This window comes from Mesorhizobium sp. B2-4-3, assembly GCF_006442815.1.
Classification (GTDB): Bacteria; Pseudomonadota; Alphaproteobacteria; order Rhizobiales; family Rhizobiaceae; genus Mesorhizobium.
This window is the reverse complement of the sequence record NZ_VFVL01000027.1, coordinates 1-51,771: the sequence shown is the minus strand read 5'-3', so window position 1 is coordinate 51,771 and position 51,771 is coordinate 1. Positions and strand designations below refer to the sequence as shown.

Here is a 51,771-nt window from a genome sequence, read left to right as displayed (position 1 = left end):
GCGTATCGCCTCCAGATCGTCGAGGGAATTGAGAAGCGCCGTTTCCGGCACCGCCAGGCCAAGCTGTTCAGCCAACCGGATGAAGCTATGCTTGTTGTGAACCTGCGCCAACATCTCGATGCCGGGCGCGAACACTTTTGCCGGCATGGTTCCGCCGCGCCCTGCCAGCGCCAGATGAAAGACCTCTTCGCAGGTCGGGACGACGAGGCCGATGCCTTCGGCCCGGATCAGCGCCTCCACCGCATCCGCATAGGCCTGTGGCTCGAAGCGCGGCGGCGGCAATCGACGATAGCGCGCGCAGGCCTTGCTCGCCGCCGCGATGGGCCTCGCCGGCGTGTCGGCCAGGATCACCCTTTTCCCGGCGCCATGGAGAAGGCGCGCCAGATGCAGCGCCACCGGCGCGCGTGCCCCTGTAATCAGGATGGATCTGTCAGCCCTCGGCATCGGTCATTCGCGGTCGTTCCCGTCGCGAAAACCGTTGCGCGAAATCGCCTTGCCAGGCAATCACGCTGTTCACGCCAACCCGGCATTGCGCCATGCCTGCGGGCAGCGACTACAGCTTCGCTTTGAAGCGCTTCACCTTCCTGCTGGCGTAGTCGCCGTTACGCAGGTCCGATTTGCCGTGGCGATCCCTGAACTCATACCAGGCTCCGCTCGGAGATTTGCGTTGGTAGACAACCTTGCTGTCGTTGCGATGCTCGAAACAACTCAAGGACGTCTTGGCGCCCCATGAGCCGTGCCAGGTTGCCCGGAAACACAGTTTGCCGTAGCCGGGCATGAACCAGATGCCCTCGCCATAGCTCTTGCCACCCTCGGTGGACCACGCCGTAAACTGTCGCTTCTGCACGGCAAAATATGCCGCGCCATGATTGCCCCAGCGCCATGAGCGGTTCTTGTAGAGCTGATAGACGCCTTCGTCGGAAACGACGGCGGCCTTCGCCGCCTTAGCGTCGATCCTGTTCGCGGCTTTGGCCATTGCAGCACCCTGCTGGCCGACAACAAAAACGGAGCAGGCGAGCGCCGCTCCGAGCAGATTCCCCAACACCCTGTTCACGATTTTACTCCGCCAACTCATTTACGCCACGCCTTGCATCGGCTCCCAAGGCCCGGACCCGGGAGCGATCCCTATCGAACTGGAAAGCTGGAGCCCGTCCCTGTTCTGCCGGGACGGGCATGGCCTGTCGCCACTACGGCAGCACGTGCTGGGTTACCCGCCAGTCGGGCAGTCCATAGCCGCCCAGCCACGGCCAGACTTCCTTCTGGTTGAAGTAGACCACCGAGGTTAGGGCCGGAAACTCCGCATAAGACTTGCGCGAGTCGTCAGCCCATTTCGTCACGTATTCCTGCTTTCCGACATAGCCGAGCTCGGCCACGATCACAGGCTTGTTGAACTTCGCGACGCGGTCGTACCCCGGCTTCAACGTCTCTTCGAAGGTCCGGTCGCGGCCGGCCTCGTCATTGTCCTTCTTCTGCAGGCCGAACACCGACAAGCCGATCACGTCGACGTAGTCGTCGCCGGGATAGTACTTCTCAAGGCCCTCGATACCCTTGGGCGACCACATGTATTTCGCGGTGGGCGCCGCCTTGCGGCAGACATTGACCTCGCGCTTGTAGGCGGCGATCCAGTCCTTCGGCGCCCAGTTGGCCCAGGTAAAGCGGCCGTTCTTGTCTTCCATTTCCTGCGCCCAGCGGATGGTGACCGGGCTCTTCATCTGTCCGACCAGGTTGCAGATCGCCTGCATGTTGGCGTCGTATTTGCCGCTCAATATGCCGTCGCGCAGCTCGGGCGGCGTGATGCGCCAGTCCTTCGACCATGTCCAAGGCTCGACGGTGATCAGCAGCGAGCGGCCGCGTTGCTGCGCATAGGCGTCCGCCAGCGGCAGCGTCGACAGGTCGACGTCTTCCCAAGGCAGGAACAGTTCCTCGATACTGGCCGACTTGTCATTGGTGAAATCGCCATATGGATCATACGACCCGAATGCCGACGCGGCCGAGCTCGTCTTGATCGGATCCGTCCCAGCGGACGATCCGGCCGACGCCGGAAACGCGAGGCCGCCGCCGATAATCAGTGCTGACACAAATGCAGTCGCAGTGGAGTGTTTCATACTCGCCTCCCATGGTTCCGACGTCCGACGGACATCGGAACTCGCCGCCGCGTGCCGGCATGAACCAGCGCGCAAACCCTAACGTCTGCCAACGTGAACCGTGGGGTGTCTGAGCGACTGGGACGGGCGCGTTTTACGGAGCGCCTCCACAGAGGTTATCTCTCAAGGTCCTCTACCTGAATACCTGAAGAGAGGTCGCCGCGATACTCACAAATTCGCGTCAACATTACGATATTAACCCTTCCTGATATAAGAGCCTATGACCGCCCAGAGTCAAGGGCAATTAACTGTTACTTAACCTTGTTGCGGCCCATGGGGCGATCGGCGCAGCCGGCAGGGACCGTTGCCGGTCCTCACTTGAAGCCGGCAAAAGGCCGCCATCGCGGCCGCTGTCGGGACGGCAAGCTGCGGTGCGGGCCAAAGCGTTAGATTAACCGGTTCTTAAGAGGCTTGGTTAGCACAGGCTTAATCCTGTTGACTTTGTATTAGTATCGACTGATTCTATAGCCGGATGAATGCTTTCGGCCGTATGGCCGGGCGCGTAGGGCGGCGCGTGGCATGGGCGTATCAGCGGGTGCCGGCTCTGTCGGCAAAACGAGATTTCGGCGCCGGCCGGGCACAGCCGGCATCGGTCCAAGGGGTCCTTACCTCGTGCCCGTGCTCACGCCGCGCCAGCAATTGATCTTGCGGCTTGGCCTTGTTTCCTGGTTGGTCTCGCTGGCTTTCTTCTGGTCCTGGTGGCTGCAGCCTGCGCATATCGATCATGTCGGACCCTTTGCCTTCGCCACGATCGTCCTGGCCTGGCTCACCTTGATGCCGATGTATTTCCTGCTCAAGGTCCATGCTTCGAGGAAGTCGTCGAAGCTGCATACGATCCCGAAGCGCTCACGTGTCGCCATGGTGGTCACCAAGGCGCCTTCCGAGCCGTTCGCCGTCGTCCAGCGCACGCTCGAGGCGATGCTGGCGCAGGACTATCCGCACGACACCTGGCTTGCCGATGAGGACCCCGGCGAGGAAACGATTGCCTGGTGCGACGCGCATGGCGTGCTGATTTCGACCAGGCGCGGCCGCGAGGACTATCACCGCAAGACCTGGCCGCGCCGGACCCGCTGCAAGGAAGGCAATCTGGCGTTCTTCTACGACCACTACGGCTACGAGCGCTACGACTTCGTCGCCCAGATGGACGCCGATCACGTTCCGACGCCGACCTATCTGAGGGAAATCCTTTATCCGTTCGCCGACCCAGGCGTCGGTTATGTCTCGGCACCGAGCATCTGTGACAACAACGCCGACGAAAGCTGGGCAGCGCGCGGCAGGCTGTTTGTGGAAGGGATGCTCCACGGCCCTTTGCAATCCGGCTACACGAGCAACGGCGCCCCGCTCTGCATCGGCTCGCATTATGCCGTGCGCACCATTGCGTTGCGACAGGCTGGCGGGCTGGGCCCTGAACTGGCCGAGGACCACTCCACCTCGATGATGATCAACGCCGCTGGATGGCGCGGTGTGCATGCCATTGATGCCATCGCGAATGGCGACGGTCCGCAAACTTTCGCCGACCTGGTTACTCAGGAGTTCCAGTGGTCACGGAGTTTGACGACCATCTTGCTCGAATACACGCCTGGATATCTGTCCAAGCTCAGCCCGAGGCTCAGACGGCAGTTCGTATTCTGCCAGCTCTGGTATCCGATGTTCGCTCTATTTGCGATAACAATGTATGTCATGCCGATCTACGCGCTGTTGTCGGGCAACAATTTTGCGGACGTGACCTATCCTGAATTCCTTGTCTACTATACGCCAAGCGCGGCCCTTCCGATTGTCCTGGTGGTCTTTCTAAAAAGGTTAGGCCTTGCGCGTCCGTTCTCGGCCAAGGCTATCAGTTGGGAAGGGACACTCTTCCATCTATTCGCGCGCTGGCCGTGGGTGATGGCAGGAACGCTGGCGTCGGTTCGCGATTATCTTGCCAAGTCATTCGTCGATTTCCGCGTCACGCCGAAAGGTAGTGGTCCGAAGACGCTTCTGCCCAGCCGTGTCATCTTTCCCTATGTGGCGCTTGCTACTGGTGCGTCGCTGCCTGTCATTTTTGTGAAAGAGCCCTCCAGTGCCACTGGTTTCTATTGGTTTGCGGCACTCAATGCGGCGATCTACGGATTGCTCGTGCTGGTCATCATCGTCAAGCACCTCTCCGAAAACAGGATATCGCTAAGGGACGACGCGGTTGCGATAACCATGCAGACATCCTTGGCAGGAGCCGCGCTCTGTATCGCGATTGCGGGATTCTACGGCCGGGGATTGGAAGGCATATACGGCCTTCAGCAGGGAGCCGCCGGCGGCTTCCACATCGTCAGGATAGCCTATCCGGTCTCGGGTGCCGGCACGGGTGGCACCGGCTCGCAAAACTTCTATTTCGACCCTGGCTGGGACCAGCCGCGTTAAGCAATTCCAGGAAAAGTGCGTAGCGGTTTTCCGTCCGGAATTGCGTAGAGACAAACGCACAATTCCAGGAATGGGCGCGTTTCCCGACCGTCGTCCGTAGCCACAACTAAAAGATCAAATTTTAATAACAATCGATCGAGTCGCTAGAGATCGCGCTCATCATATCGTTTGCGCGAATTTTAATAAGTATCCTCTAATATTTAGCCACAGTGTGAGCGGCAGTGAGCCGTTCGCACGGCGTGGAAGTCAAGGAAAGAAGAAACATATCCGCGCGGGAGCAACATGTATTTTCGTGGCAGGGAACGACAATGAACAATTTCATGAATGAAGCAGCGGTTTTCGGCAGGAAATATGCTTGCGCCATTGCCGCCGTTGCACTGACCTCGATGGTTTCCGGCTGCCAGAGCATGGACACGATGAAAACCAGCTCGATCGGCACCGGACCGGCAGCCCACACCACCGCCAAGAAGGTGCACTACCTCAAGAAGCAGCGGTTGCATCGTGTTCACCGCAAGCCGCTGACGCAGATGTCCAGTGTGATGCGCATCCGAGAGGAGGCCTATGCCGCCTTCGTGCGGCCGCAGCCTGCTCGCGTGCCGCGGCCGGTCAAGATTTCCTACAGCATGGGCAGCGTCGGTCCGTTGCTTGGCCACTCGCCGTGGATCTGCGGCCCGAGTGGCTTCGGTCAGCGCTCGGCTTGCCGGGCGCGATAGACCAATGCATGTCGCCAGAAGCGCGCAGCGGTTCCGGGGCAACGACATGCATACAACAAAGACTTAAAGCGCGTCGCCTGAATCCGTTTCAGCGCGACGCGCTTCAGGCAATTCCGAAGCGCTGACGTTTGGGGGCGTGACCGCGGGAGCAAGGAGACGGGCGCCGTCAGCGCGCCACTTCTTGCCCCTCCGGTCGCTCCCGCGTTGTGGCAGCAGGATCACTTCCTGCGCGGCTTCGCCTTCTCGGTCGCCAGCTTGTCCGGCCGATGCCAGCCGTCGCCCTCGCCATGCGCGGGCTGCGGCCGGGCCACATAAGCGAGCGCGCCGTTGGCCTCGAGATAGACGCGCGACAGCATTTCGGCGAGCACGCCCGACGTCACCGCCTGCAGCCCGGCGATCACCAGGAAGAAGCCGGTGATCAGCATCGGCCTGGTGCCGATGTCCTGCCCCCAGAAAACCTTGACCGCGAAGAGATAGGCAAGGATCAGCGATCCGAGCACGCCGAGCACGATGCCGATGCCGCCGAAGAAGTGTCCGGGCCGCGTGCGGTAGCGCAGGAAGAAGAACATGAAGACGAGGTCCAGCACCACGCGGAAGGTGCGCGAGATGCCGTATTTCGACTGGCCGTGGATGCGGGCGTGATGCGTCACCACTTCCTGGGCGATGCGGCGCGGCGTCGTAACGGTCGCCAGCCACGCCGGGATGAAGCGGTGCATCTCGCCATAGAGCCGCACGCTGCGGATGACGCTGCCGCGGAACACTTTCAGGCTGCAGCCATAGTCCTTGAGCTGCACGCCGGTGACGCGCGCGATCAGCCTGTTGGCGATGCGCGAGGGCAGGCGGCGCATCCAGAAACCTTCCTTGCGGTCCTTGCGCCAGCCGGCGACGAGGTCGAGATCCTCGTTCAGCAGGCGGTAGACCATGCGTGGAATGTCGAACGGGTCATTCTGCAGGTCGCCGTCGAGCGTTGCGATGACGTCGCCGCGCGCGGCGTCGAGGCCGGCCTGCATGGCCGCGGTCTGCTTGTAGTTGCGCACCAGCTCCACGCCATGCACATGCGGCCCGTATTGAGCCGCCAGCCGGCGGATCTCGGCGGGCGTGGCGTCGGTGCTGCCGTCGTCGACCAGCACCACTTCCCAGGGCTGGCTGTAGTTCTCCATCGCCTGGTGAATGCGGACGAGCAGCGGCTCGACATTGTCGGCCTCGTTATACATCGGGATGACGATGGAGAGCTTGTGCTCGGGCATGACGGCGCCCTCGGGCAATCCCGGTGCCGGAATGGGAAGCACGTTCATGGCGGTCATTTCCTTGCCGGTCCCGCCGCCGGGCTTTCCGGCAGCGTCGCTTTCGAGGGGAACAGCCAGGCGATCGCACCGGTTGCGACCGCCGAGCAGAGGATGAAGAGATGCAGCGCGAGCGCCGCCTGCAGGCCGTCCTTCATGGCGATGCCGGAATAGAGCAATGCGGCTGCGGCGCCCGCTTCATAGGTGCCGAAACCGGCGACGCCCTGCACAGGCAGGATGGCGGCTGCCTCCGCGCCGACGGCGCCGGGAAAGGCGGTCTGGAACGAGGTGTTGAGCAGCATGGCGAGCAGCCATCCCTGCACGCCGAGTTTCAGCGCCCAGTTGGCGATCGTCCACCACCAGCCATAGCGTGAGCGTCCCGTCGCTTCGGTGAAGATATCGCGCAATTTGCCGAGCTTCGAGACGATCCTGCCGCCAGTGGTCCAGTTATGCGGCGCGCGCGCCCAGCGCGGCAGGTACCATGCGGCGGCGATCAGCGCCGCGATGCCGGCGGCCCTCAGCGCCGGATGCACGCCCGGCCAGACCAGGCAGGCAAGCACGCCGACGACGAAAGCGTCCTGCAGCCGAAACCATAGAAGCGAAGCGCTGGCGCGCACGATCGAGACGCCGAACACCTGGCGCAAGAGGATCGGGAAGGCCGTCTCGCCGCCGCGGAACGGCACGATGTTGATCATCGCATTGTGGATCAGGATGATGCGAAGCACGGCGCCGAAGCGGCCATTCACATCGTCGCGGAACTCGTCGCAGACGCGCAGCGCCCTGAGCACATAGGTGACGAACAGCGCCGCCGCCACCGCCGCGAAGGCGCCGGGCGTGATGGAGGCGAAGGCATCGCCCACCATCTTCCAGCGCTGGTCGCTGGCAAGCCATGCCAGCAGCGCCAGGGTGACGATTATCGATATTGCTCGCTTCAACCAATTCTCCGATGGCGTCCGCCGCGTTGGTGCGGCTGCGTCCGGTGGTTCCGAAGCTCCGCGGCTTCCCAGCGCATCGCTTCAGCCGGCCGGTAACCTCCGGCTGGTTCCTTCACGGGCGGGTGATCCTATAGACCAGCAGCTTATCCGAATCCACAAGCTTGGTTGCGGTCTTGTCGAGATAGTCGATCACTCCGTCATGGTGCTGGACGAACAGCCGGTCCTGATTGTCGGCAGCCTCCTTGGCGGTGCCGAAATAGTCCGCGCCCTGGGCGCGCAATTCCTCGAGCTGCGCGATCGCGGTGGTGTCGTCCTCGACGAATTTCGACCATTCGACGTCGCCGCCGCCAGGCGGGAACACCCAGCCGCGCGCACGGCTGTAGTAGACAGCGACGGGATCGCCGACCGCCGGCGCGATGGCGACCACAAGCTCGCCCGGCTTGACGATGCGCGCCAGCTCCTCGCCAAGCAGCTTGCCATTCAGGGCGGTCGGGTTCTTCATCGTCTTGAGAAGTGGAAAGGTCGACAGCGTCAGCGCAAGCGCGGCGATGAGCATGGAGCGCAGCGCGGCGGCTGGGGACAGGACGGTGCCGGTGCCGAGCGTCGCCAGCACCAGCGCGCCGCGACCGCAGAACATCGCCAGCGGCACGTGGAAGATGTGATAGTTCCATGGATTGTTGGTGATCTCCCGCGCCGCCGCGACATAGACGACCGCCGCCGCGGCAAGCCAGACATAGGCAACGGCGCAAAGCGCTCTCTCGCCGGTTCCGGCGGGCTTCGGCGGCATCCAGAAGCCGATGGCGATAAGCGCCATGAACGGATAGCCGTAGAACCACCAGACCGACGTGTTCCAGACGGATTTGAGGTAAAAACTGTTCTTGAAGAATGTCCAGAAGCCGGAATCCCAAATGTAGCCGGAGCCGGCGACGTGGTATGGCGGGTAGCTGCGACCGAGATAGATGGCCCAGCCGAAATAGGCGGCGATGACCGCCAGGCTGATAAGCCCGCTGACAAGCACACGCGCCGCCTGCCGGTAACGCCGTTCCAGGATCCAGCAGACCATCAGGTAGAAGATGACGGCGCCGGCGGCGAGCCCCGGCGGCTTCGCCAGCGCGCCGAGCGTGAAGCTCGCCGTGGCCGCCGGCAGCAGCCAAGGCTTGCCGCCGACCCAGTATTTCGCAAACAGCCATACGCCGAGCGTCACCAGTGCCAGCATCGAGGGATCGGGCAGGAACGAACTGTCGATCATCACCGCACCCGGCATCAGCGCGTAGGCAAGCGCGGCCGCATGCGCATGCGCCTCGTCCCAGCAGAGCGCGGTCAGCCTGTGCAGCGAAAACACCGTCACCATGCTGAACAGGGCGGCGACCATGCGGCCGAACCAGTCGTGCCAGCCGAAGAGCTGGTAGAGCAGTGCGGCGATATAGCTGACGATCTGGAATTCCCGACCCTGGTAGCTCGGCCCGGGGCCGGTCCAGCTCACCTCGGGGAAGAAGATGTTCCAGCTGCGCTGCTGGAAATTGTCGGCCATCATCGCCGTGCTCGTTTCGCGCCAGCTGAAGGCGTCGACCAGCGGCTGGGTGATGTCGTGAAAACGGGCGATGGCGGCGACGATCAGGATCGCCAGCAAAATCAGGGAATGGACATGGGCGACGCGGACGGCCGGGTGCTGGCCGGCGAATGCTGCGTCCTGAATTGCGGTCGTTTCCGCGTCGCCTGTCATCTGGAACCCCCTCCCATCGAAGCTATTTGGCACAGCGCAATTGCCAAACAGTGTCACGGTATCACAAGATTATAATATCCGTGATTAACTAAGGGCTTGTAGCGCCGACTTAGACTTGGATTCTGTTGACATCGCGCCGTGCGCGGCTGTTAAATGGTTCAAGGGTGCTGATCGCGCCGCCATCAGGTCCACTGGGCTCGGGCATCGTGACGGATCGCGGAAAGCCCGGAGAAACTCTTCCAAATCATGATTCCTCGACCCGACCATCTCAGGGTCGAGAGGGGGGTTGATATGCGAGCGCACATCGGAACGACGGCTGAAACCACGTTGCCATGCAAACCAGGTTCGACTGAACCTGGCGGGAGCGGCCGACCTCTCAAGTTCGTTTGGATGCTTCCGCTCCTGGTCGTCTGTGGCCAGCTTGCTTTTTGCGGCATCGCCGACGCGACCACGGCGAAGAACAATGCGCCTGTCGAGGCGTCTGCCAAGCCCGACATCGCTCCGACGGCTTTCGAGTTGCAACTGCTCTACGCTGATCGCACTTGGAACTGGGAAAATGGCGCGGCCTATTTCGGGATGGACCGACGCATCAAGGCATGGACGGCTGGAAAGGACTCACCCGCGGTCGCCGAGGGCCGGTGGCTGGTGACCGAAACCGGCAAGATGTGCATGGAACTTGCCTGGAGGTCCAAGACCTACACCACCAAGCCGCGACGCACCTGCTACAGCCATCGCGTCGAGAATGGCAATATCGAGCAGCGCAAGGATCCGGACGGCGTCTGGTACGATTTCAAGCATGCCAAGGACGATCCTGCCGACGAGCACCGGAAGTTCGAGGCGGGCAACACCAAGGGTCCTCAGTTCGATCAGGCCCGCAAGCTCATCGACATCAGGAGCTAGGCATCGCGCCGGGTAAGCCCGGCAACTCCAAAATGGTGGCTCGCTGAGACGGCCTTAGCCGAACTCAGCGAGCCCACGCCCCGACACATTACTCACAGGGCCGACCGCCGGCCTTGCGGGCCGACGTTTCTGATTGACGTTCGCGCCACGCGGCGCGCGCAATGCGCGCGGCATGGCGGCCAAAGCGCCGGAATTGAGCGAGGCCGGGCCGAGCCCGAAGAAGGGGGCGGCCGTCCTGACGATGGTGTCGATGTCTGAAAGTTGCGCCACAAAGCCCAGCCGTTCGCGGGCAAGGCTGGGGTCGGCGAAAAGCCCTGCCGGATCGCCAGGGCGGCGCGCCTTGTACATGACCGGGACCGGCCGCGACGTGATCCGCTCGACCGCCTCCATGATCTGCCTGATCGAGACCCCGCGGCCGGTGCCAAGGTTGACCGCAAGGCTTTCGCCGCCGGCCTCGAGATGCAGCAGGGCCTTGAGATGCGCCCGGGCGAGATCGCTGACATGGACGTAGTCGCGCACGCAGGTGCCGTCCGCGGTCTCGTAGTCGGTGCCGAAGACCTCGATCGCATCGATCATGCCGGACGCCGCCATCAATACCCTGGGGATGAGATGGGTTTCCGGCGTGTGCCATTCGCCAAGCTCGCCGTCGGGGTCGGCGCCGCAGGCGTTGAAGTAGCGCAGGATTGCGTATTTCGTGCCATAGGCCGAGGCATGGTCCCTGACGATCTGCTCGCCCATCAGCTTGGTGCGGCCGTAAGGGCTGATCGGGTTCTGAGCCGAGGTCTCGCGCACGGGCAGCGTCTCGGGCATGCCATAGGTCGCGCAACTGGAGGAGAAGATGATGTTGCCGATGCCGTTCGCCCGTGCCGCCTCGAGCACGGCGATCGTGCCGGCGACATTGACCGAATAATAGTCCGCGGGATCGCTGACCGACTCGCCGACATAGGCAAGCGCTGCGAAATGGATGACCGCCTGCGGCCGGTGGATGGCGATGGCTCGCTCGAGCGCGTCGCGGTCGCGGATATCGCCGACCACCAGCGGACCCCAGGCCACCGTCTTCTCGTTGCCGCGGCTGAGATTGTCGTAGACCACGGGCAGATAGCCGGCCGCCGCCAGCTGCTTGCAGGTGTGGCTGCCGATGAAGCCTGCGCCGCCCGTCACCAGGATGGGGCGGGCACTCATAGCGCCAAAGCCTCGCCGGAGGACAGATGGCCGCCCTGTGAGGCCCCGGGCTGCCGGCGGCCCAGCAGGGCTTCGAAATAGCTGGCGGTATAGGCCAGCCCCTCGCTCAGTGCGACCTTTGGTTCCCAGCCGAGCTGTTGCTCGGCGAAGGTGATATCGGGCCTGCGCTGCCGGGGATCATCGACCGGTAACGGCCTGTGCACGATCCGCGAGCGGGAATTGGTGCAGTCGAGGACGAGCTCGGCCAGTTCCATGACGGTGAACTCGCCGGGGTTTCCGAGATTGACCGGATGTTTCGGCGCCGCCGGCGACCGCATCAGCCGAACAAACCCTTCGATGAGGTCGTCGACATAGCAGAAAGAGCGCGTCTGCGTGCCGCTGCCATAGACGGTGATATCGTCTCCGCGCAGCGCCTGGACGATGAAGTTGGACACCACGCGTCCGTCATCGGGCTGCATGCGCGGCCCATAGGTGTTGAAAATGCGCGCGACCCGGATATCGAGGCCGTAAGTTCTCGAATAGTCGAAGAACAGCGTTTCGGCCGAGCGCTTGCCCTCGTCGTAGCAGGCGCGCGGGCCATGCGTGTTGACGTTGCCGAAATAGCCTTCAGGCTGCGGATGCACCAGCGGATCGCCGTAGACCTCGGAGGTCGAAGCCTGGAATATCTTGGCGTTGTGGCGCCGTGCGAGTTCCAGAAGGTTGATCGCCCCGAGCACGCTTGTCTTGAATGTGTGGATAGGATCGGCCTGATAGTGGGGCGGGGAAGCTGGGCAGGCGAGGTTGTAGATCTCGTCGACGGCGAAATCCATCGGCAAGGTATCGACAATGTCATGGCTGATGCAGGTGAAAGAGGCGTCGCGCGCGACGCCGGCTAGATTGTATCTTTTGCCGGTGTGGAAATTGTCCAGCGCGATGACTTCATAGCCGTCCGCAAGCAGCCGCTCGCACAAATGAGAGCCCAGGAATCCCGCTCCGCCCGCGACCAGAGCCCGGCCACGATCGATCGTCTTTCGACCCGACCGTACCGGTTTCAGAACTTTGATGACCCTATTCATGGCAACCTCGTACGCACACACGCTACCGTTCCGGGACGGGCCTTGCCCGACCAGGTCACAAAGGCGATTCCTCCGCATATGCAGAACCGCCTGCACTGATGTGCGTCGTAATTTTCTGAGTTCGCGGGGCCTGTTGCTTTACGGCTTATCTCTGCCGCCTAAGCGTCTCTTGCGCCCCTAAGTTGCGATCCACGAGTCGGTTGCCACCACCGCAGACTGCTCGCCCAAATTGCACACCCAACACATACAAAGATATACCTGTGTCGAGGGTAGTCAACTAAATTAGCGTTTCATTAACCTCACACCTTGGCGAGCGGTTAACCATGAAGGCGCCCACCCGGCTTGTCGGCGGCGAGAAGCTGCTCCCGGACCGCTTTGTAACCGGTGCCGCGTTCATCGAATTGCGGGAGCATGCTGGAGAAACCTTCGGCGTCAGCCTTCAGGCCTCGAAGCAACGCCAGCAAGACGCCAGGTCGAGGTTGCCGCGTCGTGTCTAGATGTTCTCGGCGAGCGCTCCGGCACTTCTGGCAAAGCAATGCGATTGCTGTCCAAAGCCGCTCGGGCCGCAGATAAAAGAAGCGTTCCCAAGATAAGGATTTACCCTTATCACCGGAGCCGTGCGAGACAGGTTCCTTGTCTGGGTGGGTCGGCTTGGCTTCAAGTCGATCAAGGCGGCGTTGCCGCTTTGCGATACGCTGAATGAAGTCGACTGGCCAAAGTTGAAGTATTGGCAACCGGAAGTTACCAACAACGTACCAAAAACAAAAAGACGGGGCAGGGCCTTGATCGGCATGCGAAAATTGTTGTTGGGGCAGGGCCGGCTAAAGCCGCGATAAGCCATGAGCATGAAGTGGTATCCCCTCAAGCGCGCGGCGCTTATGTTCGAATCATTGATCAGCCACCCACCCAACTCATTATGGCAAAGCTGATTAATTTAGCGATAGCTGTTTGAACGCTTCCACGGATTTTTCTGTCGCCGCAAGAGGGCGGGACGGCTCGAGGAGCGGGCACGCCGCCGCCGGCCCGATGACGATCGAGCGGAGGGCGGCTGGCTGGCCGCGAGCAAAAAAATGGCCCGCGTGGCCGCGGACCATTTGTCGCCTTCGGTGTCTGGTGCCTGCCGCTTTACTGCCCGCCCATCTCCTTCTTGAACTGCTCGAAGTCGACCTGCATGCCGTTGAAGATGGTGCTCCAGTGGCGGGTCAGCGCCGACATGGCGACGGCCTCCTGGATCTCCTCGTCGGTGGCGCCGGCGTGCTTGGCGTTCTCGGTGTCCGACCAGATACAGTAGCTGCACGGGATCTGCGCCGCGACCGCCAGCGAGATCAGCGACTTCTCCTTCGGCGTCAGCGCCGTCTTGTCGCTGAGCTCGATAGCCTTGACCTCGGCCCACGCGCCGGGCAGACCGGCCTTCGGGAACTGTTTCACGAAGCTCGGCACGCCGCCCATCGTCGACTGGATGTCCTTGAGGGCGGCGTCGTAGTCATCGGCGCGGGTCGGCGCGGACGCGAGCACGGCGGCAAACACGCTCGCGGCGGCGATGAGCGAGGCGGAACGAAGGCAGGAATGCACGGTTGAGACGATGTGAATGACTGACATGATGTTCTCCTCTGGTTTTTGTTAGCCTTACGTTGTAAGGTACATGGAAGATGAACCTTACAGTGTAAGTTGTCAAGCGACGCCATGGACGCACCGAGCAAAAAAAGGCGACCCCGCGGAAAGCTCTCCCGCGAGATGATCGAGGACGCCGCCTTCGAGGTGATCGAGCGGGAAGGGCTTTCCGGCTTTTCGATGCGCAAGCTCGCCGCCAGGCTGGGCTGCGAGGCGATGAGCATCTACCACCACTTCCCCTCGCAGGCGCATCTGTACGAGGCGCTGGTCGACCGGCAGATGAGCGGGCTTGTCATCCCTGACGACAGCCTGCCGTGGCGCGAGCGGGCGCGCGTCGGCATGCAGGAGTTCCGCCGCGTCGCCACCGAGCACCCCGCCTTCGCGCCCTTCATCGTCGTCTACCGCATGAACTCGCCGCCCTGCCTTGCCAAGCTCAATGCCATCATCGGCCTGTTCGAGGATGGCGGCTTCGGCCCCGAGCTCAGCGCCCGCCTGTTCCGCGCCGCAAGCTACTATCTGATGGGCGCGATCCTCGACGAGACGGCCGGCTACGCCAAGGGGCCTTCGGCGGTCACCACCGTCAGCGACGAGGAACTGGCGCGCGACTATCCGAGCGTCATGAAAGCCGGCGCCTATTTCGGCGCCGGCGGCTTCGACAAAACTTTCGAGCTTGGCCTGGAAATGTTTCTGGACGAGATGGAGCGGGTCCGCGAAGCTGCCCGAAACGAACCTGCCAAAAAATAGCGGCGATCTCGCCCAGAAAACCAAGGCTCTGAATGCGCTTCCTCTGTGTCCTTCTCCTCATCGTCGGTGCCGCCATCGGCATCTTCTATCCCTGGGCGATGAGCAATTTTTCCGGCCATGCGATCGGCACTTACCGCGTCTATGAGGGCGGCCGCTTCCGGCCGGTCACCGTGCAACTCGCCGCAAGCGACGCGCCGGTGAGGGTGCTGGTCGACTTGACCGCGCGGGCCGAGCGCGTCGCGGGCCAGCAGCGCACGGTGCTGACGCTGACCGCGGCGAACGGCGGCCGCACGGCGCTGGCGTCGGCGCTCTCCTTCAACCACACCGACAATCCGCGCCAGGCGAGCCCGCAGCTGCCCGACAAGATCTTTCGCGACGAGGGCGGCGTCATCGATAGGGTCACGCCCGGTCCTTATGTGTTCACCGTCGGCCCCGGCGATGCCGACGGTATCGACATGCGCGCGGTCGATCTCATCCTGCGCGCCGGCACCGGCTCGATCGACGAACGCGCGCAGCCGGCCGGCTATACGCTGATGGGCGTCGGCCTTGCCGGGCTGGCGCTGTCGCTGGTCTTCGGGCGCCGCGGTGGCGGCAGTCCGCAAAATCCCAATTCGCAGCCGCCACCGCCACGCTGGGGCCGCAACGGTTCGCCACGAGCATGATGCCGAAAAGTGTTAAGCGGTTTTCGGTCGACATCATGCTCTCCAGAGGCAGGCGCGCATGAACTATCGCCACGCCTACCACGCCGGTAATTTCGCCGATGTCGTCAAGCATGCCGTGCTCGCGCGCCTCGTCGAATACCTCAAGCAGAAGGACAAGGCTTTTCGCGTCGTCGACACCCATGCCGGCATCGGCCGCTACGATCTTGCCTCGGTCGAGGCAGGCAAGACCGGCGAGTGGCAGGGCGGCATCGGCCGGCTGGCCGGGGCCACGCTCGAGCCGCAAGCGGCGGCACTGCTTCAGCCCTATCTGGAAGCGGTGCGCGCGCAAAATCCCGACGGCGGCCTCAAGCACTATCCCGGCTCGCCGCTGATTGTGCGCCATCTCCTGCGCAACCAGGACCGGCTGACGGCGATCGAACTGCACTCCGAGGATGCCGCGCGGCTGAAATCCGTCTTCACCGGCGATTTCCAGGCAAGGGTGATCGAGCTCGACGGCTGGCTGGCGCTCGGCGCGCAACTGCCGCCGAAGGAAAAGCGCGGCCTCGTCCTCATCGATCCGCCTTTCGAGGAGGAGGGCGAGTTCTCCCGCCTCGTCGACGGCGTGCTGAAGGCGCACCGGCGCTGGCCGGGCGGCATCTATGCGCTCTGGTACCCGATCAAGGATCGCAGGGCGGTGACCGCTTTCCGCGCGGCGCTGAGGGAGACCGGCATTCCAAAACTGCTCGACATTGCCTTCGATATCCGGCCTGCCTCGGACGAGCCCAGCCTCGACGGCAGCGGGATGGTGGTGGTCAATCCGCCCTACACGCTGGAAGGCGAATTGAAGGTGCTGTTGCCCGCCCTCCACAAGGCGCTCGCAGTCCGGCAGCCGTCGCGCTGGTCGCTGGAGTGGCTGGCGGGCGAGTAGGGCGCTCGCGTTCCCTTAGGCCAAAGCCGAGGGCGTCACACCGGTCAGCCGCCGGCTTTCGCGGATAAGATGCGCCTGGTCGGCATAGCCGGCCTCGATGGCGAGCAGCGCGGTCGAGGCTTCGCCCTGCTGCCGTTGCAGGCGCCGGAAGCGGTGGAAGCGCAGGATGCGGTCGAGCGTCTTCGGGCCATAGCCGAACGCGTCCTCGAAGCGGCGTCGCAGCGTCCGCTCGCTCATATGCAGCTGGCGCTGCAGGAATGGAACCAAGGGCGTTTCCGGCGGCAGGCCCTCGTCGAGGACACCAAAGGCCCGGCCCATCAGCGGGTCGATCGCATCGCGGCCCTCGGTGCGCATGCCGACCGTCTCTTCCAACTGCCGCAGCATGGCCGGCAGATCGGTCGCAGCCTTGATGCGATCCGACAGTTCGCGGGCGCGCGTGCCCCATAACTCCTGGAGGTCCAGCCGCCCGCCGACGATCTCGCCGGCCGGCACGCCGAGCCAGCCGGCGGCCGCGCCCGGCCGGAAGCGGAAGCCGACGATCACCGCGCCGGCGGCAGGCGTCTCGATTTGCGGCTCCCTGTCCGGCCCGGCAACACGGAAGCGGCCGTCGATCCATTGCAGGTCGATCGTGGCGTCAGGCGTGATGACGATGGGCGGAGCGGCGCGCTCGTCCATGCGGTGGACCCAGATCGCACAGAAGGCATCGGCCAGGCCTTTGGCGGCGGGCCGTTCCCGAAAGAAGCCGGTTGTCTGCGCCAGGACCGGTTCCATCTCTTCTCCGATCTGCTCCGGCGGATGCCGGATCGGTGCGACGGTCATTTTGGCCGAAATCTTCAAGGCCGGCCACTTCATCCATGGCACAACAGACGCAGCCTGATGGCGCCCATCGGCGCGTTTGCCAACCAGATCCGATTTCGGATGTTGGTTTCGAATATAGAAAGGAGTGAGAGAAATGAAAGCTCGCATCACCGTGTTGACGCTCGGCGTCGACGATCTGGAGGCCTCGCTCAAATTCTATCGCGACGGCCTCGGCCTGCCGACCGAAGGCATCATCGGCCGTGAATTCGAACATGGCGCCGTCGCCTTCTTCGAGCTCGCCGGCGGCCTGAAATTCGCGATCTACGAACGCGCCAGCATCGCCTGGGATGCCACGGTGCCGCAGAGCGGTCGCAGCCCGACCGAGCTCACCATCGGCCACAATGTCGGCAGCGAGGCCGAGGTCGACGCCGTGATGGCCGAGGCCGTCAAGGCCGGCGCGCGCGTGGTCAAGCCGGCGCAGAAAACCTTCTGGGGCGGCTATGCCGGTTATTTCCAGGACCCCGACGATCACCTGTGGGAGGTCGTCCACAACCCGGCCTTCGTTCCTGAGGACTGAGCGGAGCGAAGCAGATCATCGAGAGGAGACCGCCATGCTTGTTCAAATCGCTCAAGCGCTTGGCGCTCTCCTCATCGGTGGCGTGTTCGTCTTCGCCGGCATCGAGCATTTCCTGAAATTCGGGGCGATGCGCGACTATCTGGCCGCGCAGAAATTTCCGGCTCCGGCCTTGATGCTGGCCGCCGGTTCGGCGGTCGAGATCATTGCGGGTTTCCTGCTTGCCGTTGGCATGGCCCGGCCCTTCGCCGCGGGCGCGCTCGTCATCTTCACGCTGGCGACGAACGCGATGCTGCTGCGTTTCTGGGCGAGCCGGGAGCCGGAGCGCCAGGTGCTGCGCAATGCGTTCCTGATCAACATCGCGGTCGTCGGCGGGCTGCTGCTTGCCGGCACGTTTTAGGCTGTATGGAGATTAAGGCGATGCCGGTATGACCTGAATCTCCATATAACCCAGTTAGCTGGTGAAGTCTGGAGCGAAGTTTTGCGGAAACCATTGTTTTCGCGACCGCTTGACCGCCGCCGAGCGCTCCCGCACAGTGCGTGCAACCGACCTTGAGAGGCTGTCATGACTCGCTTCGCCCATTCCGCTCTTGCCGCGCTGGTTGCGCTGTCCACTCCGTTGGCCGCTCCGCTGGGCTTCACCCAGGCGGCGCAGGCCGCCGACCTTTCCGTCTACAGCGGCGACGATGGCAGCGTCTGCGGCGAAAGCTGGGTGCTGAGCAAGATCACCGACCGCTTCTCCTACCAAGTGCATCATGTGCCGCATCTGCCGGATGTCGCGATCACAGATTTCCGCAACATCCGCCAGCATCGCTACGAGCCGGCGAGCGACGAATGGCCGATCGGCCGCCACTATTGCCGCGCCACCGTCAACCTGTCGGACGGCCGCGACCGCTCGATCTTCTACCTGATCGAGGAAGGCCAGGGCTTTGCCTCGATCGGCGACAATGTCGAATTCTGCGTCTCGGGCTTCGACCGCTGGCTGGTTTATAACGGCCGCTGCCGCGTGCTTAGGTAATTGATGCTGGCTGATAGGCAGTTGAGGTAGGCGCTCTACGTCGCCCCCCTCTGGCCTACCGGCCATCTCCCCCACGAGGGGGGAGATTAGTCGCTTCGGCGTCCAGCTCATTCTGCAGCGTTGGTGGTAGGCGAAAGCCGGCGTGAAATCTGATCTCCCCCCTTGTGGGGGAGATGTCCGGCAGGACAGAGGGGGGCGCTGTCCCGCCGACCTATCCCGAGTTGGCTTCCCCACCGCCAGCCCTGGCAAACAGCAGCGCGCGCTCCCGCTCATTTGCTGTCAGCTCGGCGGCGCGGCGGAATTCGGCGCGGGCCTCTTCCGTCCGTCCGAGCCTGGCCAGAAGGTCGCCGCGCACCGTGGGCAAGAGATGCGTACCTTTCAGCCGCGGTTCGTCCAGCAGCGCATCGGCGATGGCCAGCCCCTGCGCCGGTCCGAACGCCATGCCGGCGGCGACCGCCCGATTGACTTCGACGATGGGCGAGGGCGCCGCCAGCGCGAGCGCCTGGTAATAGGCGGCAATGGCGATCCAGTCGGTGTCGGCCGCGCTCACCGCGCGGGCATGGCAGGCGGCGATCATCGCCTGCAGCTGATAGGGACCTGGCGTCGGCGTGAGCGCCATCGCGCGTTTCAATCGGTCGAGGCCGCGTCGGATCAGCGACCAGTCCCAGCGGCCGCGGTCCTGGTCGAAGAGCAGGATCGGATTGCCGGCTCCGTCGGTGCGGGCGCCGAAGCGCGAGGCGCCGAGTTCCATCAGCGACAGCAGTCCGATCGCCTCCGGTTCCTCCGGCATCAGCGCCACCAGCAGGCGGCCGAGGCGCAGTGCCTCGTTGCCGAGATCGGCGCGCAGCCAGTCCGGTCCGGAGGACGTGACATAGCCTTCGTTGAAGATCAGGTAGATCACCTCCAGCACAGCAGTCAGGCGCTCGCGCCGCTCTTGCCCGCGCGGCGTCTCGAACGCGATGCCGGCGTCGCGCAATGTCCGCTTGGCGCGCACGATCCGCTGGGCGACCGTGGCCTCGGGCACCAGGAAGGCGCGCGCGATCTCCGGCGTCGACAGTCCGCCCAGCATCCTGAGCGCAAGCGCCGCGCGCTGCTCTGCCGGCAGCACCGGATGGCAAGAGGTGAAGATCAGTCGCAACAGATCGTCGTCGATATCCTCGTCGAGCGCCGCCTCGATGTCGGGCATCGCGCGCTCCAGCTCGGCGAGATCGACGGCCAGCTGCCGATGCTTGCCGTCGATCAGCACGGTGCGGCGCAGCCGGTCGAGCGCCCGGTTCATGGCGACCCTGGTCAGCCAGGCGGCCGGGTTGTGCGGAATGCCGTCGCGGGGCCAGCGCTCCAGCGCCTCCACAAAGGCATCCTGCACCACCTCCTCGGCCAGCCCGACATCGCGCAGGGTGCGGGTGAGCCTGGCGGCGAGTTTCGGCTGCTCGATCCGCCAGACCGCTTCGATCGTTGCAGTCGCGGTCAATCCTTGAGCTCGTCGAATCCGTCGGCGACCTTCTGGACGTCCTCGGGAAAATCGTTCATCTCGAAAACGCGCCGGACCTCGATGACGTCGTTTTCCCCCGCGGGGCAGCGGCGTGCCCATTCGATGGCTTCCTCGCGCGAGCGCACGTCGATCACCCAATAGCCGCCGAGCACTTCCTTGACCTCGGCGAACGGGCCGTCGGTGACGGCTGGTTTGCCGCCCTTGAAGGAAACCCGTGCGCCCGATGACGGCGGATGCAGCCCGTCGAGCGCAAGCAGCACGCCGGCCCGCTTCAGCTCTTCATTGTATTTCATCATCGTCGCCACGGCCTCGGCCTCGGGCCTGACGTCGGGAGCCGCGGTCGCGTAGCCGCCGGGGATCATCAGCATCATGAAACGCATCTTTGTGTTCCTTCGGTTTGCAGGTTGCGATGATACGACGAACGGCGATCGGTGGAATCGACAGCGATGCGAATTTAATTGCGACGCCGGCAACCGAGGAGGCGCGGGCACGCGGCCGGCGCCAGCCTCTCAACCGTCGCTGCCTCAGGCTGCCCTGCCGCCCGATACGTAAGCCTCGATCAGCTCGACCAATTGCCTCTGCAATTCCGGCGCGTCGAGCATGTTGCGCCGTGCCGCGTTGTGGATCACGCCCTCGATCGCCGAGGAGAGCACGCGCGCCATCGTCTCGGTATCCTTGCGGCGCTTGCGGTACTGCGCGACGGCCGCCGCGTAATGCTCGAGATAGCGCGTCTGGAACGAGGCATGCGCGGCACGCGAGCCGCGGTCGCCGGGCGCCTCGTCGAGCAGCACCTGGTGCAGCGTCGGATGGATCGAGTGCGCGCCGATCATGCCGCGCACCAGCTCGCGCGCGAATTGCCTGAGCGGCTTCTCGTCGGCCGCCGCTTCGCGAATCACCGACAGCACATGATCGAAGTGACGGCGCCGGATCGCTTCGACCAGAGCGAGCTTGTCGGGGAAATATTGATAGAGCGAGCCGATGCTGACGCCTGCGGCCTCTGCCACCTTGTTGGTGGAAAAGCCCGCCCAACCGAGCTCGCTCAAAACGCGAGCACCGGCTTCGATAATCGCCTCGACGGTGGCGATCGAACGCGCCTGGCGCGGCTGCTTGCGCATGCGTGCGGCCGGCTTTGCAATGCGAGTAGACATCCTGGCACGTCTCCCGAGAATATAAACAGGATACTCACATTCTTTTCACCAACGCAAATGGACCGGAACATGAGCGCCAAGACCTTGCTGAAGAGCCTGCTTGTCTATCAAGCCTGGGCGAATGATGAGCTCGTGGGAAAGCTCGCGGGGATGGATCCGTCCCGCGACCCCGAGGAGCGGCGCGCCGCGATCCGCCTGATGAACCATATCCATGTCGTGTCGCGGATTTTTGCCGCGCATCTGAAGGGCGTCGCCCATGGCTATGCGAGCGACAATACCCCGGATACGCCCGAACCGCGCGCGTTGCGCGTCGCCTTGGCCGAGATCGACGGCTGGTATCTCGACTATCTTGAAACCGTTGCAGAGCAAGAGCTTGCCGACCCGGTCGCCTTCACCTTCACCGACGGCGACAGGGGTTGCATGACGAGGCAGGAGATGCTGACCCATGTCGTCTTGCACGGCAGCTACCATCGCGGCGAGATCGGCCGCAAGCTGGCCAGGATCGCGCTCTCGCCGCCCTGGGACACCTACGCCGTCCATCTGCACCGGGTCGAGCCGGCGCGCCGCCTGCAGCACGGACGCCAACCGGCGAGCACTTGATTGTCGCGCCTGAATATGAGCCTTAAGCTCACTTTAAAGCGCTCAAGCTTTGGTCGTCGCGCATGGCCGGTTCATCTGTAGATGTTTCTGCTGGACAAGATGAAGTCGACGTCCGACGGCCTCTTGTCTATTATGAGCACTCCGCTCACATTGTGATGAAAGGTTATGCCGCCGGTCGATGGAGGATCGGGCGATAGAAGCCGCGCGAAAATCTGTGGCCCGGGCCGTCACTTCGAAAGTGACAGATTCGCTCACAATTTTTCAATGAGATGCATCTTCGAGCGTTTCGTGTAACCAAAATTCAATAACTGAAAATCATTGTGTTGCTTCGCTGGCTAGACAGTCGCGAGTCAGATATGCATAGACATGCCGGGTCACTCACGACCATCGGCAAAACGCAAGGGGCATCGCATGGCAAAGACGACAACCAAGGCGCCGGCGGCGAAAGCGCCGGCAAAGAAGCCGGCAGCTAAGGCTGCCGCGAAACCTGCAGCAGTGAAGAAGGCAGCGGCCAAGCCCGCCGCCAAGGCTCCGGCCAAGGCAGCGGCGAGGCCGGCAGCGAAAGCTGCGGCTAAGCCCGCCGCCAAGAAGCCGGTAGCGAAGGCAGCGGCCAAGCCGGCCGTCAAGGCAGCGGCAAAGCCGGCGGCCAAGCCCGCCGCCAAGAAGCCGGCAGCGAAGGCAGCAGCCAAGCCCGCCGCCAAGGCTCCGATGAAGGCAGCCGCCGCCAAGGCACCGGCAGCAGTGAAGAAGGCAGCTCCGGCCAAGAAGCCGGCCGCCAAGAAGTAATCGCGTAAGCTTCGCTCGCGAACCGCAACAGGTGAGGGCGGGTGCCACCTTGGCACCCCTCTCGCCAATTCGGTGCCACAGCGAGCGGAGTCGGAGCGGACGCTCCTCCTAAAAGCTCTCGGAAATCTTGCCGCCAGGCAAAACTTCCGGGAGCTTTTTCTTTGGGGTGCCCGCGCCGACAAGATGCATTGGCCAATCCGGATTGCCCGGCTGGCCGTTGCCCTTCGGATCCCGATCGGTCAACAGTGCCGTAAACAACTGGGAACCCGATCATGCCGACACTGCTCTACGCTTCCACGTCGCCCTATAGTTCGAAGGTCCGCATGGCGGCCGCCTATGCCGGCATCGCGATCGACCTCGTGCCGGTCAAGACGGAGGACAAGCCCGCCGAGCTGATCTCGGCCAATCCGCTCGGCAAGATCCCGGTGCTGGTGCTGGAGGACGGCCGCTCCATCCATGACAGCCGCGCCATCACCCAGCATCTCAACCGGCTGTCGAAGAACGCGCTGTTCCCGCGCAATCCCGACAAGCGGCTCGAGGCGGAAGTTCTCGAGGCGCTGGCCGACGGCATCTGCGACTGCGCCCTGTCGATGGTCTATGAGCGCCGCACGCGGCCGGAGACGATGGTCTACCAGCCCTGGCTCGACCGTCAGTGGACGAAGATCGCCACCGCGCTCGACCTCATCAACGCCAATCCGCCGAAACTGCCGAAGAAGATCACCGCCGGCCACATGGCACTGCGCGCCGCCCTCGGCTATCTCGCGCTGCGTTTCGGCGGCCAATGGGAGAAGGGCCGCAGCCGGCTCGTACGCTGGGCGGCGAGGTTTGACGAGAAGTTCCCGGAGCTGAAGGCAAGCGTGCCCGGGTAGATACAGCCAATCTCCCCCCTTGTGGGGGAGATGCCCGGCAGGGCAGAGGGGGGCGCTGTCCCGCCGGCGTCTCAGTCTTTGCCAAGCATGTGCTGCCATCAGAACAAAGATCGGGCCACCTCGAAAGTTGGCGTTCCTTCGCGCCCCCTTTGGCCTACCGGCCATCTCCCCCACGTGGGGGGAGATTGGCAGCTTCGGCCTTGCGCCCGCCTTGAACCCCGCCCGCTTCCATGCTTGCTTGGCATCACCCAAGTCGGAGTGGTGAGCATGGCAAAGCCCTCAACCGGCGCCGCGCCGGACCCGATGGTCGCGCGCCTGCGCGCCGCCCTCGGTCGACGCGCCTTCACCGAGCAGAAGATGTTCGGCGGCACCTGTTTCATGATCAACGGCAACATGCTGATCGGCACCTCGAAGCGCGGGCTTCTGGTACGCGTCGGCAAGGGCGCGCATGCGGCCGCCGCGGCACTTCCTCATGCAAGCACGATGGAAATGGGTGGTCGCTCGATGGAAGGCTATATCCGCGTCGCGACCGAAGGGACGGCAGCCGACGCCGATCTTGCCGGTTGGCTCGACCGTGCATTGGCTTTCGTCGAGACGCTGCCGGCGAAGCGAAACCGCCGAAGCGGTCGAAATGAGGACGACTGAGGAGCTCGCCGCCTTCTGCCATCCGCGGACACAAAAAAACCGGGCGCAAGGCCCGGCTTTTCCGTGTCGTGGCTTTTACGACTTAGAACTTCATACCGACGCCGAACGTGACGCGGTTGTCCGAAGACTTGACCTTGCCCGTGTCGCCGAAGTTCTTGCTGCCGTAGTCGGTGTAGCGGTATTCGACACGGCCGAACACGTTGTCCGTGATCTTGATGTCGGTACCGGCGCCGGCGGTCCAGCCGAGCATGGCCTTGCTGTCGTTCACGCCGGTGAAGCTGTCGTCGATCTTCTGGTTCTTCGCAGCCAGACCGCCCGTGCCGTAGAGCAGGATTTCCGGGGTCACGGCATAGCCGAGGCGAGCGCGCAGCGAGCCTTCGATGCCGGTCTTGGCCGAAAGGCCATCATCCGAGCCCTTGGTGCCATTGTAGCCGAGGTCGGCTTCAGCACCGTAGACGAAGTTCTCCTGCTGCCAGTTGTAGCCGCCGAAAACGCCACCGATGAAGCCCTTGGTCTTGGCGTCGGCGCCCGGGGCCTTCACATGGCCGCCGAAGCCGTAGCCGAGATTGATACCGGCATAGGGGCCGGCCCAGGAAGCAACCGGAAGCTCGGCAACCGGGGCGGGAGCCGGCGGCTCCTCGGAAACGACGTCGGCCGCGAAGGCGGTACCACCAAGGGCGAACAGCCCGAGCGCAGCGGCGAGCGGCGCGAATTTGAGATTGGTCTTCATTATTATACTCCTTAAGCCACAAGACACTTAGGCTTGTTTGTTCATGAAACGCCCCGGCCCGTCCGGGGGGATAAACGAGCTTGGCGTTCAACGGTTCCAAATGTCGTGCTGAAATGCGGCTGAAGCGAACCTGAACTTGGGTCATTCCCCGGCGCGAATGAGGCCGAAAGGTGACGTTGCATCTTCGCAACAGCGAATGTCAGCAGGCTAAATATGTTGCGCTGCACACCGCTTGGTTCAAGGGGGCCGGCGACATATATTGCCGGGAACGGTGCCCCGAATCCGGCGGGGCGGACACGCGTCCGGGCCGCTTCGCCACATTCCTGCCCCAGGTGGAAATGGCATTTAACGCTTGGCCCGTCATATTGTGCCGGCTTCCCGGAATCGTGAAGCCGATTGAGGATTGACACCATGAGACAAGCCACGGCCGTCGCGCTGGTGACGGGTGGAGCAAGACGGATCGGCAAGGCGATCGTCGAGGACCTTGCCGCCAATGGCTTCGCCGTCGCGATCCATGCCAACCGGTCAAGCGACGAGGCCGAGGCGCTGGCGGAGAAGATCGCGGGCGAGGGCGGCCGCGCCGCCGTGATCGCCGCCGACCTCACCGACATGGAAGCCGTGGCCGGCCTTGTCGGCCGCGCGCAAGCGATGCTCGGACCTGTCACGCTGCTGGTCAACAACGCTTCCCTGTTCGTCGACGATCGTGTCGAGGATTTCGACTGGCAGGCCTGGGATCGCCACTTCGCCATCCATGTGAAGGCACCGGCGCTTCTGGCGCAGACCTTTGCCCGTGCCCTGCCCGAAGGCGAAGAGGGGCTGATCGTCAACATCATCGATCAGCGCGTCTGGAGGCCGACGCCACGCTATTTCTCCTATGCGCTGTCGAAATCGGCGCTCTGGACGCAGACCGAGATGCTGGCCCAGGCGCTCGGGCCGCGCATTCGCGTCAACGCCATAGGTCCTGGCCCGACGCTGAAGAACAAGCGACAGGACGACGATGATTTCGACAAACAGGTTGACGGCCTCATCCTGAAGCGCGGCCCGCAATTGCCCGAATTCGGTGCCACGATCCGCTATCTCTGGCAGGCGCGCTCGGTGACCGGCCAGATGATCGCGCTCGACGGCGGCCAGCATCTTGCGTGGCAGACGCCCGATGTGACAGGCATGGTGGAATGAGTCCCGCAGCCCAAAGACATAAGAGAAACGGCGGCGCCGCCGACGATCTGCCGCCCGATGTCGATCTCGACATCGAGGACGAGGCGGCGGAGGAGATCGTCGAGCCGGAGTCGATCCCGACCGGGCCTGACGTCGCCTTCACGGCCATAGACTGGACGCCACATGCCGGCGACGCCGACGGCATGGTCGGCGCAGAGGTGATCCAGACCCTGGTCAAGCGGTTGCCCAACCAGCCCGGCGTCTATCGCATGATGAACGCCGCCGGCGACGTTCTCTATGTCGGCAAGGCGCGCAGCCTGAAGAAGCGCGTCACCAATTACGCGCAGGGGCGCTTCCACACCGCCCGCATCGGTCGCATGGTTCGCGAGACGGCGACGATGGAATTCGTCGTCACCCGCACCGAGATCGAGGCGCTGCTGTTGGAGGCCAACCTCATCAAGCGGCTCAGGCCCCGCTTCAACGTGCTGATGCGGGACGACAAATCGTTCCCCTACATCCTGCTCACCGGCGACCATGTCTCGCCTGGCATCTACAAGCATCGCGGCGCGCGCTCGCGCAAGGGCGACTATTTCGGCCCTTTCGCCTCGGCCGGCGCAGTCGGGCGCACCATCAATTCGCTGCAGCGCGCCTTCCTGCTTCGAAGCTGCACCAACTCCTTCTACGAGAACCGCACAAGGCCGTGCCTCCTTTACCAGATCAAGCGCTGCGCCGGGCCTTGCACCGGCGAGATCTCGCATCAGGGCTATGCCGAGCTGGTCGAGGAAGCGAAGGATTTCCTTTCCGGCCGCAGCCAGAAGGTGAAGACCGAAATCTCGGCCGCCATGCAGCAGGCCTCGGAAAAGCTCGATTTCGAGCGCGCCGCCATCTACCGCGACCGCCTTGCCGCGCTCTCGCATGTGCAGGCGCATCAGGGGATCAACCCGCAGACGGTGGAAGAGGCCGACGTCTTCGCCATCCACCAGGAGGGCGGCCAGACCTGCATCCAGGTGTTCTTCTTCCGCACCGGCCAGAACTGGGGCAACCGAGCCTATTTCCCCAAGGCCGATCCGGCGCTGGAGCCGGCGGAGGTGCTGGGCTCGTTCCTGGCGCAATTCTATGACGACAAAGTGCCGGCGCGCGCGCTGCTTCTGTCGCAGACCACGCAGGAACAGGAACTGCTCGCGGAGGCGCTATCGACCCATGCCGGCCGCAAGATATCCATCTCGGTGCCGCAGCGCGGCGAGAAGAAGGACCTGACAGACCACGCGCTGCAGAACGCGCGCGAGGCGCTCGGCCGCAGGCTGGCCGAGACGTCGACCCAGGCGCGCCTGCTCAAGGGTTTTGCCGAGACCTTCGGCCTGGAAAAACCGCCGGTGCGCGTCGAGGTCTACGACAACTCGCACATCATGGGTACCAACGCGGTCGGCGCCATGGTCGTCGCCGGGCCGGAGGGGTTCGTGAAGAACCAGTACCGGAAATTCAACATTCGCTCGACCGAGATCACGCCGGGCGACGATTTCGGCATGATGCGCGAAGTGATGCAGCGGCGCTTTTCGCGGCTGCTCAAGGAACATGGCGATGAGCAGCCCGGCCCGGCCGTCGAGGACGAAACCGGCGAGGAGGATCTGGTCGCCGGCAATGGCGGCTTCCCGGCCTGGCCGGACGTCATCCTGATCGACGGCGGCCAGGGCCAGATGACGGCGGTGCGCCAGATCCTCGCCGATCTCGGCGTCGAGGACCGGGTGGTGGCCATCGGCATCGCCAAGGGCCCGGACCGCGACGCCGGCCGCGAGCGCTTCTTCGTCAAGGGCAGGGACTCCTTCATGCTGCCGGTGCGCGATCCGGTGCTCTATTTCGTCCAGCGCCTGCGCGACGAGGTGCACCGCTTCGCCATCGGCTCGCACCGGGCACGGCGCAAGAAGGAGATGGTGAAAAGCCCGCTCGACGAGATCGCGGGCATCGGCCCCGGCCGCAAGCGCGCGCTGCTCCACGCCTTCGGCACCGCCAAGGCGGTCAGCCGCGCCGCGGTCGAGGACCTGGTCAAGGTCGACGGCATTTCCGAGCATGTGGCGAAGCTGGTCTACAATCATTTTCACGAGAGCTGAGGGGCTAGGGCCGAGCACAGAGGTTGAAGAGGTTGTCTAGGTGGCGAGGTAAGAGGAGTCGCGACGCTTGTCGCGGTCGTCATTCTAGGGCGGAGCAAGGAGCGCAGCGACGCGGCGCAGACCCTAGAATCCATTCCGTGACGTCAAGGCATTGATCCCGTTGCAGAATTCTGCTCCCTTGCACTCCTCGCGCAAGGTCATGGCATGGATCCTCGGGTCTGCGCGTTCGCTTCGCTCCCGCTCCGCCCGTGGATGACGAAGCTGCGTGGGCTTCGCCAATCGCCAACGTTGCAGGAAATGACGATATCGAAGCTGCCGATGCTCCGTCCCCGAGAGAGGCGCCTTTCACCGACGTTCACGCCTTTTTTCCCTGTCCAATCGAATCTCGCCTGTTGACCCCCTACATTGGCTTCTGATTTGAGTAGGTCTGGCGGAGGAGATTTCCCGAGACGACATGGCACAACGCGCGTTCAACCTGCCGAACATCCTCACCTATGCCCGCATCGTCGCGGTGCCGCTGGTCGTGCTGTGCTTCTTTCTCGAAGGGCATCTGAAGTCGTCCGACTTCGCCCGCTGGTCGGCGTTGGTCATTTTCCTGCTGGCCTCCATCACCGATTACTTTGACGGCTATTTCGCGCGCGCCTGGCAGCAGACCTCCAACATCGGCAAGATGCTGGACCCTATCGCCGACAAATTGCTGGTCGCCACCTGCCTGCTCCTGCTTGCCGCCGACACCGACCGCCATGGCGGCATCGCCGGCTGGTCGCTGTGGGCGGCGATCATCATCCTGTGCCGCGAGATCCTGGTTTCGGGCCTGCGCGAATATCTGGCTGCCCTGAAAGTGTCGGTGCCGGTGACCCAGCTCGCCAAGTGGAAAACCACGATCCAGATGGTCGCCATCGCTTTCCTGCTGGTCGGCCCGGCCGGCGACAAGATCTTTCCGCTGACCACCCAGATCGGCCTGGTGCTCTTGTGGGTCGCGGCGCTCGTCACGCTCTACACCGGCTACGACTATTTCCGCGCCGGCCTCAAGCACATAATGGACGAGTGAAGACAATGTCCACGAAGCTCATCTATTTCGCCTGGGTGCGCGAGCGGATCGGCAAGCCGGAAGAGGACGTCGAATTGCCTTCCGGCATCGAGACGGTCGCCGATCTGCTGCGCTGGCTGAAGTCGCGCGGCGAGGAGTATGAGAACGCGCTGCAATATCCCGACGTCATCCGCGTCGCCATCAACCAGGAACATGTCGGCCACCGCGAGAAGATAGCGGGCGCGCGCGAAATCGCGCTGTTTCCGCCGATGACCGGGGGCTGAGATGGCCGGCGCCGTCGTGCCCGCCATCCGCATCCAGCGCGAGGATTTCGACGTCGCCGCCGAGATCGCCCGTCTGACCGGGGGCCGCGCCGATATCGGCGCCGTGGTCACCTTCTCCGGCCTTTGCCGCGACGAGCAGGGCGCGCTCTCGGCGCTCGAGCTCGAGCATTATCCCGGCATGGCCGAGGCCGAGATCGGCCGCATCGCCGCGCAAGCCCTCGAGCGCTGGCCGCTGCAGGGGCTCACCGTCATCCATCGCCATGGCAAGATAGCGCCGGGCGAAAACATCGTGCTGGTGGTCGCGGCCTCGTCGCACCGCCAGGCGGCCTTCGAGGCGGCGAATTTCCTGATGGATTATCTGAAGTCGCGCGCCCCCTTCTGGAAGAGACAGCATCTCGCCGACGGCACTCAAGGCGGCTGGGTCGAGGCCAAGGAAGCCGACGATCACGCCGCGGACCGCTGGAAGAAACAAGGCGAATAATGCATGTCGCCCAGAAGTGTGCAGCGGTTCTGGGGCAACGACATGCATCAGAAAAAACTCCCGTTCGGCCATCGAACGACCGCAATCCTTCCCAAGCCTGCCGATTTGCTTGGCGGAGCAATCCCATGCTGGACAGGATCGCGGAGTTCTTCATCTTCGGGCTGGTGCCGCTGGTCGTCGGCGTGCTTGCCGTGCCGGAAGCGACCAATGCCGGCGAAAAGACGATCGCGGGCGAGGTGACATATCGCGAACGCATCGCCCTGCCGCCCGATGCCGTGCTCGTGGTCGAGCTCGCCGACGTCTCGCTGGCAGACGCACCGGCGGCCGTGATCGCCAGGCGCAGGATAGCGCCGACCGGCCAGTTGCCGATCAAATTCGACATCGGCTTCGATCCCAAGGCAATCCAGAAGGGCCGGACCTATACGCTGCAGGCGCGTATCGCCGTTGGCGAACGGCTGATATTCGTTACCGGTACAAGGCACCAGTTCGATCCGCTGGACGGCAAGCCGCAGACGGTGTTGGTGAGAATGACGCGCTGATGTCGAGCGCCAGGCCGACTTCGCGAAGCTTGCCATCGCCGATAAGGATGGCCGCAATACCGTGCGCGACTTTCAGTCTGGAAACCGTGTTCACCGGAATAAACCGGCGGTGCCAGGCGTTGACTTATGCAGATGGCGGGCAGGCAAAGGGACAATGTCCCTTCACTTAAGCCGCCAGACCGGATGCGCGGGATCGATCTGGCACTCAATGGAGACCAGATATGAAAAAGCACACGCTCATTTTCGCAGTCACAAGCGTATCGCTGATCGCCTTCGCCGGTTTTGCCAAGGCGGACGACCATCTGTTCAACGCCACGCAGCATGGCCTCAGCCCTGACAGCCAGCCTTTCCAGACCAACAAGGCCGGCCATAGCGGCGACCTTGCACCTGGACAGGGCAGCCCGTTCGCCGGCGAGGAGACGAAGACACCGTCTACCGATACCGAGGCGGCAAACGCCCATGCGAATGTGAAAGACCGTCAAGCGAAGTGACGGGATACCCGCCGCGAGGGCGGCGCGATTCTCGTCAGCTCATGCGGCGAGCCCACCACTTTCGAGGGATCACGTCTGCGGCGGCGGTGGCGCCGGTGTCAGGCCGAAGCGGCGCATCAGGTCCATGATCCTGGCCCGGTCCGGCGGGCCGCCGGCGCCAAAAATGGCAAAGGCCTCGCGGAAATAGTCCGGGCTGATCGCCGCGGGTGTGACCACGCACAACACTTTGGCGGTTTCCGCGGTGTTGTTGTCGAAGCGATGGACCGCGCCGCGCGGAATGCAGAGAGCCTGTCCCACCCCGACCTCGTGTCTCTTGCCGTCGACCGTGAGCGTCAGTACGCCCTCGATGCCGTACATCGTTTCTTCGTAGTGGTCGTGGCTGTGCGCCGGGGCGAGCAGCCGCTGCGAGCCGGGCACGGTCAGTTCGAAGGCCGCGATGCTGCCGTTGGACTGGTCGCCGGTGAGTAGGAAGCGAATGGCGAGGCCGCCGTCATCGCCGATCGTTTCTTCCGCCGGATTGACGCGCACATCGCTGGCCTTCCCTAGCATTCCATCCTCCCATATGGTAAATCGAATTTACCGAAATGAGTAAACTCAATTTACCAACATGTCAATGCCTGAGTCCACGGACGATCCTCCGAAGAAACCGCCATTGATCGGCGCGCTGTTGCGCGTGCCGGCCTTGGCCATCCACCGCAAGCTGATCAGGGATTTGCGGGCATCCGGCTTCGACGATTTGAGCCCGCCGCATATGGCCGTGATCCAGTATCCAGGGCCGGACGGGATGCGTCCGAGCGCGCTTGCCGAGCGGGCTGCGATGAGCAAGCAGGCCATGAACCAGTTGCTGAAGACGCTGGAGGGGATGGGCTATATCATCCGCAGCGCGGCGCCCGACGATGCCGGTGGGACCGTCGTGAACTTCACCGACAGGGGCAGGGCCGCCTACCAGAAGATGGCGGACATCCTGCTCGATATCGAGCGGGAATGGGCCGAGGAGCTTGGGCCGAAGCGCTTCCAGGAATTGAAGACGCTGCTCGGCGATCTCTGGGACACGCCGCTGATCCGCTGAGGGCGCCAATTGACCGCGCCGCCTCGACCCCCTAGGCTCCCTCGAAAATGGGGATGGGGTTCCCCCGAAACCGCCCTTACGGGCTGATGACTCCTGCCAGGCGTGCTCTCGCGCGGCAGGATTTGTTTTTCCCGCTCGCACCATGCCTGATTTCGTGAAGTGATTCCGGTGCGGAATCGCGTTTGGAAAGGCATTGAAGCGATGACCCTTGCGGCTTGCGCCCTGGTCCTGATCGGCGGTTTCCTCGGCGGCATTTCCCGCTTCTTCCTCTCCGGCGTGGTCGGCCGTGCCATCGGCGAGACCTTTCCCTGGGGCACGTTGCTGGTCAACGTTTCCGGCGCCTTGGCCATCGGCGCCTTCGCAGGCGCGGCGCGGGCTGTCGGCGGCGTGTTCGCCAGCGATCTCGTGCGCGACCTGATCGTCGTAGGCCTGTTCGGCGGCTACACCACGGTATCGTCCTTCTGCCTGCAGACGCTCAATCTCGAGCTCGACGGCGAGGGGCGGCACGCAGCCTTCAACGTCGTCGCTTCGTCGGTTCTGTGCGTGCTGTTCGTCGCGCTCGGCTTCTGGGCCGTCGCCTGGGTAGTGGGCTGAACGATGACGGACAGGCAGATGGCGATGCGGCTTTATCTGGCGGTCGGTTGTGGCGCGGCGATCGGCTCGCTGGCCCGCTTCCTGTCGAGCTATGTCATCGTCTCGCTGCTCGGCATGAACGCGCTTTGGTCGACTGCTTTCGTCAATGTCGTCGGCTCGTGGATCATCATGGCCTTCGCCACGCTGACCGGGCCGGACGGGCGCCTGATGGTCGGCCCGGCTAGCCGCAATTTCGTCATGGCCGGCTTCTGCGGCGGCCTCACCACGTTTTCGGCGATGAGCCTCGATACATTTATCCTGCTGTTCGAGGGCGACTGGCCGCTGGCCGCGACCTATCTCATCAGCGTGGTCGGCCTGTCTCTCGCCGCGGCGTGGCTGGGCTACCTCATGGCGTCCAGGCTCAACCGCCTGCCGGCCGACAGGTGATCGGGCCAACAGGTGATCAGGGAGAAGAGAACATGGAACTTCCCACCCAATGCGCGCTGCTCAGGATCTTCTTCGGCGAGGACGACAGAGCAGCCGATGGCAAGCCGCTGCACGAGGCGATCGTCATCAAGGCGCGCGAGACCGGCATGGCCGGCGCCACGGTTTTGAGGGGCCCGCTCGGCTTCGGCCGCTCGAGCGTGCTGCACACCGCCAAGATCCTGCGCCTGTCGCAGGATTTGCCCATCGTCGTCGAGATCGTCGACGCGCCGGAGAAGATCGATGCGCTGATCCCCGAGATCAAGGCACTGACCAGGACCAAGAGCTGCCTGATCACCCGGGAGAAGGTGGAAGTCATCCGCTATGGCGACGGGGACTGAACTCCCCGCTCTCCCCGTCACCGCCTCGGAGACGGCGGCCGATCGTCACTTCATCGAAGACACCGGCGGAAAACAGTCTCATCGCCTCTATCGCCAGTTCCGACGCCTCGGAACTGCCTATAACGATGCCTCGCTCCTCGCAGACCTCGTCATAGATGCGCTTCAACAGGGCGAGGTCGTCCGGATAGGCAAGGCCACTTTCAGAAACATGAGGCTTGATCATGCCTCCCTCCCACGGTTCGGCGGAAGCGCGGCTCGCAGCCGCCGAGCGCTACTTTGTTGCCAATTTCGCTGAACCTAGGGCAGGCAGCGAATGTGACCACCCGTCTCAAAAACAAAAAAACGGCCCGCTGGAGCGGGCCGTTCCGTGAAACTCGAGCTTGCGCCTCAGCCGACGATCTCGGTGTCCGAGAACCAGTACTTGATCTCCTGCGCGGCTGTTTCGGGCGCGTCCGAGCCATGCACCGAATTCTCGCCGATCGACAGCGCATGCACCTTGCGAATGGTGCCATCGGCGGCGTTGGCCGGGTTGGTGGCGCCCATCACTTCACGGTTCTTGGCGATGGCGTTCTCGCCCTCCAGCACCTGCACGATCGTGGGCGCCGACGACATGAATTCCACCAGCTCGCCGAAGAAAGGGCGATCCTTGTGGACGGCGTAGAACCCTTCCGCCTCGCGGCGGCTCATCCACACGCGGCGCGATGCGATGACGCGCAGGCCGGCGTCTTCCAGCATCTTGGTGATGGCGCCGGTGAGGTTGCGCCTGGTCGCGTCCGGCTTGATCATGGAGAAGGTGCGTTCGATCGCCATAGGGTCGTCCTTGTTGTGGGAATGGAAACTGGGGTGGCGGGCTCTATACAAGTCGCCCGGCGGCTTGCCAAGGGGAGGTCGACTTCTGGTCAAGGCGAGCCGTTTGCGGGATAATCAGGTGGCTGCATGCGCCTCGGGCGCGAAGTCCGGAGCGCCGTGGCAGCGGAGCCCGAGGTGATGAACTGGCCCTATCTCACACGCGGCGACATGGCTGGCCTTCTTTTCGTGGTCGTGTTCTTCGCCGCTGTCGTCCTTGCCCTGCTTTTCTTCCCGCAGCGCGCGGAGCAGAATTTCGGCTTCGGCCCGGAATGGCAATGCGTGCGTATGGAACAGGGCGATCCGATCTGCGTGAGGCTGGCCGACAGCAATGCGCCGAATGGGGACGCGCGCGACAAGGGCGCGTCAAAGTAGGCGCTAAAGCTCAAACTCAAAGGTCACTGTAGGCTCATCGCCCGCCTTGAGGCCTTCCCGCTGGCGCACCGAGGCCTTGACCGGCAACAGCAGGCTGCCGGACGACGTGTCGGGAAAGAGCGACGTTTGCCACCTGGTCTTGCCGATCGTCGCCGTGATGCCGAGCGAGCCCCAAGGGCGCGCCAGCCCCGCCATCGCCGCCTTGATCCGCGCCGCGACGTCCGTCGGCAGCGTTATGAAATGCCAACCTCCCTTGCCGGGATAGACCCAGATCTCTGCCCGCATTTCATAGCGCAACATGGCGGTCCCGCGCTCGCGGCGTTCAGGCCGCAGCGGCGACCTGCCGGCCGATCCCGCCATGCAGGTCGAGGCAGCGCTCGAACCAGCGCGCGATGCCGTCGGCATCGTCGAGCAACTGGAAAGGCGAGGCGATGCGGCCCCATTGCAGCGCCCCGAACACGATGTAATCGACAAACAGCGGCGCCGCGCCGCCGATGAAGGGCTGGTATGTCAGCGTCGAGCGCAGCGGCTCCAGCGCGGCACGGAAGGCCGAGAGCCCGGCCTCGCGATTGGCCACGACGTCTTCCAGGCGCTTGCCGTAGCGCTGTTCGCGATTCTCGCGGAAATAGGCCGCGTTCGGTTCATCCTGCATCGCATGCAGATCGGTCAGAGCCACCGTCGCGATATAGGGGTGGATGGTGAGCTGCGACCAGCGCTCGATGAAGCGCGCCGTCGCCTTGCCGCCTTCGCCGGAAAACAGCGTCGGCCGTTCGGGATAGGCTTCGTCGAGATAGAGCGCGATGGCGAAGGAATCGGCCACCACGCGCTCGCCGTCGCGGATCACCGGCACCGTCTTCGACACGCCGCCTTCGACCTTCGGCACCTCCAGGAAGCGCGTCGGCATCTTGGTGGCGGCAAGCCCCTTATGCGCCAATGCCATCTTGGTCTTCCAGCAATGCGGGCTGAACGGGCGGGCGGTGTCATGGCCGACGAGGTCGTAAAGCAGAATGGTCATTGGCGGGTCCGTTGCTGCGGGTTACGTAGGGTCTGGATTCGGATTAAGCCGGGTGGGAAGAATGAAGCAGCATTTCATGATGTTTGCGGCCTACAATCAATGGGCCAATGGCCGCCTCTACGATGCCGCCGCCGATCTTGGCGAAGACGAGTTCGGTCGCGACGTCGGCGCCGTCTTCGGCTCGATGCTCGGCACGCTGAACCATCTGCTCGCCGTCGACCGCGTCTGGATGAAGCGTTTCACCGGCGAGGGCGACGCGCCCTCGAACACCGCCGCCATACTCTACCACGCCTTGCCGGCCCTGAAGCTGGCGCGCGAGGCCGAGGACAGGAGGGTCGTCGACTGGGTGAATGGGATGGGCGACAAGGCGATCACCGGGCGTTTCTCCTACATGACCGTCGACATGCGCACCGTCTCGCAGCGCCTTTCGCCTGCGCTCAGCCATTTCTTCAACCACCAGACCCACCATCGCGGCCAGGCGCATATGATGCTCACTGTGCTCGGCCGACCCTCGGTGCCGCTCGACCTGGCGCTGTTCCAGCGCTCCGAGGACGGTCGCGCCTACGCCTGAAAGCGGAACCGTCACATTTGGGAGGCGTTCTCAACCGAGCGCCGTGCTTGGCCAAAGTCGTTTGGCGGAGTCGCTTCCGATCCAACCAACAGTACCGAATTAACGTCTTGCTTTTGGTTTCGAAAATTTCTCAATAGTTTAAATATTGAAGTAAAATATCTTATATTTTTAGTTCAGTGATATAGCACCCAAAAACTACAACCTATTCTTGCAAACACCCCTCTGAAACCTGAGTGAAGATGAGCGCGTAGGTATTTTTGCGTAAAGCACATGCGAAACATAGATATTGGCATGATGCAGCGCAGCAAATAGTTATGAAAAAGAGGAGAGTGCAATGTCAAGTATTTCCAAAAATATCGCTAGAACTTTGTCATATGGTGCGATTATCGCTATTTTTGCCCTGCCCGCGAACGCCGCGAGCGGCATTGGTGTCGGCGTCGGCGCATCTGTCGGAGGTTCCGGCGGCATTAACGCCGGCGTCGGCGCGTCTGTCGGCGGTTCCGGCGGTGTCAATGCCGGCCTTGGTGCCTCGGTTGGCGGCTCGGGCGGCGTCAATGCCGGCGCCGGCGCATCCTTGGGCGGTTCGGGTGGCGTCAATGCCGGCGCTACCGCCTCGGTCGGCGGCTCGAATGGCATCAATGCCGGTGTCGGCGCCAATGTTGGAAACGGCATCAATGCCGGTGTCGGTGCCAATGTTGGAAACGGCATCAATGTCGGCCTCGGCGTGGGCATCGGCGGCAACCCGGCCAATCCGAGCAATCCCAGCAACCCGTCCAACCCCGGCAAGCCAACCAAACCGGGCTTGCCTGGCGCCGTCGCCAGTTTGTCCGGCAACCAGTTGGCGCGCATGAAGAAGCGCTGCGCCGACGTGCTTTCCAGTGCAGGCACTTATGACAGCGACCTCAGGGCCCTCTGTCTGATGATCGCGAGCCGCTGACGCTTGATCCGACCGAGCTTCGGCATGGATCACGTGCCGGGTCAGAGTGTCACGCCGTTCCCGGTGCCGGGCAACGGCCAACCGGGAGTGTCGGACCGGCCGTGAGGCTCTACGGCACTCTCCTACGCGTTGCCGGCTGCGGGCCGGCGGCGCGCTGACGAGAACCTCCGGCCAGTCGGGAAGCCCGCCACATCCGTGGTGGGCTTCCCGTTGTATGTTGTTGCGGAACCGGTCGGCTTGACTGCTCGCGTATCGTCGAAAGGCGAGAATTAACCAACTTCGCGGGACGAGGCGTATATTAGCAGTTCGTTTGCCTTCCTCGCGGCATGATGACCCTGACGTAACGGGAGCAACGGCATGCGCATCGATTTGTCCCCGACAAGTTGGGGCAGGGTCGTGGTGGTCACCGCCGCCGGCACCGCCTTTTTCATTGCCGCCGCCTTCTTCGTCGATTCCTTCAATTTCCCCTCGCTGTCGCCGCAGGCGCTGCTGTGGGCGCAACTCACGGACCTGTTCCTGCCGCTTGTCCTCGGCGGCTCCTTCCTGTTCTTCCTGATGTGGAAGATGCGCCAATTGGCGATCACGCAGAAGGAACTCGGCGTCATTGCCGCGACCGACAGCCTGACGGCGGTCTTCAACCGCGGCGCCTTCTCGATGCTGGTCGAGGCCTATCTCGAGCGGGCGCGGGGCCAGGCGGTCGCCGATGCCGGCGCGCTGCTGATCGTCGATGCCGATCACTTCAAGTCGATCAATGACCGCCTCGGCCACGATTGCGGCGACCAGGCGCTGAGGTTGATCGCGGCGACGATCAAGGGGCAACTGCACGGCGCCGACATTGTCGGACGTATCGGCGGCGAGGAATTCGCGGTCTTCCTGCCCGGCGCCGACGCCGCGCGCTCCTTCCTGGTCGCCGAATCCATCAGGCGCCGCATCCGCGAGGCCGAGTTCGCGCCCGGCGGGCGGCCCTGGCCGCTTTCGGTGAGCATCGGCGGTACCGCCTTCAGCGGCCCGACCACCTACCACGACATGTTCCAGGTCGCCGACCGCCATCTCTACAAGGCCAAGTCCAATGGCCGCGACCAGGTGAGCTTCGAGATCCCGCGCGGCGGGCCGGGCGACGCCGCCGGCACGGTCCACTAAATCAATTCCAGGAAAGTGCGATCCGTTTTGGCCCGGCAACCGCGCCGTAGCCGTTCGTTGCCGTGCCTGCGGCCCTGGAAGCCGAGGTCAACGGTGGCTGCGGTTGAGCAGCGGCCTGTGCTGACGGATCAACTGGCGCTCGACATCGAGATAGGGCCTGATCAGGCCCGCCGCGGTCGGGGTCGGCTCCGGCTGATGCACCACCGCCGTCAGCATGCCGTGTTCGGTGAGCAGGTTCAGCCACTTCAGCGCCTCCCATTTGGGCGTCGCGCCGCCGCGGCCGATGAGGCTGCGGTTGATATAGCCGGGATAGGAAAGCAGGCGCTTGCCCGCCGAGGCGCCGCAGGTGCCGATCCTGACCGCCTTGCCGTCGGCGGTGACCCAGGCATAGACCGCTTCGCCGAGCTCGCACACCTTGGGGTCGGTTATCGTCACACGGATCGACGACCTGTCCCGGCTGAGCCGCATTTCGGCCGCCGGCTTGAAACGCTCGCGATCGAGAAACATCCGCCCTCCCGATGCATGTCGCCCGGAAGTGTGCAACGGTTCCGGGACAACGACATGCATCAAAACAAAGACTTAAAGCGCGTCCGCAACTGACATGGTGAAACGCGAACGTTCCGTGCGGTGTTTCACGCAGCGCTCGAAAAGTTTCACGGGGATTTCGCGGCGCCGCGCATGCCATCAACGGTCCGTTCATCCTTTGGCGCCTAGTGTCGGAGACTGGCCTCAGCCGATCCGCGAGCGACCGTGTTCGATCTCATCGACTACAAGGCGGTGCTGGTCATCGCCCTCATCTTCATTCCGCTCGAGCAGCTCCTGCCGCTGCATGCCGAGCAATCGGCCACGCGCCGGCATTGGCTGAACGACGTCTTCTAACTGCTCTTCAACGGCATCGTCATCAAGTTCGGCCTGTTGCTGGCGCCGCGATGCTGATGGTCCCACGTGTCGTGCCCGAGGCGCTTTCGGCCACCGTCCAGTCGCAGCCTTTATGGCTGCAGGCGATCGAGGCCCTGATCATTGCCGATATAGGCTTCTACCTTGCCCATCGCGCCTTTCACGCGGTGCCGTTCCTGTGGCGCTTTCACGCCATTCATCACTCGATCGAGGAGATGGACTGGCTGGCCGCCCACCGCGTGCACCCGGTGGACCAGATCCTGACCAAGTCGGCTTCGTTCTTGCCGCTCTTCGCGCTGGGTTTTCAGGCGAGGCGCTTCTCATCTACGTGCTGATCTATCATTGGCAGTCGGTGTTCATCCACTCCAACACCCGCATCAAGTTCGGGCCGCTGAGATGGCTGATTGGCTCGCCGCAGTTTCATCACTGGCACCATGCCAACGAACGCCAGGCCTATGACAAGAATTTCGCCGGCCAGTTGGCCGTCCTCGACCTGATTGGCGGCACCTTGTTCATGCCGCGAAATATGCCGGAAAAATACGGCACCGACGAGCCGGTGCCGCAGCTCTACCACCAGCAGCTCGTCTATCCCTTCGTGACCGCGGCCGAGCCGGCCGCGCCGATCGCAGAAGCGTCGCCGGCGGCTGCCAAGCCGGAATGACAGCACGGAAAAGCCCGCCGCTGAGGGCGGGCTTACCCGGGAGGGGCGGTCTTCTTTTGTAAAATTCAGGCCGCGAAACCGCCATATCCGCGCGCCGCCGGCTTGACCGAGACGACCGGCTGCTCCGAAGGCCAGAGCACGCCCGCCGTCACCGCGAAGGTGATCAGCGCGTCGCGCGCGGCCTCGGGCGGGATTTCTCCACTCCGCGCGGCCTCGCAGGCCTTCACCGCGGCGCCGTAGCTGAGCCGCCGGCGCGACGGCGGGAACTCGGTCAGGAAGTCATGCATTTCGAACAGCGAGGCGATCATGCGCTTGTGGCCGGCGCCGACGCTGAGAGCGACCGGGGTGAAGAACGTCCTGTCGTGCATTCGGACCTCGTCAGTTGGCTGCGGAGGCGGCGAGCCTCCCGTCTGGGGAAGGACGCCACACAACGCGGCTTGCGGCGGGAGGTTCCACGCATGCCGCTGTTTTCTCAAGGATGGCGTGCCGCCCGCTGAAGCGGAGGCAAATCGGACTCTTCGCCTGGCAGTCGGCTGGAACGGGCAGGCGGCCTATTTCCACATCCCGCGCATGCGGGAGCCGAGATCGACCTTGACGCCCGGCTTCTGGCGCGGGTCGTCCTTGAGCGCGGCGCTTGCCCAGGACGACTGCGCGAAGGCCGAAAGCATCGAGGCCGGGATGAAGCGGGTGCGCGAGGCATAGACGTGGCGGTCGCCGCGCGCCGCCTGGTTGTGCGGATAAAAGCGCTGCGGCACGACGAGATGCAGGCTGTCCTTGGCCCTGGTCATCGCCACGTAGAGCAGCCGCCGCTCCTCCTCGATGTCCTCCTTGGTGCCAACGCCGAGATCGGCCGGGATGCAGCCGTCGACGGTGTTGAGCACGAAGACGTTCTTCCACTCCTGGCCCTTGGCCGAATGGATGGTCGACAGGATGAGGTAATCCTCGTCGCGATGCGGCGGCCCGGCCTGGTCGCTTGTGGCGTCGGGCGGGTCGAGGGTGAGCTCGGTCAGGAAGCGCTCGCGCGAAGGATAGGTCGATGCGATCTGTTCGAGCTGCATGAGGTCGGCGCGGCGCGTGATCGCATCCTCATGGATGCGTTCCATATGCGGCTCGTACCAGAGCCTGATCCGCTCGAGGTCGGCCGGCCATTTGGCGCCGGCGCGTAAGCCGCCATAGATGTCGAGGAAGACCGGCCAGTCCTGCGCGGCGCGCTGTGGAGGCCGGAACCGGGCAAGGCCCAGCGTCTCGTCCAGCGACGTAGCCATGGCGTCCACGATCTGCGAGGCGGCCGAAGGGCCGATGCCCGGCATAAGCTGCAGCACGCGAAAACCGGCGACGCGGTCGCGCGGGTTCTCGGCAAAGCGCAGCATCGCCAGCATGTCCTTGACATGCGCGGCATCGAGGAATTTCAGGCCGCCGAACTTGACGAAAGGGATGTTGCGGCGCGTCAGCTCCACCTCCAGCGGCCCGCTATGGCTCGAGGTGCGGAACAGCACCGCCTGCGCCTTCAGCGCCGTGCCGGCCTCGCGCTCGGCCAGGATCGCCTGGCACACATAATTGGCCTGCTCGGCCTCGTCGCGCACGCTGACCAACTGCGGCTTGTGCGACGACCGCCGCTCGGTCCAGAGATTCTTGGTGAAGCGCTCGCTGGCCTCGCCGATCACCTTGTTGGCCGCGGCCAGGATCGTCTCGGTCGAGCGGTAGTTGCGCTCCAGCATGATGACCGAGGCTGCTTGCGCGAACTGCTGTGGGAAATCGAGGATGTTGCGCACTTCCGCCGCGCGGAAGGAATAGATCGACTGCGCGTCGTCGCCAACGACGGTCAAGCCCACGCCGTCGGGCTTCAGCGCCAGAAGGATCGAGGCCTGCAGCCGGTTGGTGTCCTGGTATTCGTCGACCAGTACGTGATCGAAGCGGCCGCCGAGATGCGCCGCGATCTCCGGCTCGGCCGCCATCTGCGCCCAGTAGAGCAGAAGGTCGTCGTAATCGAGCACGTTCTGCGCCTGCTTGGCCTCGACATAGGCCGCGAACAGCTCCTTGAGCTGGTCCGCCCATGCCGCGCACCAGGGAAAGGCCGAACCCAGCACTTCACCCAGCGGCGCCTGCGCATTCACCGCCCGCGAATAGATCTGCAGGCAGGTGCCCTTGGTCGGAAAGCGGCTTTCGGTTTTCGAGAATCCCAGCTCGTGCCGGGCAAGGTTCATCAGGTCGGCGGAATCCTCGCGGTCGTGGATGGTGAAGGCCGGGTCGAGGCCGATCTGCTCGGCATAGTCGCGCAGCAGTCGCGCGCCGATGCCGTGGAAAGTGCCGGCCCAGGCGAGCGCGTCGGCGATAATGGCCGCGTCGCGCCCCAGCACCTCGCCGGCGATGCGCTCGACGCGCTTGGCCATCTCGGCCGCGGCGCGGCGCGAGAAGGTCATCAGCAGAATGCGGCGCGGATCGGCGCCCTTGACGATGAGATGGGCGACGCGATGCGCCAGCGTGTTGGTCTTGCCGGAGCCGGCGCCGGCGATCACCAGAAGCGGCGCGGCCACCTTGCCGTCGCCATGCATCACCGCCAGCCGCTGCTCGTCGTTCAGCCGGCCAAGATAGGCGGGCGCCTCGAAGGACGAATCACGAGCGGCGATGTTCATCGCCCATCAAGCATCGTTTCCGCTTTGTTCGCAATAATTTCCTCGCCCCGCGCGAGCGGGGAGAGGTGGCCGCGAAGCGGCCGGCGAGGGCTGCGTCGGCATCCATGCTTCACCGGAAGGGGCTGTTCCCACCCGAAAGAGCCGCTACCGCTTCGGCTCGACCCCCATCGCCGCCGACTGGCGCCGCAAATTGCGCCTCTCGTCGCCCGGCATCTCCAGCGGCGCGACATCGCCGGGCACCTCGTCGATGATCCTCACGGCGACACGATAGGCGGTGTAGGCCAAGAGGCCGGTAAGCAGCAGGCGGAGCATGACCATCTCCTCGTTGTGTCGTTTGGCTGGCGGTTCAACCATACGCAGGCCGGTTGGTTCCGCGCGCCACGCAACCAAACCGCTACCGCTTCGTTGCCCTTGAGATCACGAGCGAACGAGAGGAGGTCGTCATGAAGAAACTTCCTGTGCTGCTGGCTCTTGCGGCAGGGCTCGTGCTCGCCGCCTGCGACAACAGCGTGCCGCCGACCAAGGCGCCCGCCGTCGACCAGAACCCGCAGGTCGACAAGAATCCGGTGCCGAAATCGACCACCGGCGGCGATCAGCCAGGCACTCCGCCGAAGCAATAGCGCCAAGGCCGGCCTTGGCGAAATTATGGTCGGGCTGAACGAAGAAGGCCGGCGCTGCTTGGGAGGAAGCTGGGTAGCGCCGGCCAAGCGGGAAAATCAGGCCCGCCGCAGGACCAAAGATAGCTGAGTCTCGCCCCTGCGTCATGGTGCGATCGCGGTAGCCGGCTATGGAGCCACAGAAAATCACGAAATTCTGCAGGGCCCGCCATTGCGAGGCACGTCCGAGGTGCGGAATTCGCTCAAGTGAGCATTCGTGGAAGAGTGACCTTCACACCATCGCTACGCGCCGCACCGGAACGCTCTCGATCTCGACGTCCAGCTGGCGCTGCGTCAGCGCTGCTTCGGCCATGATCCACTGCTTGAACAACTGCACCTTGCGGGCGCCGATCGCCTTGATGGGGTTGACGAAATACCAGCCCGCCGTGTTGGGGTGGTGGACCGCGAAGGGGGCCATCAGCCGTTCGGCGCGGATGTCGCTTGCCATGTAGGCGCGGTTGGCGACCGCAAAGCCCATCCCGGCATTGGCCGCTTCGTAGGACATCATGCAGCTATCGAAATAAACGCTCCTGGTCTCGCCAAGCACGAAGCTCGCGCCGGCAAAGCCCAGCCACGACTGCCAGTTCTGCGTGCAGGTTTCGGAATGAAGCAGCGTGAAATAGCGCAGGTCTTCCGGCGTCACCTTCGACAGCGGCTTGTCGCCCAGCACATCGTGGAAGAGCTTGCGGCTGCAGACCGGTGTCAGGTCTTCCTTGAACAGCAGGTCCGAGGTGAGGCCGGGGAAGTTGCCGTCGCCATAGCGGATCTCGAGATCGTATTCCGAGGTCGAGAATTCATGCGTGGCGTAGGAAGTCGCCACCCGCATCTCGATGTCGGGATATTGCCGCTGGAAGGCCGTCAGCCTGGGAAACAGCCAGCGCGCGGCAAAGGTCGGCAGCACGCAGATCCGCAGCACATGCGCCTGCGACTGGCCCGTAGCCTCCATGCTGGCCGCCACGATCCGCTCCAGCGCCTCGCGCACGCGCGCCACGTAGGTCTCCCCCTCCGGCGTCAGCGACACGGCATTGCCGCCGCGCTCGAATATCTTGAAGCGAAGCTGATCCTCCAGGCTCTTCACGCGCTGGCTGACGGCGGAAGCGGTGATGAACTGCTCCTCGCCGGCACGCGTGAAATTCCTGTGCCTCGCGGCGCTCTCCACGATTTTCAGCGAGTTGAGATTGACCTGACTGAGCAGACGCACGGGGGTTTCGACCTTAAGCTGGGCTTACGCTACCACCAGCATTCCTAAATTTACAGGGGTAGGCGTTTAAATGACTGTTAACCAAGTGTTGCCCCCACTTTGGAGAAAGTAGAATGAACGCCCATACAATTCCCGAACTGCGTTGCGCAATGAGTCGCGAGGCCATCATTGGTCATGAGACGTCCTGGAAAGTGTCGGGTTTCGGCGTCGCCCAGTATCGTCACGGTTACGATCCGGCTCTGCTTGCCGCCATCGAGGAAGCCGCCCTGAAGTTGAAGGCCAGCCATGCCGTGCACAAGCACCTCGACCTCACCTTCATCACCGGCGCCGACCGCTATATTCCGGAGATCAAGGAGCTTTTGCACGACAAGCTGCGCCTGGAAAGACTGTCCGACATGATGGGCACCAGGCTCGAGCCGTATCCACTGTCGATCGTCGGCTCGACCGTCACCTTCATGAATCCGAAAGACGGCGCGGTCGAATGGCATTGCGATGGCGTTCCGGTGACCGAGCTCATTCCGCTGTCTATCAGCGACCCGCTCATCGGCGGCCATCTTGAAATCTATTGCGACGATTCCGAGACCGGCCGCTCGATCCTGGAATCCGGCCGCGATCTGCCGCGCAACAAGATCATGCGCATCGACCACAAGATGAACTATGCCACGCTTGGCCAGTTCCTCGGCGTGCTCCATCGCACCGCGCCGATCCAGCTCGGCGAGCGCGTCACGCTGGTGCTCAACCAGCGCTCGGCGACCAAGCCCTATGTCGACGACAACCGCATGTTCTACCTTGCCGCCGACAACGACCATGACCGTGCCTGGGTGAACGAGCTGGCGGAGGATGTCTGGACCAACCAACTGCCTGCCTACCGCCGCCATGCCGAGGAGCATCCCGCGCCGCAGCCCGAGGCGGTTTCCGGCGGGGCGAGGGAGTCTTGGTAATGACCGACGATCCGGTCGAGTGTCAGCCGCCTCCAATGTCGCTGAGCCTCGGTCCGGTCGCGCCGGAAAGTCAAAGCCGTTCCGGCGCCCTCGGGGCGGCGCTTGCCTTCGCCCTCGGCGCCGTGGCGCTGTGGGCGACCAACGCCCTGGTCGGCAAGACGCTGCTTGCCGCCTATCCGGTGTCGCAAGTGCAGTTCCTGCAGTTTTGCGGCGCGACCCTGGTCTTCGCGCTGATCCGGTTCTTCCCTTCCCCCCTTGTGGGGGAAGGTGGCCGAGCGAAGCTCGGTCGGATGAGGGGTGTTGGACGGATCACCGACGCCGGAGTTTCTTCCAACACCCCTCATCCGTCTCGGCGCTTCGCGCCGATCCACCTTCTCCCACAAGGGGAGAAGGGAAACGCCGCGCTCGCCTACGCGGTCGGCTTCCTTGGCTTGGTCGGCACGATGGTGCTGCAATATATCGGCTTCGCCTCGATGCCGGTTATCGAGGCAAACCTGGTCGCCTACACCTGGCCGCTGATGACCGCCGCGGCGGTCATCCTGCTTGGCCGTCCGCGCCGTCCGCTGTTGTTCGGGCTGGCTGCGGCGCTCGGCTTCGTCGGCGTGGCGCTGGTGATTTCAGGCGGCCGCGCGCAGAGCTGGTTCGAAGGCAGCCTCGTCGGCTATCTCGCCGCTTTCGGTTCGGCGCTCTGCATGGCCTTCTACTCGCTCACTGTCGGCCGCCTTGCCGTGTCGCCCGACCGGCTGCTTTTGCCCTCGGCGCTGATCGGCGTCGCGCTCACCTTTGCCTGGTGCCTGCATGACGGCGTCGTGCGCCCGACCGGCGCGCACCTTCTGCTCGGCCTCTATCTCGGTGCCGGCCCGATGGGGCTCGGCTATTATTTCTGGTCGCGCGCGGCGAAGCTCGATCATGGCGGCAGGATAGCGATCGTCGCCTATCTGACACCGATTGCTTCCACGTTTCTGCTGACGCTCTCGGGCGAAAGCCTGTCGATGACGGCGGTTGCCGGCGCCGTCCTCGTCATCGGCAGCTGCCTTGCGGTCGGCATCGAAGGTACGGAGACCAGGCATGATGTCCAGGATGGCCGTTGACGATGACGAACGCCGCGCCAGGCAGGAGGCGCACTGGCTGGTCAGGGAGTTTGGCGCGGAGGCGCCGCTCTATGCCGCCATGAAGGCCGAAAAGGCCATCGAGCAGAAGGATTTCGGCCGCTGCGCGCGCTGGAAGCGCGTGCTGGAGATCCTCGCGGACAAGCCGCCCGCGGAACTCAGGCGCGGTGTCGCCGCCAAATGACCGATTTGCCACGGGGCCGCCGAATCGCGCATGTTCGATTATCCGACGGTAGATTATCGCGGCCGTGCCGGAACTTGCCCTGAACTTCGATTTTTCAGCAACTTTCACGGCGAATCGAAGTGCTATAGCGCCTTTTTCGCATGCAGGTGGGCAGTCCGTGCTATAATGCGTTCGCTATAGCTGTTAGAATTCCTAACTTGCGCGTTTCCAGTCTGTGTAGAAACATCGCCCGGTATTGAGTCTCGTAGCTTTACTGACTATGGACGGTCCGTTGGGGGGCAGGTCCAATTCGATACACCGACGAAAGTCTTAAAAAGAGCTGGCGATTTGAGGACCAGCAGAAGGTGAAAAAATTGTCCAACATCGACGACAAGACTGCAATCGAGCTGACCGCCGACATTGTTTCAGCCTATGTCGGCAACAATCCGCTCCCCGCCTCTGGCCTGCCTGATCTGATCGCCAGCGTCAGCGCCTCGGTTCGCAAGCTCTCCAGCGGCAGCATTGTCAAGGAGGCGGTGGCTCTGACGCCCGCCGTCAACCCGAAGCGCTCTGTTTTCCCCGACCACATCGTGTGCCTGGAGGATGGAAAGAAGTTCAAGTCGTTGAAGCGCCACCTTGCGACCGACCATGGTCTGACGCCGGACGAATACCGCGCGAAATGGGGCCTGCCCGCCGACTATCCGATGGTGGCGCCCAGCTATTCGGCGACTCGTTCCGCACTGGCCAAATCCTCCGGCCTCGGCCGCAAGCCGGCCGTAGGCGACGCTGGCAAAGGGAAGCGCAAGGCCAAGGCCTGAGGCATGTTGCCCGCAACGGATGATGTCGCGCCATGGCCATGGCGCGACCATCTGACCGCGCTCGGCGCTTTGCGCCGGGGGTAGCCGTCCAGTCCTCGGTGGACGCGGCCGACGGCGTCAGGGCGCGGCGCACCCTGTTTTCGCTGGGCGATCCCTCCGGCGACATGCTTGCCGCGCTCGACGCGCTTGACCGGTTCGAGCGCCATCGTCGAATGCGACGACCCGCCGGCCATCGAAGCGCGCAGACTGAAATGTCTCGCCGTCCTTGAGCAATTCCAGGAAAAGTGTGCGCGGTTGGGCTCGGCGCCTTCGCCGTAGCCTCCGCCCGGAATTGCGTCAAAACAAGGAAATAGAGCGATTTACCGTTTCCATGAAACGGTGAAACGCTCTGGACCGGCTTACGGCAAGCGCTCAGCCGCGGACCTGAGGTGGCTCCGCCGGCCGGACCCGCTTGGGGTCTTGCTCGTTGGCTAGGCTTTCCGCCTCGACCGCCGTCATCTCAAGAAGATAGACGAGCATGTTGTAGCGCGTGCGCGAGAGCATTTTCGCCAGCTTGCGCGTGATTTCCGCGACATATCTCAACGTGCGTGGATCGTTGACCGCCGCGCCCATCGTGAGCTCCTGAAGGCCAGAGCCAAGTTTCTTGGACCAAGTTATCGTTGGCGCCAACTCACGACTCACGGCGCATCGGCAAGGTCGCAGGTTTGCGATAAAAACTGAAATCAATTTTTGATAAGCATCATGCTCGGCTCGGAAGATTTTGCTGTCTTTTTTGGTGGTATCGTCTCTTGCTGCATCAATATTGAGCACGATGCAAACTTGCGGTTGTCTTCCTGCGCCGGGTTGATCTTTCTCCGGGAATGTTGATCGCCGAGGCAGGCAGGAAGCGAGCGGCGGGTGCGGCCTAGTTCTTATAGGCGGAGCAGAAGCCCGGCGGGTTGTCGTTGCCGATCATGGCGCAGCCGCGCTTGATCTCGTCGACCATCATGCTGCATGCATTCTGCCCGTTGCAAGGCGGATTGGTAGCCGGCGACACCTGGATGCACTGCGAGACATACTGGTCCGACTTCGCCTTGCCGGCGGATTGCACGCATGGCCGCGTGTCGTTCTGGCTTGCCTTGGCAGGGGCGGGTTTCGCAGGCGCGGCTCCAGCCTTCGCAGGCGCGGCACCAGCCGTCGCAGGCGCGGCACCAGCCGTCGCAGGGGGGGCCTTCGCAGGCGCGGCACTGCCGCCGCTTTGCGGCACGCAGGAGAGATCGCCTTCCGGGCATTGCAATTGGTGCTGCAACTGCGCCAGCCGCGCCTTGGTCAACTCCGCCCTGCAGGTCTCGACGAGGGTCGAGTACACTGAGCCATCGGCATAAGGCTGGGTGCGGAAGGCGCACTCCTTGTCGCGGAACGGGATCCAGGCGCGCTGCGCGTCGCGCAAGCGCTTCAGGTCGGCGGGAGCGAGACGTCCCGCCAGCACCTTGTAGACCGCGTTGAGGCCAGCGTCGGCCGAAGCGGCATTCGCGGTCGTGCAAGTAGCAAGGTCGGCCTGCGTCTTCGCTGCCGCGCAGTCGATGGCCGCACGGGCCGCGGGGATGGTGAGAAGCATAGCCAGCCCGGCGGCGACTGCGAAAATCGCGACCGCCAGCGAGGCCGAAAGGAGCGTGGTCTTGCTCGGCATCTGATCTGTCCTCTGCTTGAATCGAACCCCGCCGCTCGCGCCAGCATAGGTTGAGACAACAGCCGCGATCAACGCCAAACCTGTGACGTGGCAAGCAAAGTGTGACCGGTGATTGGCGAAAGCGGAGGAACGAACAATCTTTCCTTGGGGAGACAGCCCGACAGGGTAGAGAGGGCGTGTCCGCCGGCCTCTTCGTCAATCATAGGCAAAGCCTAAGATGCTTTTCCGGAATCGATTTGGATCAACAGGTGTTCCGGCTCCCGCGTCTCTAGCCGGTTCGTAATCTTGGCTGCTTGGGGGGAGGTTGGGCGGCCCTGCGGCCCGCTCGCGGGTTCAGCGGCGAGAGCAATGTGAGCGGTCTCGTCTTCGAACAGAACCACCTGCGTCGCCAGCGCGGTCGTCGTGGCGACTTGGAAGAAGATGAAGGCGAGGGCGAGATAGCGGATCACGGGCGTCCAAACGCTTGGGCCGGCAACTGGTTCCAGTCCTTCGAGTTTTTTGCTGAAACGGCCAAAGACAGCGCGCGGCGTGTCTCATCCGGGCCCCGGCTCTTGCGAAGCGCCGATCTCCCGTGCAAAAGCCGGCCATGCTTATTATCAACGACCTTACGCTGCGCATGGCGGGGCGGCTGCTTCTCGATCATGCTTCATTGACCCTGCCGGCCGGCACAAAGGCTGGCCTTGTCGGCCGCAACGGCACCGGCAAGACCACGCTGTTCAAGGCGATCACCGGCGATTTCGCTTCGGAGACCGGCTCGATCAGCCTGCCGAAAAGCACCCGCATCGGCCAGGTGGCGCAGGAAGCGCCCGGCACCGAGGAGCCGCTGATCGACATCGTGCTCAAGGCCGATATCGAGCGCACCGCGCTGCTTGAAGAAGAAAAGACCGCGACCGACGCGCACCGCATTGCCGAGATCCACATGCGGCTGGCCGACATCGACGCGCATTCGGCCGAGTCCCGCGCCGCCACCATCCTTGCCGGCCTCGGCTTCGACGATGCGGCGCAGCGCCGCCCGGCCTCCTCCTTCTCGGGCGGCTGGCGCATGCGCGTAGCGCTCGCCGCCGTGCTGTTTTCCGAGCCTGACCTTCTGCTGCTCGACGAGCCGACCAACTATCTCGACCTCGAAGGCACGCTCTGGCTGGAGAATTACGTCTCGAAATATCCGCACACGGTTCTGCTGATCTCCCACGACCGTGATTTGCTCAACCGCGCCGTCAATTCCATTGTCCACCTCGATCAGAAGAAGCTGACCTTCTGGCGTGGCGGCTACGACCAGTTCGAGCGCCAGTACACCGAGCAAAAAGAACAGCAGGAAAAGGGCCGCATCAAGCAGGAAGCCGCCCGCAAGCATATGGAATCCTTCGTCGAGCGCTTCCGCGCCAAGGCCTCCAAGGCCAGGCAGGCGCAGTCGCGCATCAAGGCGCTGGAGAAGATGAAGCCGATCGCGGCCATCGTGAACGACACGGTGCGGCCGTTCTCCTTTCCGGAGCCGGTGAAGACGGTGGCTTCGCCGATCGTCGCGCTCAACGGCGTCAATGTCGGCTACACCGAGGGCAGGCCGATCCTGAAGAAGATGACGCTACGCATCGATGCCGACGACCGCATCGCGCTGCTCGGCGCCAACGGCAACGGCAAGTCGACCTTCGCCAAATTGCTCGCCGGCCGCCTCAAGGCCGAGACCGGCTCGATGACGATCGCGCCGGGCCTGAAGGTGGCGATCTTCGCCCAGCACCAGCTCGACGATTTGCGCCCCGAGGAAAACGCCTACGAGCATGTACGCAGGCTGATGCCGGAGGCGCCGGAATCGAAGGTGCGCGGCCGTGTCGCCCAGTTTGGGCTCACCACCGAGAAGATGAACACCGCCGCCAAGGACCTGTCCGGCGGCGAGAAGGCGCGGCTGTTGATGGGGCTGTCGGCCTTCGAGGGACCGAACCTGTTCATCCTCGACGAGCCCACCAATCACCTCGACATCGACAGCCGTGAATCGCTGATCCATGCACTGAACGATTTTCCGGGCGCGGTCATCCTGATCTCGCACGACCGGCACCTGCTCGAGGCCACCGCCGACCGGCTCTGGCTGGTCAAGGACGGCGCGGTCAATCCCTATGACGGCGACCTCGAGGATTATAAGACGCTGGTCACCGGCGTGTCGTCCAACCGCCGCGAGCAGAAGGAAGCGGACAAGGCGTCCAAGGCCGACCGCCGCCGCGAAGCCGCCCAGCGCCGCGCGGCGCTGGAGCCTTTAGCCAAGGAAATCCGCGCCACCGAGGCGCTGATGGACCGCATCCGCAAGCGCATCGACCTGATCGAGGACGAGCTTGCCAATCCGGCCGTCTATGAAAAGGACCCCTCGACAGCGACGCGGCTTGCCAAGGAACGCTCGCAACTGGCGCAGACGCTGGCGCAAAACGAGGACAAGTGGCTGACGATGTCGGCGGAATATGAGGAAGGGATCGCGGAGTAGGGACTTCCCTTCTCCCCTTGCGGGAGAAGGTGGATCGGCGCGCAGCGCCGAGACGGATGAGGGGTGTTCCAGCGGAGTGAGACGTCGGTCTTCCCTGGAGCACCCCTCATCCGTCACCTCCGGCGCCTCCTTCTCCCACAAGGAGGGTTTTGCACGGGAGCCGATATTTAGCGCATGAGGCAGATGGGCGTTTTTTGAAAGGCGCTCGGGC

The 51,771-nt window shown here is 63.7% G+C and carries 68 protein-coding genes and 1 riboswitch (1 of these 69 only partly in view); of the genes, 38 read left to right on the top strand and 30 right to left on the bottom strand.

The genetic code is table 11. The features are described 5' to 3' along the window. The 4 genes from FJ956_RS22730 to FJ956_RS30890 form a co-directional block, all read right to left on the bottom strand. Positions 1-444, bottom strand: the 5' portion of a protein-coding gene (locus tag FJ956_RS22730) for an ATP-grasp domain-containing protein (protein ID WP_140680000.1). It extends 717 nt beyond the left edge of the window; the window shows 444 of its 1,161 coding nt (coding positions 1-444); it begins with the start codon at positions 442-444; its stop codon lies off the left edge, out of view. 109 nt (positions 445-553) lie between these two features. Then, entirely contained in the window at positions 554-1,054 is a 501-nt protein-coding gene (locus FJ956_RS22725; RefSeq protein ID WP_140679998.1) for a DUF995 domain-containing protein, read from the bottom strand. Positions 1,055-1,187: 133 nt separating this feature from the next. Then, positions 1,188-2,105, bottom strand: coding sequence for a glycoside hydrolase family 26 protein (locus FJ956_RS22720; protein WP_140679996.1), 918 nt, complete (start codon positions 2,103-2,105; stop codon positions 1,188-1,190). 761 nt (positions 2,106-2,866) lie between these two features. After that, entirely contained in the window at positions 2,867-3,004 is a 138-nt protein-coding gene (locus tag FJ956_RS30890; protein ID WP_246681614.1) for a hypothetical protein, read from the bottom strand. Here FJ956_RS30890 and FJ956_RS22715 point away from each other — a divergent pair. Both FJ956_RS22715 and FJ956_RS22710 read left to right on the top strand, forming a co-directional pair. Next, positions 3,003-4,538, top strand: coding sequence for a cellulose synthase catalytic subunit (locus FJ956_RS22715; protein WP_246681613.1), 1,536 nt, complete (start codon positions 3,003-3,005; stop codon positions 4,536-4,538). The two genes, FJ956_RS30890 and FJ956_RS22715, sit on opposite strands and share 2 nt — an antisense overlap. Positions 4,539-4,759: 221 nt before the next feature. Continuing rightward, positions 4,760-5,251, top strand: a complete 492-nt coding sequence (locus tag FJ956_RS22710) for a hypothetical protein (protein WP_246672133.1) — start codon at positions 4,760-4,762, stop codon at positions 5,249-5,251. A gap of 218 nt (positions 5,252-5,469) precedes the next feature. On the opposite strand, the gene FJ956_RS22705 is transcribed toward FJ956_RS22710, so the two are convergent. The 3 genes from FJ956_RS22705 to FJ956_RS22695 all read right to left on the bottom strand — a co-directional run bounded on the left by FJ956_RS22705 (position 5,470) and on the right by FJ956_RS22695 (position 9,192). After that, positions 5,470-6,546, bottom strand: a complete 1,077-nt coding sequence (locus FJ956_RS22705; protein WP_140679992.1) for a glycosyltransferase family 2 protein — start codon at positions 6,544-6,546, stop codon at positions 5,470-5,472. A gap of 5 nt (positions 6,547-6,551) precedes the next feature. Beyond that, entirely contained in the window at positions 6,552-7,469 is a 918-nt protein-coding gene (locus tag FJ956_RS22700) for a lysylphosphatidylglycerol synthase domain-containing protein (RefSeq protein WP_140679990.1), read from the bottom strand. Between the two features lie 112 nt (positions 7,470-7,581). After that, a complete protein-coding gene (locus FJ956_RS22695; protein WP_140679988.1) occupies positions 7,582-9,192 on the bottom strand; it encodes a glycosyltransferase family 39 protein in 1,611 nt (536 codons plus the stop codon). 390 nt (positions 9,193-9,582) lie between these two features. Here FJ956_RS22695 and FJ956_RS22690 point away from each other — a divergent pair, with 390 nt between their 5' ends. Continuing rightward, positions 9,583-10,092 (top strand): DUF995 domain-containing protein, encoded by a 510-nt coding sequence (locus FJ956_RS22690; RefSeq protein ID WP_246672132.1) that lies wholly within the window; start codon positions 9,583-9,585, stop codon positions 10,090-10,092. A 54-nt stretch (positions 10,093-10,146) separates the two neighbouring features. On the opposite strand, the gene galE is transcribed toward FJ956_RS22690, so the two are convergent. Beyond that, positions 10,147-11,274: a UDP-glucose 4-epimerase GalE gene (gene galE / locus FJ956_RS22685; RefSeq protein ID WP_140679985.1), complete on the bottom strand. Its 1,128-nt coding sequence runs from the start codon at positions 11,272-11,274 to the stop codon at positions 10,147-10,149. Beyond that, on the bottom strand, positions 11,271-12,329 hold the full coding sequence (locus FJ956_RS22680) for a UDP-glucuronic acid decarboxylase family protein (RefSeq protein WP_140679964.1): 1,059 nt from the start codon (positions 12,327-12,329) through the stop codon (positions 11,271-11,273). Before FJ956_RS22680 ends, galE begins: the two co-directional genes overlap by 4 nt. 323 nt (positions 12,330-12,652) lie before the next feature. Here FJ956_RS22680 and FJ956_RS30610 point away from each other — a divergent pair, with 323 nt between their 5' ends. Next, positions 12,653-12,826 (top strand): hypothetical protein, encoded by a 174-nt coding sequence (locus FJ956_RS30610; RefSeq protein WP_181170266.1) that lies wholly within the window; start codon positions 12,653-12,655, stop codon positions 12,824-12,826. Here the strand turns inward: FJ956_RS30610 and FJ956_RS22675 are convergent. Then, positions 12,823-13,176, bottom strand: coding sequence for a hypothetical protein (locus FJ956_RS22675; protein ID WP_140679962.1), 354 nt, complete (start codon positions 13,174-13,176; stop codon positions 12,823-12,825). The two genes, FJ956_RS30610 and FJ956_RS22675, sit on opposite strands and share 4 nt — an antisense overlap. A gap of 278 nt (positions 13,177-13,454) precedes the next feature. Beyond that, positions 13,455-13,928: a carboxymuconolactone decarboxylase family protein gene (locus FJ956_RS22670; RefSeq protein ID WP_140679960.1), complete on the bottom strand. Its 474-nt coding sequence runs from the start codon at positions 13,926-13,928 to the stop codon at positions 13,455-13,457. Between the two features lie 135 nt (positions 13,929-14,063). Between FJ956_RS22670 and FJ956_RS22665 the strand changes: the two genes are divergently transcribed. The 3 genes from FJ956_RS22665 to FJ956_RS22655 are packed head-to-tail and all read left to right on the top strand — an operon-like array spanning position 14,064 to position 16,253. After that, positions 14,064-14,684, top strand: coding sequence for a TetR/AcrR family transcriptional regulator (locus tag FJ956_RS22665; protein WP_246672131.1), 621 nt, complete (start codon positions 14,064-14,066; stop codon positions 14,682-14,684). Between the two features lie 32 nt (positions 14,685-14,716). Then, the gene (locus tag FJ956_RS22660) at positions 14,717-15,346 is read left to right on the top strand and encodes a hypothetical protein (RefSeq protein WP_140679955.1); all 630 of its coding nucleotides are present in this window, start codon (positions 14,717-14,719) and stop codon (positions 15,344-15,346) included. Between the two features lie 58 nt (positions 15,347-15,404). Beyond that, a complete protein-coding gene (locus FJ956_RS22655) occupies positions 15,405-16,253 on the top strand; it encodes a 23S rRNA (adenine(2030)-N(6))-methyltransferase RlmJ (protein WP_140679952.1) in 849 nt (282 codons plus the stop codon). A 15-nt stretch (positions 16,254-16,268) separates the two neighbouring features. Here FJ956_RS22655 and FJ956_RS22650 read toward each other — a convergent pair whose 3' ends face one another. Beyond that, positions 16,269-17,072, bottom strand: coding sequence for a helix-turn-helix domain-containing protein (locus FJ956_RS22650; protein WP_246672130.1), 804 nt, complete (start codon positions 17,070-17,072; stop codon positions 16,269-16,271). Positions 17,073-17,205: 133 nt separating this feature from the next. On the opposite strand from FJ956_RS22650, the gene FJ956_RS22645 reads away from it, so the two are divergent. The 3 genes from FJ956_RS22645 to FJ956_RS22635 all read left to right on the top strand — a co-directional run bounded on the left by FJ956_RS22645 (position 17,206) and on the right by FJ956_RS22635 (position 18,643). Then, positions 17,206-17,628 carry a VOC family protein gene (locus FJ956_RS22645; RefSeq protein ID WP_140679950.1) on the top strand — a complete coding sequence of 141 codons (423 nt, stop codon included), beginning with the start codon at positions 17,206-17,208 and terminating at the stop codon, positions 17,626-17,628. 34 nt (positions 17,629-17,662) lie between these two features. Further along, entirely contained in the window at positions 17,663-18,025 is a 363-nt protein-coding gene (locus FJ956_RS22640; RefSeq protein ID WP_140679948.1) for a DoxX family protein, read from the top strand. A 165-nt stretch (positions 18,026-18,190) separates the two neighbouring features. Beyond that, positions 18,191-18,643, top strand: a complete 453-nt coding sequence (locus tag FJ956_RS22635) for a hypothetical protein (RefSeq protein ID WP_140679946.1) — start codon at positions 18,191-18,193, stop codon at positions 18,641-18,643. A gap of 211 nt (positions 18,644-18,854) precedes the next feature. Here FJ956_RS22635 and FJ956_RS22625 read toward each other — a convergent pair whose 3' ends face one another. The 3 genes from FJ956_RS22625 to FJ956_RS22615 all read right to left on the bottom strand — a co-directional run bounded on the left by FJ956_RS22625 (position 18,855) and on the right by FJ956_RS22615 (position 21,250). Beyond that, the gene (locus FJ956_RS22625) at positions 18,855-20,114 is read right to left on the bottom strand and encodes an RNA polymerase sigma factor (RefSeq protein WP_140679944.1); all 1,260 of its coding nucleotides are present in this window, start codon (positions 20,112-20,114) and stop codon (positions 18,855-18,857) included. Continuing rightward, positions 20,111-20,515, bottom strand: a complete 405-nt coding sequence (locus FJ956_RS22620; RefSeq protein ID WP_140679941.1) for a YciI family protein — start codon at positions 20,513-20,515, stop codon at positions 20,111-20,113. The genes FJ956_RS22625 and FJ956_RS22620 overlap by 4 nt, the downstream gene beginning before the upstream one ends. 144 nt (positions 20,516-20,659) lie before the next feature. Next, entirely contained in the window at positions 20,660-21,250 is a 591-nt protein-coding gene (locus tag FJ956_RS22615; RefSeq protein WP_140680075.1) for a TetR/AcrR family transcriptional regulator, read from the bottom strand. A gap of 102 nt (positions 21,251-21,352) precedes the next feature. On the opposite strand from FJ956_RS22615, the gene FJ956_RS22610 reads away from it, so the two are divergent. After that, on the top strand, positions 21,353-21,883 hold the full coding sequence (locus tag FJ956_RS22610) for a DinB family protein (protein ID WP_140679938.1): 531 nt from the start codon (positions 21,353-21,355) through the stop codon (positions 21,881-21,883). Between the two features lie 411 nt (positions 21,884-22,294). After that, positions 22,295-22,669, top strand: a complete 375-nt coding sequence (locus tag FJ956_RS30605; protein ID WP_181170264.1) for a hypothetical protein — start codon at positions 22,295-22,297, stop codon at positions 22,667-22,669. A 108-nt stretch (positions 22,670-22,777) separates the two neighbouring features. Here the strand turns inward: FJ956_RS30605 and FJ956_RS30725 are convergent, their stop codons facing one another. Further along, positions 22,778-22,927, bottom strand: coding sequence for a hypothetical protein (locus tag FJ956_RS30725; RefSeq protein WP_210243611.1), 150 nt, complete (start codon positions 22,925-22,927; stop codon positions 22,778-22,780). Positions 22,928-22,941: 14 nt separating this feature from the next. Between FJ956_RS30725 and FJ956_RS22600 the strand changes: the two genes are divergently transcribed. Beyond that, positions 22,942-23,538 carry a glutathione S-transferase family protein gene (locus FJ956_RS22600; RefSeq protein WP_140679934.1) on the top strand — a complete coding sequence of 199 codons (597 nt, stop codon included), beginning with the start codon at positions 22,942-22,944 and terminating at the stop codon, positions 23,536-23,538. 267 nt (positions 23,539-23,805) lie between these two features. Next, positions 23,806-24,183 carry a TfoX/Sxy family protein gene (locus tag FJ956_RS22595; RefSeq protein WP_140679932.1) on the top strand — a complete coding sequence of 126 codons (378 nt, stop codon included), beginning with the start codon at positions 23,806-23,808 and terminating at the stop codon, positions 24,181-24,183. Positions 24,184-24,265: 82 nt separating this feature from the next. Here the strand turns inward: FJ956_RS22595 and FJ956_RS22590 are convergent, their stop codons facing one another. Then, positions 24,266-24,913: an outer membrane protein gene (locus FJ956_RS22590; RefSeq protein ID WP_140679930.1), complete on the bottom strand. Its 648-nt coding sequence runs from the start codon at positions 24,911-24,913 to the stop codon at positions 24,266-24,268. A 411-nt stretch (positions 24,914-25,324) separates the two neighbouring features. Between FJ956_RS22590 and FJ956_RS22585 the strand changes: the two genes are divergently transcribed. From FJ956_RS22585 to FJ956_RS22555, 7 genes are all read left to right on the top strand, one after another. Then, positions 25,325-26,089, top strand: coding sequence for an SDR family oxidoreductase (locus tag FJ956_RS22585; RefSeq protein WP_140679928.1), 765 nt, complete (start codon positions 25,325-25,327; stop codon positions 26,087-26,089). Then, positions 26,086-28,173 carry an excinuclease ABC subunit UvrC gene (gene uvrC, locus FJ956_RS22580; protein WP_140679925.1) on the top strand — a complete coding sequence of 696 codons (2,088 nt, stop codon included), beginning with the start codon at positions 26,086-26,088 and terminating at the stop codon, positions 28,171-28,173. Before FJ956_RS22585 ends, uvrC begins: the two co-directional genes overlap by 4 nt. Positions 28,174-28,627: 454 nt before the next feature. Next, positions 28,628-29,224, top strand: a complete 597-nt coding sequence (gene pgsA / locus FJ956_RS22575; RefSeq protein WP_040984724.1) for a CDP-diacylglycerol--glycerol-3-phosphate 3-phosphatidyltransferase — start codon at positions 28,628-28,630, stop codon at positions 29,222-29,224. Positions 29,225-29,229: 5 nt separating this feature from the next. Further along, complete coding sequence (moaD, locus tag FJ956_RS22570; protein ID WP_041001878.1) at positions 29,230-29,487, top strand: molybdopterin converting factor subunit 1; 258 nt, start codon at positions 29,230-29,232, stop codon at positions 29,485-29,487. A gap of 1 nt (position 29,488) precedes the next feature. Continuing rightward, entirely contained in the window at positions 29,489-29,968 is a 480-nt protein-coding gene (locus tag FJ956_RS22565) for a molybdenum cofactor biosynthesis protein MoaE (RefSeq protein ID WP_140679921.1), read from the top strand. 125 nt (positions 29,969-30,093) lie between these two features. Beyond that, on the top strand, positions 30,094-30,507 hold the full coding sequence (locus FJ956_RS22560) for a YbaY family lipoprotein (RefSeq protein ID WP_140679919.1): 414 nt from the start codon (positions 30,094-30,096) through the stop codon (positions 30,505-30,507). A 221-nt stretch (positions 30,508-30,728) separates the two neighbouring features. Next, a complete protein-coding gene (locus tag FJ956_RS22555) occupies positions 30,729-30,998 on the top strand; it encodes a hypothetical protein (protein WP_140679917.1) in 270 nt (89 codons plus the stop codon). A 69-nt stretch (positions 30,999-31,067) separates the two neighbouring features. Here the strand turns inward: FJ956_RS22555 and FJ956_RS22550 are convergent, their stop codons facing one another. Continuing rightward, entirely contained in the window at positions 31,068-31,547 is a 480-nt protein-coding gene (locus FJ956_RS22550) for a cupin domain-containing protein (RefSeq protein WP_140679915.1), read from the bottom strand. A gap of 64 nt (positions 31,548-31,611) precedes the next feature. On the opposite strand from FJ956_RS22550, the gene FJ956_RS22545 reads away from it, so the two are divergent. From FJ956_RS22545 to FJ956_RS22530, 4 genes are all read left to right on the top strand, one after another. Continuing rightward, positions 31,612-32,067 carry a MarR family winged helix-turn-helix transcriptional regulator gene (locus tag FJ956_RS22545; RefSeq protein WP_140679913.1) on the top strand — a complete coding sequence of 152 codons (456 nt, stop codon included), beginning with the start codon at positions 31,612-31,614 and terminating at the stop codon, positions 32,065-32,067. A 40-nt stretch (positions 32,068-32,107) separates the two neighbouring features. Next, positions 32,108-32,170, top strand: a riboswitch (Fluoride riboswitch). A gap of 98 nt (positions 32,171-32,268) precedes the next feature. Continuing rightward, a complete protein-coding gene (crcB, locus tag FJ956_RS22540; RefSeq protein WP_140679912.1) occupies positions 32,269-32,661 on the top strand; it encodes a fluoride efflux transporter CrcB in 393 nt (130 codons plus the stop codon). Between the two features lie 3 nt (positions 32,662-32,664). After that, positions 32,665-33,087, top strand: coding sequence for a fluoride efflux transporter CrcB (gene crcB, locus FJ956_RS22535; protein WP_140679908.1), 423 nt, complete (start codon positions 32,665-32,667; stop codon positions 33,085-33,087). Between the two features lie 32 nt (positions 33,088-33,119). Then, a complete protein-coding gene (locus FJ956_RS22530) occupies positions 33,120-33,464 on the top strand; it encodes a DUF190 domain-containing protein (RefSeq protein WP_140679906.1) in 345 nt (114 codons plus the stop codon). Here FJ956_RS22530 and FJ956_RS22525 read toward each other — a convergent pair. Both FJ956_RS22525 and ndk read right to left on the bottom strand, forming a co-directional pair. Beyond that, a complete protein-coding gene (locus FJ956_RS22525; RefSeq protein ID WP_140679903.1) occupies positions 33,439-33,687 on the bottom strand; it encodes a hypothetical protein in 249 nt (82 codons plus the stop codon). The two genes, FJ956_RS22530 and FJ956_RS22525, sit on opposite strands and share 26 nt — an antisense overlap. 164 nt (positions 33,688-33,851) lie before the next feature. Further along, on the bottom strand, positions 33,852-34,274 hold the full coding sequence (gene ndk, locus FJ956_RS22520) for a nucleoside-diphosphate kinase (protein ID WP_140679901.1): 423 nt from the start codon (positions 34,272-34,274) through the stop codon (positions 33,852-33,854). Positions 34,275-34,451: 177 nt separating this feature from the next. Between ndk and FJ956_RS22515 the strand changes: the two genes are divergently transcribed. Next, complete coding sequence (locus FJ956_RS22515) at positions 34,452-34,685, top strand: hypothetical protein (RefSeq protein ID WP_140679899.1); 234 nt, start codon at positions 34,452-34,454, stop codon at positions 34,683-34,685. 3 nt (positions 34,686-34,688) lie between these two features. On the opposite strand, the gene FJ956_RS22510 is transcribed toward FJ956_RS22515, so the two are convergent. Together FJ956_RS22510 and FJ956_RS22505 are read right to left on the bottom strand one after the other, a co-directional pair. Further along, positions 34,689-34,985 carry a DUF1905 domain-containing protein gene (locus FJ956_RS22510; RefSeq protein WP_140679897.1) on the bottom strand — a complete coding sequence of 99 codons (297 nt, stop codon included), beginning with the start codon at positions 34,983-34,985 and terminating at the stop codon, positions 34,689-34,691. A 22-nt stretch (positions 34,986-35,007) separates the two neighbouring features. Next, on the bottom strand, positions 35,008-35,700 hold the full coding sequence (locus FJ956_RS22505) for a glutathione S-transferase family protein (RefSeq protein ID WP_140679889.1): 693 nt from the start codon (positions 35,698-35,700) through the stop codon (positions 35,008-35,010). Between the two features lie 61 nt (positions 35,701-35,761). Between FJ956_RS22505 and FJ956_RS22500 the strand changes: the two genes are divergently transcribed. The 3 genes from FJ956_RS22500 to FJ956_RS22490 all read left to right on the top strand — a co-directional run bounded on the left by FJ956_RS22500 (position 35,762) and on the right by FJ956_RS22490 (position 38,348). Then, complete coding sequence (locus tag FJ956_RS22500) at positions 35,762-36,271, top strand: DinB family protein (RefSeq protein ID WP_140679887.1); 510 nt, start codon at positions 35,762-35,764, stop codon at positions 36,269-36,271. Between the two features lie 334 nt (positions 36,272-36,605). Next, positions 36,606-37,208 (top strand): hypothetical protein, encoded by a 603-nt coding sequence (locus tag FJ956_RS22495; protein ID WP_181170263.1) that lies wholly within the window; start codon positions 36,606-36,608, stop codon positions 37,206-37,208. A 357-nt stretch (positions 37,209-37,565) separates the two neighbouring features. After that, positions 37,566-38,348: a GGDEF domain-containing protein gene (locus FJ956_RS22490; RefSeq protein WP_140679885.1), complete on the top strand. Its 783-nt coding sequence runs from the start codon at positions 37,566-37,568 to the stop codon at positions 38,346-38,348. Positions 38,349-38,435: 87 nt separating this feature from the next. On the opposite strand, the gene FJ956_RS22485 is transcribed toward FJ956_RS22490, so the two are convergent. After that, positions 38,436-38,855: a hypothetical protein gene (locus FJ956_RS22485; protein WP_140679883.1), complete on the bottom strand. Its 420-nt coding sequence runs from the start codon at positions 38,853-38,855 to the stop codon at positions 38,436-38,438. A gap of 243 nt (positions 38,856-39,098) precedes the next feature. Here FJ956_RS22485 and FJ956_RS31055 point away from each other — a divergent pair, with 243 nt between their 5' ends. The 3 genes from FJ956_RS31055 to FJ956_RS30880 are packed head-to-tail and all read left to right on the top strand — an operon-like array spanning position 39,099 to position 39,906. Then, a complete protein-coding gene (locus tag FJ956_RS31055) occupies positions 39,099-39,227 on the top strand; it encodes a hypothetical protein (RefSeq protein WP_281405630.1) in 129 nt (42 codons plus the stop codon). Between the two features lie 50 nt (positions 39,228-39,277). Further along, complete coding sequence (locus FJ956_RS30885; protein ID WP_246672129.1) at positions 39,278-39,580, top strand: sterol desaturase family protein; 303 nt, start codon at positions 39,278-39,280, stop codon at positions 39,578-39,580. Then, positions 39,574-39,906, top strand: coding sequence for a sterol desaturase family protein (locus tag FJ956_RS30880; protein WP_246672128.1), 333 nt, complete (start codon positions 39,574-39,576; stop codon positions 39,904-39,906). Before FJ956_RS30885 ends, FJ956_RS30880 begins: the two co-directional genes overlap by 7 nt. A 65-nt stretch (positions 39,907-39,971) precedes the next feature. Here the strand turns inward: FJ956_RS30880 and FJ956_RS22475 are convergent, their stop codons facing one another. The 3 genes from FJ956_RS22475 to FJ956_RS30600 all read right to left on the bottom strand — a co-directional run bounded on the left by FJ956_RS22475 (position 39,972) and on the right by FJ956_RS30600 (position 42,851). Next, the gene (locus tag FJ956_RS22475; RefSeq protein ID WP_140679881.1) at positions 39,972-40,274 is read right to left on the bottom strand and encodes a DUF982 domain-containing protein; all 303 of its coding nucleotides are present in this window, start codon (positions 40,272-40,274) and stop codon (positions 39,972-39,974) included. 183 nt (positions 40,275-40,457) lie between these two features. Continuing rightward, positions 40,458-42,539 carry an ATP-dependent helicase gene (locus tag FJ956_RS22470; protein ID WP_140679879.1) on the bottom strand — a complete coding sequence of 694 codons (2,082 nt, stop codon included), beginning with the start codon at positions 42,537-42,539 and terminating at the stop codon, positions 40,458-40,460. Positions 42,540-42,683: 144 nt separating this feature from the next. Next, the gene (locus FJ956_RS30600) at positions 42,684-42,851 is read right to left on the bottom strand and encodes a hypothetical protein (RefSeq protein ID WP_181170262.1); all 168 of its coding nucleotides are present in this window, start codon (positions 42,849-42,851) and stop codon (positions 42,684-42,686) included. A gap of 131 nt (positions 42,852-42,982) precedes the next feature. On the opposite strand from FJ956_RS30600, the gene FJ956_RS30595 reads away from it, so the two are divergent. Next, positions 42,983-43,159: a hypothetical protein gene (locus tag FJ956_RS30595; protein WP_181170261.1), complete on the top strand. Its 177-nt coding sequence runs from the start codon at positions 42,983-42,985 to the stop codon at positions 43,157-43,159. Between the two features lie 268 nt (positions 43,160-43,427). Here FJ956_RS30595 and FJ956_RS22465 read toward each other — a convergent pair whose 3' ends face one another. Beyond that, positions 43,428-44,396, bottom strand: coding sequence for a LysR substrate-binding domain-containing protein (locus FJ956_RS22465; RefSeq protein ID WP_140679877.1), 969 nt, complete (start codon positions 44,394-44,396; stop codon positions 43,428-43,430). A gap of 113 nt (positions 44,397-44,509) precedes the next feature. Between FJ956_RS22465 and FJ956_RS22460 the strand changes: the two genes are divergently transcribed. From FJ956_RS22460 to FJ956_RS22440, 4 genes are all read left to right on the top strand, one after another. Beyond that, complete coding sequence (locus FJ956_RS22460) at positions 44,510-45,337, top strand: hypothetical protein (protein ID WP_181170260.1); 828 nt, start codon at positions 44,510-44,512, stop codon at positions 45,335-45,337. A gap of 35 nt (positions 45,338-45,372) precedes the next feature. Continuing rightward, on the top strand, positions 45,373-46,428 hold the full coding sequence (locus tag FJ956_RS22450; protein ID WP_140680068.1) for a DMT family transporter: 1,056 nt from the start codon (positions 45,373-45,375) through the stop codon (positions 46,426-46,428). After that, positions 46,406-46,630 carry a hypothetical protein gene (locus FJ956_RS22445; RefSeq protein WP_246672127.1) on the top strand — a complete coding sequence of 75 codons (225 nt, stop codon included), beginning with the start codon at positions 46,406-46,408 and terminating at the stop codon, positions 46,628-46,630. The genes FJ956_RS22450 and FJ956_RS22445 overlap by 23 nt, the downstream gene beginning before the upstream one ends. A 353-nt stretch (positions 46,631-46,983) precedes the next feature. Further along, on the top strand, positions 46,984-47,427 hold the full coding sequence (locus FJ956_RS22440) for a MucR family transcriptional regulator (RefSeq protein WP_140679875.1): 444 nt from the start codon (positions 46,984-46,986) through the stop codon (positions 47,425-47,427). A gap of 411 nt (positions 47,428-47,838) precedes the next feature. Here the strand turns inward: FJ956_RS22440 and FJ956_RS22435 are convergent, their stop codons facing one another. From FJ956_RS22435 to FJ956_RS22420, 3 genes are all read right to left on the bottom strand, one after another. After that, positions 47,839-48,237, bottom strand: a complete 399-nt coding sequence (locus FJ956_RS22435; protein WP_140679873.1) for a hypothetical protein — start codon at positions 48,235-48,237, stop codon at positions 47,839-47,841. A gap of 94 nt (positions 48,238-48,331) precedes the next feature. Beyond that, entirely contained in the window at positions 48,332-49,096 is a 765-nt protein-coding gene (locus FJ956_RS30590) for a lysozyme inhibitor LprI family protein (protein ID WP_246672126.1), read from the bottom strand. 212 nt (positions 49,097-49,308) lie between these two features. Next, complete coding sequence (locus FJ956_RS22420; protein WP_140679871.1) at positions 49,309-49,545, bottom strand: hypothetical protein; 237 nt, start codon at positions 49,543-49,545, stop codon at positions 49,309-49,311. A gap of 137 nt (positions 49,546-49,682) precedes the next feature. Here FJ956_RS22420 and FJ956_RS22415 point away from each other — a divergent pair, with 137 nt between their 5' ends. Next, a complete protein-coding gene (locus FJ956_RS22415) occupies positions 49,683-51,560 on the top strand; it encodes an ABC-F family ATP-binding cassette domain-containing protein (protein ID WP_140679869.1) in 1,878 nt (625 codons plus the stop codon). The last annotated feature ends 211 nt before the right edge of the window (positions 51,561-51,771 follow it).

What these genes read in the sequence shown, in the direction of transcription:
- FJ956_RS22720 (WP_140679996.1), bottom strand. Translation starts at nt 2,105, where the DNA reads ATGAAACACTCCACTGCGACTGCATTTGTGTCAGCACTGATTATCGGC.
- FJ956_RS22715 (WP_246681613.1), top strand. Translation starts at nt 3,003, where the DNA reads ATGGTGGTCACCAAGGCGCCTTCCGAGCCGTTCGCCGTCGTCCAGCGC.
- FJ956_RS30890 (WP_246681614.1), bottom strand. Translation starts at nt 3,004, where the DNA reads ATGGCGACACGTGAGCGCTTCGGGATCGTATGCAGCTTCGACGACTTC.
- FJ956_RS22705 (WP_140679992.1), bottom strand. Translation starts at nt 6,546, where the DNA reads ATGAACGTGCTTCCCATTCCGGCACCGGGATTGCCCGAGGGCGCCGTC.
- FJ956_RS22695 (WP_140679988.1), bottom strand. Translation starts at nt 9,192, where the DNA reads ATGACAGGCGACGCGGAAACGACCGCAATTCAGGACGCAGCATTCGCC.
- FJ956_RS22690 (WP_246672132.1), top strand. Translation starts at nt 9,583, where the DNA reads ATGCTTCCGCTCCTGGTCGTCTGTGGCCAGCTTGCTTTTTGCGGCATC.
- galE (WP_140679985.1), bottom strand. Translation starts at nt 11,274, where the DNA reads ATGAGTGCCCGCCCCATCCTGGTGACGGGCGGCGCAGGCTTCATCGGC.
- FJ956_RS22680 (WP_140679964.1), bottom strand. Translation starts at nt 12,329, where the DNA reads ATGAATAGGGTCATCAAAGTTCTGAAACCGGTACGGTCGGGTCGAAAG.
- FJ956_RS30610 (WP_181170266.1), top strand. Translation starts at nt 12,653, where the DNA reads ATGAAGGCGCCCACCCGGCTTGTCGGCGGCGAGAAGCTGCTCCCGGAC.
- FJ956_RS22675 (WP_140679962.1), bottom strand. Translation starts at nt 13,176, where the DNA reads ATGCTCATGGCTTATCGCGGCTTTAGCCGGCCCTGCCCCAACAACAAT.
- FJ956_RS22670 (WP_140679960.1), bottom strand. Translation starts at nt 13,928, where the DNA reads ATGTCAGTCATTCACATCGTCTCAACCGTGCATTCCTGCCTTCGTTCC.
- FJ956_RS22665 (WP_246672131.1), top strand. Translation starts at nt 14,064, where the DNA reads ATGATCGAGGACGCCGCCTTCGAGGTGATCGAGCGGGAAGGGCTTTCC.
- FJ956_RS22660 (WP_140679955.1), top strand. Translation starts at nt 14,717, where the DNA reads ATGCGCTTCCTCTGTGTCCTTCTCCTCATCGTCGGTGCCGCCATCGGC.
- FJ956_RS22655 (WP_140679952.1), top strand. Translation starts at nt 15,405, where the DNA reads ATGAACTATCGCCACGCCTACCACGCCGGTAATTTCGCCGATGTCGTC.
- FJ956_RS22650 (WP_246672130.1), bottom strand. Translation starts at nt 17,072, where the DNA reads ATGACCGTCGCACCGATCCGGCATCCGCCGGAGCAGATCGGAGAAGAG.
- FJ956_RS22645 (WP_140679950.1), top strand. Translation starts at nt 17,206, where the DNA reads ATGAAAGCTCGCATCACCGTGTTGACGCTCGGCGTCGACGATCTGGAG.
- FJ956_RS22640 (WP_140679948.1), top strand. Translation starts at nt 17,663, where the DNA reads ATGCTTGTTCAAATCGCTCAAGCGCTTGGCGCTCTCCTCATCGGTGGC.
- FJ956_RS22635 (WP_140679946.1), top strand. Translation starts at nt 18,191, where the DNA reads ATGACTCGCTTCGCCCATTCCGCTCTTGCCGCGCTGGTTGCGCTGTCC.
- FJ956_RS22620 (WP_140679941.1), bottom strand. Translation starts at nt 20,515, where the DNA reads ATGCGTTTCATGATGCTGATGATCCCCGGCGGCTACGCGACCGCGGCT.
- FJ956_RS22615 (WP_140680075.1), bottom strand. Translation starts at nt 21,250, where the DNA reads ATGCGCAAGCAGCCGCGCCAGGCGCGTTCGATCGCCACCGTCGAGGCG.
- FJ956_RS22610 (WP_140679938.1), top strand. Translation starts at nt 21,353, where the DNA reads ATGAGCGCCAAGACCTTGCTGAAGAGCCTGCTTGTCTATCAAGCCTGG.
- FJ956_RS30605 (WP_181170264.1), top strand. Translation starts at nt 22,295, where the DNA reads ATGGCAAAGACGACAACCAAGGCGCCGGCGGCGAAAGCGCCGGCAAAG.
- FJ956_RS22600 (WP_140679934.1), top strand. Translation starts at nt 22,942, where the DNA reads ATGCCGACACTGCTCTACGCTTCCACGTCGCCCTATAGTTCGAAGGTC.
- FJ956_RS22595 (WP_140679932.1), top strand. Translation starts at nt 23,806, where the DNA reads ATGGCAAAGCCCTCAACCGGCGCCGCGCCGGACCCGATGGTCGCGCGC.
- FJ956_RS22590 (WP_140679930.1), bottom strand. Translation starts at nt 24,913, where the DNA reads ATGAAGACCAATCTCAAATTCGCGCCGCTCGCCGCTGCGCTCGGGCTG.
- FJ956_RS22585 (WP_140679928.1), top strand. Translation starts at nt 25,325, where the DNA reads ATGAGACAAGCCACGGCCGTCGCGCTGGTGACGGGTGGAGCAAGACGG.
- uvrC (WP_140679925.1), top strand. Translation starts at nt 26,086, where the DNA reads ATGAGTCCCGCAGCCCAAAGACATAAGAGAAACGGCGGCGCCGCCGAC.
- pgsA (WP_040984724.1), top strand. Translation starts at nt 28,628, where the DNA reads ATGGCACAACGCGCGTTCAACCTGCCGAACATCCTCACCTATGCCCGC.
- moaD (WP_041001878.1), top strand. Translation starts at nt 29,230, where the DNA reads ATGTCCACGAAGCTCATCTATTTCGCCTGGGTGCGCGAGCGGATCGGC.
- FJ956_RS22565 (WP_140679921.1), top strand. Translation starts at nt 29,489, where the DNA reads ATGGCCGGCGCCGTCGTGCCCGCCATCCGCATCCAGCGCGAGGATTTC.
- FJ956_RS22560 (WP_140679919.1), top strand. Translation starts at nt 30,094, where the DNA reads ATGCTGGACAGGATCGCGGAGTTCTTCATCTTCGGGCTGGTGCCGCTG.
- FJ956_RS22555 (WP_140679917.1), top strand. Translation starts at nt 30,729, where the DNA reads ATGAAAAAGCACACGCTCATTTTCGCAGTCACAAGCGTATCGCTGATC.
- FJ956_RS22550 (WP_140679915.1), bottom strand. Translation starts at nt 31,547, where the DNA reads ATGCTAGGGAAGGCCAGCGATGTGCGCGTCAATCCGGCGGAAGAAACG.
- FJ956_RS22545 (WP_140679913.1), top strand. Translation starts at nt 31,612, where the DNA reads ATGCCTGAGTCCACGGACGATCCTCCGAAGAAACCGCCATTGATCGGC.
- crcB (WP_140679912.1), top strand. Translation starts at nt 32,269, where the DNA reads ATGACCCTTGCGGCTTGCGCCCTGGTCCTGATCGGCGGTTTCCTCGGC.
- crcB (WP_140679908.1), top strand. Translation starts at nt 32,665, where the DNA reads ATGACGGACAGGCAGATGGCGATGCGGCTTTATCTGGCGGTCGGTTGT.
- FJ956_RS22530 (WP_140679906.1), top strand. Translation starts at nt 33,120, where the DNA reads ATGGAACTTCCCACCCAATGCGCGCTGCTCAGGATCTTCTTCGGCGAG.
- FJ956_RS22525 (WP_140679903.1), bottom strand. Translation starts at nt 33,687, where the DNA reads ATGATCAAGCCTCATGTTTCTGAAAGTGGCCTTGCCTATCCGGACGAC.
- ndk (WP_140679901.1), bottom strand. Translation starts at nt 34,274, where the DNA reads ATGGCGATCGAACGCACCTTCTCCATGATCAAGCCGGACGCGACCAGG.
- FJ956_RS22515 (WP_140679899.1), top strand. Translation starts at nt 34,452, where the DNA reads ATGAACTGGCCCTATCTCACACGCGGCGACATGGCTGGCCTTCTTTTC.
- FJ956_RS22510 (WP_140679897.1), bottom strand. Translation starts at nt 34,985, where the DNA reads ATGTTGCGCTATGAAATGCGGGCAGAGATCTGGGTCTATCCCGGCAAG.
- FJ956_RS22505 (WP_140679889.1), bottom strand. Translation starts at nt 35,700, where the DNA reads ATGACCATTCTGCTTTACGACCTCGTCGGCCATGACACCGCCCGCCCG.
- FJ956_RS22500 (WP_140679887.1), top strand. Translation starts at nt 35,762, where the DNA reads ATGAAGCAGCATTTCATGATGTTTGCGGCCTACAATCAATGGGCCAAT.
- FJ956_RS22495 (WP_181170263.1), top strand. Translation starts at nt 36,606, where the DNA reads ATGTCAAGTATTTCCAAAAATATCGCTAGAACTTTGTCATATGGTGCG.
- FJ956_RS22490 (WP_140679885.1), top strand. Translation starts at nt 37,566, where the DNA reads ATGCGCATCGATTTGTCCCCGACAAGTTGGGGCAGGGTCGTGGTGGTC.
- FJ956_RS22485 (WP_140679883.1), bottom strand. Translation starts at nt 38,855, where the DNA reads ATGTTTCTCGATCGCGAGCGTTTCAAGCCGGCGGCCGAAATGCGGCTC.
- FJ956_RS30885 (WP_246672129.1), top strand. Translation starts at nt 39,278, where the DNA reads ATGCTGATGGTCCCACGTGTCGTGCCCGAGGCGCTTTCGGCCACCGTC.
- FJ956_RS22475 (WP_140679881.1), bottom strand. Translation starts at nt 40,274, where the DNA reads ATGCACGACAGGACGTTCTTCACCCCGGTCGCTCTCAGCGTCGGCGCC.
- FJ956_RS22470 (WP_140679879.1), bottom strand. Translation starts at nt 42,539, where the DNA reads ATGAACATCGCCGCTCGTGATTCGTCCTTCGAGGCGCCCGCCTATCTT.
- FJ956_RS30600 (WP_181170262.1), bottom strand. Translation starts at nt 42,851, where the DNA reads ATGCTCCGCCTGCTGCTTACCGGCCTCTTGGCCTACACCGCCTATCGT.
- FJ956_RS30595 (WP_181170261.1), top strand. Translation starts at nt 42,983, where the DNA reads ATGAAGAAACTTCCTGTGCTGCTGGCTCTTGCGGCAGGGCTCGTGCTC.
- FJ956_RS22460 (WP_181170260.1), top strand. Translation starts at nt 44,510, where the DNA reads ATGAACGCCCATACAATTCCCGAACTGCGTTGCGCAATGAGTCGCGAG.
- FJ956_RS22450 (WP_140680068.1), top strand. Translation starts at nt 45,373, where the DNA reads ATGTCGCTGAGCCTCGGTCCGGTCGCGCCGGAAAGTCAAAGCCGTTCC.
- FJ956_RS22445 (WP_246672127.1), top strand. Translation starts at nt 46,406, where the DNA reads ATGATGTCCAGGATGGCCGTTGACGATGACGAACGCCGCGCCAGGCAG.
- FJ956_RS30590 (WP_246672126.1), bottom strand. Translation starts at nt 49,096, where the DNA reads ATGCCGAGCAAGACCACGCTCCTTTCGGCCTCGCTGGCGGTCGCGATT.
- FJ956_RS22415 (WP_140679869.1), top strand. Translation starts at nt 49,683, where the DNA reads ATGCTTATTATCAACGACCTTACGCTGCGCATGGCGGGGCGGCTGCTT.